Annotated in this window: 57 protein-coding genes (1 of these 57 running past the window's edge); 29 read left to right on the forward strand and 28 right to left on the reverse strand. The window is 54.0% G+C overall.

Annotated elements, in window-relative coordinates:
- On the reverse strand, positions 1-277 hold a 277-nt coding region (locus tag IV04_RS09160; protein WP_037440775.1), incomplete at its 3' end, for a transposase.
- 46 nt (positions 278-323) lie between these two features.
- Here IV04_RS09160 and IV04_RS09165 point away from each other — a divergent pair.
- The 8 genes from IV04_RS09165 (at position 324) to IV04_RS09200 (ending at position 6538) form a co-directional block, all read left to right on the forward strand.
- A complete protein-coding gene (locus IV04_RS09165) occupies positions 324-593 on the forward strand; it encodes a hypothetical protein (protein WP_037440778.1) in 270 nt (89 codons plus the stop codon).
- Positions 594-644: 51 nt separating this feature from the next.
- Positions 645-1337, forward strand: a complete 693-nt coding sequence (locus IV04_RS09170) for a pilus assembly protein (RefSeq protein ID WP_152562851.1) — start codon at positions 645-647, stop codon at positions 1335-1337.
- Positions 1306-1983 (forward strand): molecular chaperone, encoded by a 678-nt coding sequence (locus tag IV04_RS09175; protein WP_051916737.1) that lies wholly within the window; start codon positions 1306-1308, stop codon positions 1981-1983. The genes IV04_RS09170 and IV04_RS09175 overlap by 32 nt, the downstream gene beginning before the upstream one ends.
- Before the next feature lie 17 nt (positions 1984-2000).
- A complete protein-coding gene (locus IV04_RS09180; RefSeq protein WP_051916738.1) occupies positions 2001-2522 on the forward strand; it encodes a hypothetical protein in 522 nt (173 codons plus the stop codon).
- A 682-nt stretch (positions 2523-3204) separates the two neighbouring features.
- Complete coding sequence (locus IV04_RS09185) at positions 3205-3663, forward strand: hypothetical protein (protein ID WP_037401322.1); 459 nt, start codon at positions 3205-3207, stop codon at positions 3661-3663.
- A 160-nt stretch (positions 3664-3823) separates the two neighbouring features.
- On the forward strand, positions 3824-4471 hold the full coding sequence (locus tag IV04_RS24650; protein ID WP_051916739.1) for a LuxR family transcriptional regulator: 648 nt from the start codon (positions 3824-3826) through the stop codon (positions 4469-4471).
- Between the two features lie 67 nt (positions 4472-4538).
- Positions 4539-5486: a LysR substrate-binding domain-containing protein gene (locus IV04_RS09195; RefSeq protein ID WP_235212859.1), complete on the forward strand. Its 948-nt coding sequence runs from the start codon at positions 4539-4541 to the stop codon at positions 5484-5486.
- A 146-nt stretch (positions 5487-5632) separates the two neighbouring features.
- Positions 5633-6538 carry a LysR substrate-binding domain-containing protein gene (locus tag IV04_RS09200; protein ID WP_037401319.1) on the forward strand — a complete coding sequence of 302 codons (906 nt, stop codon included), beginning with the start codon at positions 5633-5635 and terminating at the stop codon, positions 6536-6538.
- Positions 6539-6635: 97 nt separating this feature from the next.
- Here IV04_RS09200 and IV04_RS09205 read toward each other — a convergent pair whose 3' ends face one another.
- The 6 genes from IV04_RS09205 to IV04_RS09230 form a co-directional block, all read right to left on the reverse strand.
- Complete coding sequence (locus IV04_RS09205) at positions 6636-7313, reverse strand: molecular chaperone (protein ID WP_037401318.1); 678 nt, start codon at positions 7311-7313, stop codon at positions 6636-6638.
- Entirely contained in the window at positions 7282-7974 is a 693-nt protein-coding gene (locus tag IV04_RS09210) for a pilus assembly protein (RefSeq protein ID WP_037401317.1), read from the reverse strand. Before IV04_RS09210 ends, IV04_RS09205 begins: the two co-directional genes overlap by 32 nt.
- A 464-nt stretch (positions 7975-8438) precedes the next feature.
- Positions 8439-9884, reverse strand: coding sequence for an NAD-dependent succinate-semialdehyde dehydrogenase (locus tag IV04_RS09215; protein ID WP_037401314.1), 1446 nt, complete (start codon positions 9882-9884; stop codon positions 8439-8441).
- Positions 9881-10927: an aldo/keto reductase gene (locus IV04_RS09220; RefSeq protein ID WP_037401313.1), complete on the reverse strand. Its 1047-nt coding sequence runs from the start codon at positions 10925-10927 to the stop codon at positions 9881-9883. The genes IV04_RS09215 and IV04_RS09220 overlap by 4 nt, the downstream gene beginning before the upstream one ends.
- Positions 10928-10937: 10 nt before the next feature.
- Complete coding sequence (gene fae, locus IV04_RS09225; protein WP_081893191.1) at positions 10938-11441, reverse strand: formaldehyde-activating enzyme; 504 nt, start codon at positions 11439-11441, stop codon at positions 10938-10940.
- A 29-nt stretch (positions 11442-11470) separates the two neighbouring features.
- Positions 11471-12835 (reverse strand): MFS transporter, encoded by a 1365-nt coding sequence (locus tag IV04_RS09230; RefSeq protein ID WP_037401311.1) that lies wholly within the window; start codon positions 12833-12835, stop codon positions 11471-11473.
- 248 nt (positions 12836-13083) lie between these two features.
- Here IV04_RS09230 and IV04_RS09235 point away from each other — a divergent pair, with 248 nt between their 5' ends.
- On the forward strand, positions 13084-13986 hold the full coding sequence (locus IV04_RS09235) for a LysR substrate-binding domain-containing protein (RefSeq protein ID WP_037401310.1): 903 nt from the start codon (positions 13084-13086) through the stop codon (positions 13984-13986).
- Here IV04_RS09235 and yieH read toward each other — a convergent pair.
- Positions 13976-14641, reverse strand: coding sequence for a 6-phosphogluconate phosphatase (gene yieH, locus IV04_RS09240; protein WP_037401309.1), 666 nt, complete (start codon positions 14639-14641; stop codon positions 13976-13978). The two genes, IV04_RS09235 and yieH, sit on opposite strands and share 11 nt — an antisense overlap.
- Before the next feature lie 225 nt (positions 14642-14866).
- Here yieH and IV04_RS09245 point away from each other — a divergent pair, with 225 nt between their 5' ends.
- Positions 14867-16204, forward strand: coding sequence for an NCS2 family permease (locus tag IV04_RS09245; protein ID WP_037401308.1), 1338 nt, complete (start codon positions 14867-14869; stop codon positions 16202-16204).
- 182 nt (positions 16205-16386) lie between these two features.
- On the opposite strand, the gene IV04_RS09250 is transcribed toward IV04_RS09245, so the two are convergent.
- The 8 genes from IV04_RS09250 to rpmH all read right to left on the reverse strand — a co-directional run bounded on the left by IV04_RS09250 (position 16387) and on the right by rpmH (position 23043).
- A complete protein-coding gene (locus IV04_RS09250) occupies positions 16387-17439 on the reverse strand; it encodes a hypothetical protein (protein ID WP_037401307.1) in 1053 nt (350 codons plus the stop codon).
- A gap of 54 nt (positions 17440-17493) precedes the next feature.
- Complete coding sequence (locus IV04_RS09255) at positions 17494-18060, reverse strand: NADPH-dependent FMN reductase (protein ID WP_037401306.1); 567 nt, start codon at positions 18058-18060, stop codon at positions 17494-17496.
- Positions 18061-18274: 214 nt separating this feature from the next.
- A complete protein-coding gene (locus IV04_RS09260) occupies positions 18275-18988 on the reverse strand; it encodes a 4'-phosphopantetheinyl transferase superfamily protein (protein ID WP_037401304.1) in 714 nt (237 codons plus the stop codon).
- A 215-nt stretch (positions 18989-19203) separates the two neighbouring features.
- The gene (gene mnmE, locus IV04_RS09265; RefSeq protein ID WP_037401301.1) at positions 19204-20568 is read right to left on the reverse strand and encodes a tRNA uridine-5-carboxymethylaminomethyl(34) synthesis GTPase MnmE; all 1365 of its coding nucleotides are present in this window, start codon (positions 20566-20568) and stop codon (positions 19204-19206) included.
- A gap of 95 nt (positions 20569-20663) precedes the next feature.
- Positions 20664-22301: a membrane protein insertase YidC gene (gene yidC, locus IV04_RS09270; RefSeq protein WP_037401298.1), complete on the reverse strand. Its 1638-nt coding sequence runs from the start codon at positions 22299-22301 to the stop codon at positions 20664-20666.
- A gap of 2 nt (positions 22302-22303) precedes the next feature.
- Entirely contained in the window at positions 22304-22561 is a 258-nt protein-coding gene (gene yidD, locus IV04_RS09275; RefSeq protein WP_037401295.1) for a membrane protein insertion efficiency factor YidD, read from the reverse strand.
- The gene (gene rnpA / locus IV04_RS09280) at positions 22525-22884 is read right to left on the reverse strand and encodes a ribonuclease P protein component (protein ID WP_004950547.1); all 360 of its coding nucleotides are present in this window, start codon (positions 22882-22884) and stop codon (positions 22525-22527) included. Before rnpA ends, yidD begins: the two co-directional genes overlap by 37 nt.
- An 18-nt stretch (positions 22885-22902) precedes the next feature.
- Positions 22903-23043: a 50S ribosomal protein L34 gene (gene rpmH / locus IV04_RS09285; protein ID WP_004093983.1), complete on the reverse strand. Its 141-nt coding sequence runs from the start codon at positions 23041-23043 to the stop codon at positions 22903-22905.
- A 737-nt stretch (positions 23044-23780) separates the two neighbouring features.
- Here rpmH and dnaA point away from each other — a divergent pair.
- The 5 genes from dnaA to yidA all read left to right on the forward strand — a co-directional run bounded on the left by dnaA (position 23781) and on the right by yidA (position 30909).
- The gene (gene dnaA / locus IV04_RS09290) at positions 23781-25175 is read left to right on the forward strand and encodes a chromosomal replication initiator protein DnaA (RefSeq protein ID WP_152562852.1); all 1395 of its coding nucleotides are present in this window, start codon (positions 23781-23783) and stop codon (positions 25173-25175) included.
- A 5-nt stretch (positions 25176-25180) separates the two neighbouring features.
- Positions 25181-26281 (forward strand): DNA polymerase III subunit beta, encoded by a 1101-nt coding sequence (gene dnaN, locus IV04_RS09295; RefSeq protein WP_037401286.1) that lies wholly within the window; start codon positions 25181-25183, stop codon positions 26279-26281.
- A gap of 164 nt (positions 26282-26445) precedes the next feature.
- Positions 26446-27531, forward strand: coding sequence for a DNA replication/repair protein RecF (gene recF / locus IV04_RS09300; protein WP_037401283.1), 1086 nt, complete (start codon positions 26446-26448; stop codon positions 27529-27531).
- Between the two features lie 18 nt (positions 27532-27549).
- Complete coding sequence (gene gyrB, locus IV04_RS09305; protein ID WP_037401280.1) at positions 27550-29964, forward strand: DNA topoisomerase (ATP-hydrolyzing) subunit B; 2415 nt, start codon at positions 27550-27552, stop codon at positions 29962-29964.
- Between the two features lie 129 nt (positions 29965-30093).
- Entirely contained in the window at positions 30094-30909 is an 816-nt protein-coding gene (gene yidA, locus IV04_RS09310; RefSeq protein WP_037401276.1) for a sugar-phosphatase, read from the forward strand.
- Positions 30910-30962: 53 nt separating this feature from the next.
- Here yidA and IV04_RS09315 read toward each other — a convergent pair whose 3' ends face one another.
- On the reverse strand, positions 30963-31934 hold the full coding sequence (locus IV04_RS09315; RefSeq protein WP_037401273.1) for a threonine/serine dehydratase: 972 nt from the start codon (positions 31932-31934) through the stop codon (positions 30963-30965).
- A 136-nt stretch (positions 31935-32070) separates the two neighbouring features.
- Between IV04_RS09315 and IV04_RS09320 the strand changes: the two genes are divergently transcribed.
- Complete coding sequence (locus IV04_RS09320; protein ID WP_037401269.1) at positions 32071-33351, forward strand: DUF3748 domain-containing protein; 1281 nt, start codon at positions 32071-32073, stop codon at positions 33349-33351.
- Positions 33352-33384: 33 nt separating this feature from the next.
- Here the strand turns inward: IV04_RS09320 and IV04_RS09325 are convergent, their stop codons facing one another.
- On the reverse strand, positions 33385-33726 hold the full coding sequence (locus IV04_RS09325) for a YceK/YidQ family lipoprotein (RefSeq protein ID WP_037401266.1): 342 nt from the start codon (positions 33724-33726) through the stop codon (positions 33385-33387).
- Positions 33727-34036: 310 nt separating this feature from the next.
- On the opposite strand from IV04_RS09325, the gene ibpA reads away from it, so the two are divergent.
- The 3 genes from ibpA (at position 34037) to IV04_RS09340 (ending at position 36816) form a co-directional block, all read left to right on the forward strand.
- The gene (ibpA, locus tag IV04_RS09330) at positions 34037-34450 is read left to right on the forward strand and encodes a small heat shock chaperone IbpA (RefSeq protein ID WP_037401263.1); all 414 of its coding nucleotides are present in this window, start codon (positions 34037-34039) and stop codon (positions 34448-34450) included.
- Between the two features lie 67 nt (positions 34451-34517).
- Positions 34518-34946, forward strand: a complete 429-nt coding sequence (gene ibpB, locus IV04_RS09335) for a small heat shock chaperone IbpB (protein ID WP_037401260.1) — start codon at positions 34518-34520, stop codon at positions 34944-34946.
- Between the two features lie 214 nt (positions 34947-35160).
- Positions 35161-36816, forward strand: coding sequence for a putative transporter (locus IV04_RS09340; RefSeq protein ID WP_037401257.1), 1656 nt, complete (start codon positions 35161-35163; stop codon positions 36814-36816).
- A 37-nt stretch (positions 36817-36853) separates the two neighbouring features.
- Here the strand turns inward: IV04_RS09340 and IV04_RS09345 are convergent, their stop codons facing one another.
- Together IV04_RS09345 and IV04_RS09350 are read right to left on the reverse strand one after the other, a co-directional pair.
- Positions 36854-38107 (reverse strand): valine--pyruvate transaminase, encoded by a 1254-nt coding sequence (locus IV04_RS09345; protein WP_037401255.1) that lies wholly within the window; start codon positions 38105-38107, stop codon positions 36854-36856.
- Positions 38108-38239: 132 nt separating this feature from the next.
- Positions 38240-40306: an alpha-amylase gene (locus IV04_RS09350; RefSeq protein WP_037401252.1), complete on the reverse strand. Its 2067-nt coding sequence runs from the start codon at positions 40304-40306 to the stop codon at positions 38240-38242.
- 189 nt (positions 40307-40495) lie between these two features.
- On the opposite strand from IV04_RS09350, the gene IV04_RS09355 reads away from it, so the two are divergent.
- Positions 40496-40744, forward strand: a complete 249-nt coding sequence (locus IV04_RS09355) for a CopG family ribbon-helix-helix protein (protein ID WP_037401249.1) — start codon at positions 40496-40498, stop codon at positions 40742-40744.
- Positions 40734-41018: a type II toxin-antitoxin system RelE/ParE family toxin gene (locus tag IV04_RS09360; protein WP_037401246.1), complete on the forward strand. Its 285-nt coding sequence runs from the start codon at positions 40734-40736 to the stop codon at positions 41016-41018. Before IV04_RS09355 ends, IV04_RS09360 begins: the two co-directional genes overlap by 11 nt.
- On the opposite strand, the gene IV04_RS09365 is transcribed toward IV04_RS09360, so the two are convergent.
- From IV04_RS09365 to IV04_RS09390, 6 genes are all read right to left on the reverse strand, one after another.
- Positions 41015-41476, reverse strand: a complete 462-nt coding sequence (locus IV04_RS09365; protein ID WP_037401243.1) for an RES family NAD+ phosphorylase — start codon at positions 41474-41476, stop codon at positions 41015-41017. The two genes, IV04_RS09360 and IV04_RS09365, sit on opposite strands and share 4 nt — an antisense overlap.
- On the reverse strand, positions 41473-41919 hold the full coding sequence (locus IV04_RS09370; protein WP_037401240.1) for an antitoxin Xre/MbcA/ParS toxin-binding domain-containing protein: 447 nt from the start codon (positions 41917-41919) through the stop codon (positions 41473-41475). Before IV04_RS09370 ends, IV04_RS09365 begins: the two co-directional genes overlap by 4 nt.
- An 84-nt stretch (positions 41920-42003) precedes the next feature.
- Positions 42004-42990 carry a glyoxylate/hydroxypyruvate reductase GhrB gene (gene ghrB / locus IV04_RS09375; protein WP_037401237.1) on the reverse strand — a complete coding sequence of 329 codons (987 nt, stop codon included), beginning with the start codon at positions 42988-42990 and terminating at the stop codon, positions 42004-42006.
- Positions 42991-43110: 120 nt separating this feature from the next.
- Entirely contained in the window at positions 43111-43773 is a 663-nt protein-coding gene (locus tag IV04_RS09380) for an OmpA family lipoprotein (protein ID WP_037401234.1), read from the reverse strand.
- 199 nt (positions 43774-43972) lie between these two features.
- A complete protein-coding gene (locus IV04_RS09385) occupies positions 43973-44380 on the reverse strand; it encodes an N-acetyltransferase (RefSeq protein WP_051916740.1) in 408 nt (135 codons plus the stop codon).
- A gap of 35 nt (positions 44381-44415) precedes the next feature.
- The gene (locus tag IV04_RS09390; protein WP_037401229.1) at positions 44416-44988 is read right to left on the reverse strand and encodes a DNA-3-methyladenine glycosylase I; all 573 of its coding nucleotides are present in this window, start codon (positions 44986-44988) and stop codon (positions 44416-44418) included.
- A gap of 197 nt (positions 44989-45185) precedes the next feature.
- Here IV04_RS09390 and IV04_RS09395 point away from each other — a divergent pair, with 197 nt between their 5' ends.
- The 4 genes from IV04_RS09395 to glyS all read left to right on the forward strand — a co-directional run bounded on the left by IV04_RS09395 (position 45186) and on the right by glyS (position 51443).
- Positions 45186-47174, forward strand: a complete 1989-nt coding sequence (locus IV04_RS09395) for an autotransporter domain-containing esterase (protein WP_037401226.1) — start codon at positions 45186-45188, stop codon at positions 47172-47174.
- 422 nt (positions 47175-47596) lie between these two features.
- Positions 47597-48340, forward strand: a complete 744-nt coding sequence (locus IV04_RS09400; protein WP_037401224.1) for a LuxR family transcriptional regulator — start codon at positions 47597-47599, stop codon at positions 48338-48340.
- A gap of 113 nt (positions 48341-48453) precedes the next feature.
- On the forward strand, positions 48454-49362 hold the full coding sequence (glyQ, locus tag IV04_RS09405) for a glycine--tRNA ligase subunit alpha (protein ID WP_037401221.1): 909 nt from the start codon (positions 48454-48456) through the stop codon (positions 49360-49362).
- Between the two features lie 11 nt (positions 49363-49373).
- Positions 49374-51443, forward strand: a complete 2070-nt coding sequence (gene glyS / locus IV04_RS09410) for a glycine--tRNA ligase subunit beta (RefSeq protein WP_037401218.1) — start codon at positions 49374-49376, stop codon at positions 51441-51443.
- 87 nt (positions 51444-51530) lie between these two features.
- Here the strand turns inward: glyS and IV04_RS09415 are convergent, their stop codons facing one another.
- Positions 51531-51947 carry a type II toxin-antitoxin system VapC family toxin gene (locus IV04_RS09415; protein ID WP_037401215.1) on the reverse strand — a complete coding sequence of 139 codons (417 nt, stop codon included), beginning with the start codon at positions 51945-51947 and terminating at the stop codon, positions 51531-51533.
- Positions 51944-52174, reverse strand: coding sequence for a type II toxin-antitoxin system VapB family antitoxin (gene vapB, locus IV04_RS09420; RefSeq protein ID WP_037401212.1), 231 nt, complete (start codon positions 52172-52174; stop codon positions 51944-51946). Before vapB ends, IV04_RS09415 begins: the two co-directional genes overlap by 4 nt.
- Before the next feature lie 440 nt (positions 52175-52614).
- Here vapB and IV04_RS09425 point away from each other — a divergent pair, with 440 nt between their 5' ends.
- The 4 genes in view from IV04_RS09425 to IV04_RS09440 are tightly spaced (each overlapping or abutting the next) and all read left to right on the forward strand, a layout consistent with a single transcriptional unit that may run on beyond the window.
- Positions 52615-53334, forward strand: a complete 720-nt coding sequence (locus IV04_RS09425; RefSeq protein WP_037401207.1) for a FadR/GntR family transcriptional regulator — start codon at positions 52615-52617, stop codon at positions 53332-53334.
- Entirely contained in the window at positions 53331-54338 is a 1008-nt protein-coding gene (locus IV04_RS09430) for an ABC transporter ATP-binding protein (RefSeq protein ID WP_037401205.1), read from the forward strand. The genes IV04_RS09425 and IV04_RS09430 overlap by 4 nt, the downstream gene beginning before the upstream one ends.
- Positions 54335-55426 (forward strand): ABC transporter ATP-binding protein, encoded by a 1092-nt coding sequence (locus tag IV04_RS09435; protein ID WP_037401202.1) that lies wholly within the window; start codon positions 54335-54337, stop codon positions 55424-55426. The genes IV04_RS09430 and IV04_RS09435 overlap by 4 nt, the downstream gene beginning before the upstream one ends.
- Positions 55423-56915: the 5' portion of an ABC transporter substrate-binding protein gene (locus IV04_RS09440; protein WP_051916741.1), read on the forward strand. 25 nt of this gene lie beyond the right edge of the window; 1493 of the gene's 1518 nt are visible here — the first part of the coding sequence; the start codon lies at positions 55423-55425; its stop codon lies off the right edge, out of view. Before IV04_RS09435 ends, IV04_RS09440 begins: the two co-directional genes overlap by 4 nt.

Here is a 56915-nt window from a genome sequence, read left to right on the forward strand (position 1 = left end):
CTGCCTGCTTTAGTATTTCTTTTTCCATTTCCAGCCGTTTAATCTGCGCTCTGAGCGACTGGATTTCACGTTGCTCTGGTGTCAGTGCAGGATTGTCCGGCGTCACCCCGCTGACTTCTTCTTTGTACTGGCGTATCCATTTACGCAATTGGCTGGGGTCCAACTCCAGAGCGCGTGCAACCTCGATGGTTGACCGCTGATACTTAACGACCTGCTCAATAGCTTCCAGTTTGAATTCAGGAGAAAAACGGCGTTTGGTCTGTTTAGGTTGAGTCATTATCAATTACCTCAATTGGCTGTCATTAAATTAACAGGCTATTGAGGTGTCCGGTATTACTGATCCACTACAGGTATACCCGGTGAAAGCAGAGGTGAGCATGAACCTGTTGTACAACGGTTTCCTGGTGGACTCGCAGGGTGCACCGGTCAGCGGGACGCTGCAGGAGAGTGGCGATACGGTTTATCCGAACGGGTTGTTCTCGCTGGCGTCCTCGACGCTGCTGCAGGAAATCACCGTGAGCGGCAAACAGGGGCGCTACCGCTGCGATCTGACCAAGCCGAAAGACAAACGCTTCTTGTGTGTGCCTGGTTGATACAGGCGAGAAACCCTAGGGTTGAACAGAGAATACAAGCGAGAAAGACAGATGAAATCAATGATAAATACCCTGCGCCTTACTCTGGCGCTGGGCCTGGTAACCCTCGGCGGTTATGCGCAGGCCGACGGCCAGTTGATGGTGATGCCTGCCCGCACTCTCGTTGAGGGCCAGCAACCCCGCACCGTGCAGGTCAGCAACCTGGGTGACAAGCCGCTGTACCTGAAGGTTGACCTGATGCGGGTGGAAAACCCCGGCGAGACCCCAGAGCGCAAGACCGCCATCGGCGATATTACCGTGCCGGAAATGTTGGCCAACCCCGCCAAACTGACCCTGGGCCCGGGCCAGAAGCGCGACATCAACCTGGTGGCGTTGAAATCCCCCACGCGCGAAACGCTGTACCGGTTGTATATCGTGCCGGTTTCCAGCATCAAGGTGGTCGGGGAAGAGAGCAAGGACAAAATCCGGGCACCGCTGACCTTTGGTGTGGCCTATGGCGTGCTGGTGCACCATCTGCCCCCCACCGCAGCGCAGACCCATGGCTGGCAGCATCAGTGCACCGCCGCAGGTCTGCAGTTGACCGCCACCGGCACGGTGAACAGCCAGTTCCGCGGCCTGCAGGTCACCCCCGCCGGCAGCATGCCCGCCGAGCAGAAAGTGTTCCCGGGCACACCACGGGTGTTTCCGGTTAAAACCCTGAAAGGTAACGTTGATGGCCAGCCGTTTGATATCAGTTGCCCGTAAGGCCCTCGGGTTGGTGTTGTGTGCCCTCCCGTGGGGAGCGGCACAGGCGCTGATTGATATCTCGCCCAAGATACTGGTGATGGAAGCGGAGCAGGCAACGGTCACGGTGATTAACACTGGCGATACCCCGGAGTTTGTCAACGTCATGCTCTACCAGCTCACCAATCCGGGCGTGGCGCCGGAAGAGGAACAGACGGTGCCGCAGGGGTTGCTGAAAGAGCCTTATCTGTTTGCCACGCCGTTCAAACTCTCGCTGGGGCCACATCAGGAGAAGCGCGTGCAGTTGAAGGCGCTGAAAACCCCGGAGAAGGAGCGGGTTTACCGCTTGGTGGTGACCCCTGAAAAGCAGGCCAGCATCAGCGGCACCCAGAGCAATGTGATGCTGCTGAACCTGGGGTTTAACGGGCTGGTACGGCAGTTGCCACTCAACCGGGTGGCAACCTGGCAACACCGCTGCGGGGCGGAGGGGATTGAACTGGAAGCCACGGGCACGGTGCGAGTGGAGTTCAGCGAGCTGCGTTTGGCAGGGAAGGCGGTGGATGATTTTAATCTCTACCCGGGCACACCGCGCCGGCTGGCGGCGAAGAGCCTGAGCGGCGAGGTGCAGGACAAACCTTTCAGCCTGCAATGTGGAGCAGGGAAGTAATCATAACAGGAGCGCAAATGAACAGGTGGAAACAGGCGCTAGGCGCAGCATTACTGCTGTGGACCGGGCTGGCGAGTGCAGTAGATACCCCATTAGGCGGCATACCGGTCAGCATTACCTTGACCAATCTGCCGAAAATTACCGTAGAAAAACCGGGCGGTGGCTGGTACGACACGCTTACGCTGAGCAACAGCGCAGGCAGTGACATCACCCGTTATCAGGCCCAGGTACCGGTGCAGGTGAGTATCCGCAACGAACGTAATTTTACGGTGTCGCTGGTCAATCCGCTGGTGCTGACGCATGAAACCAAACCCGAGCTGACGTTCACTACCGAGCAGGTGGCGTTTGGCAGCAACGCCACGAATTTGCAGGCATTGAGTGCCACGCCAGTCGCCTTCAGCAACCCGGCCCCGTTGGCGGATACCTCAAGCGGCAGTTACCTGCTGTCACTGGTGGCGCGCCAGCCAGTCGGCGTATTGGGCACCATCTCCGGGAGCTACCTGGGCAAACTGGTGCTGCTGTTTGAAGTTCAGGCATAAGGCTGCCGCGTCACCGGCAGGTCGGTCTGGCATGAAGCCAGTGTGGCCGATGGCGTATGGCGAACCCGGCAGCGGGTTCCCGCTGAGACATATAGGATGATGTGTAATGAAAACGAAGATTTTTTCTGTATTGGCGTGCGTTTTAGGCCTGCTGGGTATGAGGGGCGCTCAAGCAGTTGTCAACATCAGTAACTGCCTGGTTACCGAGATTGGTAATGGCATCTGGGAAGGTTCATTTAATTTTGTTTCAGAGAACTTTCCTACAACTCAGACTCTCAACATAATTTATGTCGGTATACCGATCCCAGTGAATGGATTCATCGGTGGACAAACGATGCCAACTGTCACGCCGTCACCGCTGCAAGTGGCAGACTTTACACTCGCGTTAACATTAGGTAACGCGCAAGTCATCAAACAGAGTGATGGCGGGATAGCGATCGTACCAGTGTCCGGAGGGGCCATACTGCGGGACGTGAGAGGTACTGTCAAGGTCAGGTTCGATATGAACAACCCCTTGATTTACCCGGCTCTCAGGATAGATACAAGATTTACATCCCCGGATCAAAGTATCTGGGGATGGTATTTTGCCGTCCCAGGCAGGACAACAGGCTGTCTGGCAGGTTCATCTACGGCGGTCGCGCCCCCGAAGGAGGATCTGATAGATTCGGACCCTAAATTCGCGATGAGTACGGCCCAGTGGATGCTGAATACGGCGGATGTAGGGGATTTACCGGATGCTTCGGCGCCGGGTAACGGTTATGCTGCAACGATCAATAACCTGCCCAGCAACAACCTGTGCATGAACTATCTCACCGACAAGGTTAAGGATAAAAGCTATGCCCTGAGCGTCAGTAACGGTTACAGCTCGCAGGGGGGGCGCAACCTGTTTGCCCTGAATGGCAGTAACGGCAGCCAATTGCTGTATAACCTGCAACTGGTGAGTAATGACGGGATGACGGGCAATAACTTTAACTTCCCGGCCACTGCCGCTAATTACATTACGCTCTCACAGTTGCCCAGCAGCGTCGATAAACGTAGCGAAATGTGCTGGACGCCGAAGATCAACCTGTTCAAAAATGCGACCACCCAAGCGGGTATGCATACCGACACATTGAATTTTATGGTCACGCCAAAGGCATAAATCAGTGTAGCCCTGTGGCCCTTCAAGATGCAGGAATGTTGATTGAGGTGATGTACTTGCATCAACGAGTTCTCTCCAACAGACTCACACCTGCTGTTGACCTGCATCTTGAAGGCACGTGGGCATAAATATTTTTCACCTTTAATAAATTGAAAATGGTATGCAAAAAGAAAAACTGATGGTCATTCAATGCCCATGTCATTTTACTTTATTGGGGCTGGTCAAATTGTTCGGGAACTCTCTGTTTTCCGAACAGCTAGAAAATTCAGAGAAATTTAAAAGCCTGGATGAGTGTGAAGAATATTTAAGAACGGAGTCGGATATTGATCTTCTGATGCTGACGTTCAGCAGTAAAGAACATAATCTGGTTCAATTGATCAACTTCATTGCTAATAAACTGCCGTTATTGCACCCTAGAACAAGGCTGCTATTGCTTGCTGATAACGTATATATTACCTTTCTTAAAAGCTATTACTCTGAGTTTGACAAGGTCAGCGCAATACTCGATGTTTCAGCTTCGTTAGACAACCTTCATGCGCTATTGAGTGATGTTTTAAAAGGGAATAGGCAAGAGAAAAAGAGTGCTGTATCACTTTCATCACGTGAATTGACGGTGTTAAACCGCTTACTCAGTGGTAGAACCCAGGCACAGGTGGCCAATGACTTGAAATTGAGTCATAAAACAGTAAGCCACTACAAACGCTCCGCACTGGTTAAATTAGGGCTTCCTTCATTGCACCCTTTTTTCATGCAAAGATATAAAAATGGATCGTTAAAAAAAGTGTATCAGGTGGTCAATAGACAATAGCCTTTCAGGGTTGTCTCTGTATTACTGGTGACAATAGGGTTTGAATTTTACTGTCAATAGTTAATTGATGTTTTATTTATCAAATGCACCATGTAGCCTATTTATGAGAAATTTACCCAAATTAAGTCAGCTGCAAATATTCGAGTCTATTATACAACACGGCAGCTTCCGATCTGCCGCGAAAACCTTGAATCAGGCACAACCCGCATTAACACGGGCAATCAACGAACTTGAAAAAACATTGGGTACCTCGCTGATGGTACGTGGCCCGAAGGGCGTCGTGCTGACAGAAGCCGGGCAGTTGCTGGAGCCCCGTATCCAACTGATCCTGAGGGAGCTGGAGCGGGCTGTCAATGAAGTGGAACAAGTGAGCTACTCATCGCGCGGGAGCGTGGCATTGGGCAGCTCCTCACTGCCTTTTTTCACCATGCTGCCTGCGGCTATCAAGCGCTTTCAGAAGCGCTTCCCCCAGGTGAATATCTATCTCACCGAGGGGCAAATCCCTGAACTATTGTCTGACATACGACATGGCAAACTGGATTTTGCTATTGGCACCACAGGAGCCGAGGCAGTAGCCGGTGATTTTATTACCGAGCCCTTTTTCACGGCCTCCTTTTGTGTGCTGGCCCGTAAGGAACACCCACTGGCTCAGAGCACCTCTTTGGAGCAACTGGAAGAGGCAAAGTGGTATTTACCCGGGGAGAATCAGGGCTATCACAGCCAGTTAACCCCGCTTTTATTCCCCAAGCCGCACCATCCTTATACGGTTGTTAGAGGTGATACGATCACAGCAGGGTTGCAAATGGTTTTCGACGCCGATTTTTTGATCGTGGCATCCAAAGAGATGTTAAAAGTGCCTTATTTAAAAGACCATCTTTGTACGCTCCCGCTAGAAAAACCCTTGCCGGATGCCACTTACCACTTTATTTACTCGCAACGTCTCTCATTGACGTTGGTCGCCAGAAAGCTAATGGATAAACTGCAATGGGAATGTAAAAACTATGTCTGGAACTAAATAGCTCTGCATAGTGGCGCTATACTGAATTAAGGACATTTGACTCGGCCCATCGCTGCGATAAGCCGCCTTCATGTAACTTGGATTAACCAATGTTTATTTTCTTACCTATAGATTGTGCAGTATGATGATTTCTGGAGTTTGTGATGAGGAAAAAGCCCAAAATACAACAACTTATGATTTTTTCAACAGTGGCGGAGATGGGCAGCATTAGTGCAGCAGCGAAAAAACTGTATCTTTCACAACCGGCTCTGACAAGGAGCCTAAAAGAACTGGAGGAAATCGTCGGTGTAGAGCTTGTAGTAAGAGGGATTAATGGTATTTCTTTAACAGAGATAGGTAAGGTTTTTAATGGTAGGGTGCAGCAGATATTGAGTGACATGGATAAAGCTATTATTGAAATTGAGAATATTATCAAATTTACAGAGAGTACTATTAAGTTCGGTTTTTTATCTTCATTGACATACTCTATATTGCCTGATGCAATGAAAAATTTTCAAAATATTTTTCCAAATGTGTGTGTTGAACTTTATGAGGGGCAGATCACTGATTTACTGCCCTATTTAAGACAGGGAACTTTAGATTTTGCTATTGGTATTATCAACTCTGAAATGTCAAAGGACGAGTTTCTTTTTGAATCTCTTTTTTCCATTCCTTACAAAATTATTGCTCGTAAAGGACACCCGCTGGAAAATTGCACTACAATAAAAGAATTGCAAGGTGCTTCCTGGTGTTTACCTTCTAACAGCTTTGGCTATCAAAAAGAGATTGAATCTATCGTATTCCCTGATGGAATAAATGGGCATATCTTAAGAGGGGACTCTGGCCAAATAAGAATCAATATGGTTTTAAATGCCAATTATTTGACCTTAGAACCTGATACTGTATTCAGTAACCCTTCTTTAAGTCGAGATCTCACCGTAATTCCAATAAAGGATAAAATACCTACGGCTTTATATTGCATCATTTATAAAAAAACGTTCCCACTCCCGCCTGTATCCAGATGGTTGATTGATGAGTTCAAACGGAGTATCGATAAGTTCCACTGTTAAATAACTTACATGAGTGATCCATCCGGGTAACTGCCTGGATGGTTAGGTTGTAAAGGGTGTTTCGGTTCCGAGACACCCTCTTAATAAAACAACCCGGCTATTTGCCTGCTCCACATTGCAGGCTGAATGGTTTGTCCTGCACCTTGCCGCTCAGGCTCTTCGCCGCCAGTCGGCGCGGTGTGCCCGGGTAGAGATTAAAATCATCCACTGGCTGCCCTGCCAAACGCAAATCGCTGAACTCCACCCGCACCGTGCCAGTGGCTTCCAGCTCGACTCCTTCTGCCCCACAGCGGTGTTGCCAGGTTGCCACCCGGTTGAGTGGTAACTGCCGCACCAGCCCGTTAAACCCCAGATTCAGCAGCATCACATTGCTCTGGGTACCGCTGATGCTGGCCTGCTTTTCAGGTGCTACCACCAGACGGTAAACCCGTTCCTTCTCGGGGGTTTTCAGGGCCTTCAACTGCACTTTCTTCTCCTGACGTGGCCCCAGCGAGAGTCTGAACGGCGTGGCAAACAGAGAAGGCTCTTTCAACACCCCCTGCGGCACCGTCCGTTCCTCTTCCGGCACCACGCCCGGGTTGGTGAGCTGATAGAGCATGACATTGACAAACTCCGGGGTATCGCCGGTGTTAATCACCGTGACTGTTGCCTGATCCGCTTCCATCACCAGTATCTTGGGCGAGATATCAATCAGCGCCTGTGCCGCCCCCCAGGGGAGGGCGCACAGCACCAGCCCGAGCACCTTACGGGCAGCTGATAGCGAACGGCTGGCCATCAACGTTACCTTTCAGGGTGTTAACCGGAAACACCCGCGGTGTGCCCGGGAACACTTTCTGTTCAGCAGGCATTTTGCCAGCCGGGGTAACCTGCAACGCAGTGAACAGCGAATGCACCGTCCCGGTGGCGGTCAATTGTAGCCCTGTGGCGGTGCATTGATGCTGCCAGCCATGGGTTTGGGCACTGGTTGGTGGCAAGTGATGCACCAGTACGCCATAGGCCACACCGAAGGTCAGTGGCGCAGTGATTTTGTCTTTGTTCTCTTCCCCGACCACTTTGATGCTGGAAACCGGCACGATATACAAGCGGTACAGCGTTTCCTGAGTTGGGCTTTTTAGCGCCACCAGATTGATATCACGCTTCTGACCGGGGCCCAGGGTCAGCTTGGCGGGGTTGGCCAGCATTTCCGGTACGGAAATATCGCCGATGGGGGTTTTGCGCTCTGGGTTCTCGCCGGGGTTTTCCACCCGCATCAGGTCGACCTTCAAGTATAACGGCTTGTCACCCAGGTTGCTGACCTGCACGGTACGGGTCTGTTGACCTTCCACGGTGGTACGTGCGGGCATCACCATCAACTGGCCATCGGCCTGCGCGTAACCACCGAGGGTCATCAGGCCCAGCACCAGAGTAAGGCGCAGGGTATTTATCATTGATTTCATCTGTCTTTCTCGCTTGTATTTACAGTCTTCTATATCGGTGGATAACGTTGTAGCAGCGGCAACAGAAAGTATTGCCTTTAATATTAGGCTTAACCTTATTATTTATTGGACTGTTAATGATTTAGGTATAGATACCAAATGAGTCGCAGTAACCTTTAGATGTAACAAAATCATTAATCAGTAGAGAGGGGATATATCATCAAAACTGCTAATCCACGCCAGTTAATATAAGATTATTCTCAGTATGTGTGAATACAACATTTTTGTATTGGCCATGCAAAAAAAACATACCCTGTAAAAGGGTAGGATTTTTCTGCATTAAAAAGATATTGTAATCAGAGGGATAACTAATTTAAGTAGCGTGAGGGTACAGGTAACATGCTGAGTGGATACGCTGCGCTCGCATAACTTGGCCGGAGATCACCGGCCAAGGTTGCAGAGTTAACGGTGATGTTGAGGCTCGCTTACAGCAATTGCCCCAGATTAACGTATTTGGTTTCCATGTATTCATCCAGGCCAACGTCCGATCCTTCGCGGCCTAAACCGGACTCTTTCACTCCACCAAACGGTGCCACCTCGGTGGATATAATTCCTTCGTTGATGCCGACCATACCGCTTTCCAGCGCCTGGCTGACGCGGAAGGCGCGCGCCAAATCGCGGGTATACAGATAAGCCGCCAGCCCGAACGGCGTCGCATTGGCGCGTTCAATGGCTTGTTGCTCGGTGCTAAAGCGGAAGCAGGCGGCCAGCGGGCCGAAGGTTTCTTCATGAGCCAACAGCATGTTTTCATTGGCATTGGCCAGCACGGTAGGTTGAAAGAACGAGCCGCCCAGCGCATGGCGCTCGCCGCCACACATCAGTTTGGCCCCCTGTTTCAGCGCGTCCTGCATGTGAGCCTCTACTTTTTCTACCGCTTTCAGATGGATCAACGGCCCCTGCTGTGCCCCTGACGTCATACCCGGTGCCACTTTTAACGCCTGAGCGGCCTCGGTCAACTGTTGCACAAAGCGGTCGTAAATCCCGTCCTGAATGTAGAAACGGTTAACGCACACGCAGGTTTGCCCACTGTTGCGGAACTTTGCCGCCATTGCACCGGCTACGGCGGCATCGAGATCCGCATCGTCGAACACAATAAACGGCGCATTGCCACCCAGTTCCAGTGACAGCTTTTTCACCGTGTCCGCCGCTTGGCGCATCAGCAATTTGCCGGTGGGCGTGGAGCCGGTGAAAGACACCTTACGCACCAACGGGCTGGCCATTAATGTTTCACCAATAGCCACGGTATCACCGGTAACGGCGTTGATCACGCCAGCGGGAACCCCGGCCTGCTCTGCCAATACGATCAGCGCAAAGGCAGAAAGCGGCGTTTCATTGGCCGGTTTAATCACCGCCGTGCAGCCTGCGGCCAACGCGGGGCCAAGCTTACGCGTCAGCATCGCCAGCGGGAAATTCCACGGAGTGATGGCGGCAATCACGCCAACCGGCTCCTTAAAGGTAAAGATCTGGTTACCCGCTTTGGTGGCTGGTATGGTTTTGCCGTTGGCGCGTTTGGCCTCTTCGGCAAACCATTCGATAAAGCTGGCGGCATAGGCCACTTCGCCGGTCGCTTCGCTCAGCACTTTACCTTGCTCGGTGACCATCAATTCCGCCAGCTCTTTTTGATGCTGCATAATCAACTGGAACCAGCGCTGTAAAATCTCTGCCCGCGCTTTGGCGGTGTGAGCGCGCCAGGCTGGGAGCGCTGCTGCTGCTGCGTTAATCGCGGCGGTGGTTTCTGCCCGGCCTGCCAGCGCCACATCGGCCACCTTTTCGCCGTTGGCCGGGTTATCGACCGGATAAGTTTGGGTTGTGGTTTGCCATGTGCCGTTGCAATACCAGCCGGTACGCAACAGTGAAGAATAAGCCGTCATGCAATGTTCCTTTTTTCTACGTTATCCAGGGCGAATAAACCGCGCGCCGGGCGGCTTTCGCGTGCAATGCGCTTACCGGCGGTGTAGTCGTTGATCACATCGCACGGGGTGTAATTGCGTTCCAATTCATAGCGTTCGTCTTCGCTGAGCGGGGTGTTCAGTGCCGCGATGGCGCTGTCGATCTGTTGTACTGAGTCGGCCCCGACCAACATGCAATCCACCCCTGGGTGGTTGATCACCCAGGCTTGGGCGATCTGTGCCGGGGGAACGCCGCGCAACTGCGCGACATGGCTGACCGATTGCGCCACGTTAAGCGAAGCCGCATCAGCATACATTTCCTGCGTGAAGAAGTCGGTTTTGTTGCGCACAGAGTTGAAATCACAGCTCAGCAACCCGCGAGCCAACGGGCTGAAGACCGAAACCCCCAGCCCCTGATCGCGGCAGAACGGGATCATTTCGCGCTCTTCTTCGCGGTAAGCGCAGTTGAGCTGCAGTTGCATATTGATTGGTTTGGCGTAGCCGTTACGCTCGCAGCACCACAGGATCTTGGCCAACTGCCAGGCAGTCATGGTGGAAACCCCGACATAGCGCGCTTTACCAGCGCGCACAATGTCGTTCATGGCGGCCCAGGTTTCTTCGATTGGCGTGTTGACGTCGAAGTAGTGCAGCATATAGATATCCACATAATCGGTGCCCATGCGGCGCAGGCTGGCGTCGATACTCTCCATAATGTGCTTGCGGGAATGCCCCTGATTATTCATACCTGCGCCGATCGGGTAGCCAACTTTGGTGGTCAGCACCAGTTCGTCACGGTTGGCGATGTGGTTAATTACCCGCCCAACCACTTCTTCCCCTGCGCCGCTGGAGTAAAAGTCGGCCAGATCGATAAAGTTAATCCCATTCTCCAGCGCGTGGCGGATCAATGGCTCGCTCTGCGCTTCATCGAAAATCCACGGTTTCCACTGTTTGCTGCCCATATTCATGGTGCCCAGGCACAGGCGTGAGACTTTCAGGCCACATTGCCCCAGATTGATGTATTCCATGGCGCTTTCCTCAGGCTTTTGGCGTATAGAACGGGTTGCCCAATTGCGGTAGCGCTTGGGTTAACTGATGGCGCGTTGGCAATTTTTCCATCGCTGCGCAGATTGCCTGAGTACAAGCACGATAGTTGTTGTGATAAACCTCATCGATATCGTTACAACTCGGGTTTACCCAATTCGCGGTGATGATGCACCATTCGTCCTCGGCCTGTGCTGGCAGTACGCCTGACAGCAATGCTTCGGTAACTGCTTTGGCGATCGCCGCCTGTGACGCGCCCCAGGTGGCGTTGCCGTGCAGTTCACCGCTGATTTCTGCCTTGTTGACGTACAGCGTCATCGGCTTGGCCGGGACGTTAGGCTTGATCACCACCATAAATGGGCAATGCCCTTGGCTGGGTGAGGCCAGGCTGGCCGAGAACGCCTGGCCGACCACGCCATTACGTGGTCCGATCATGATATTGATATGCGAGGCGTTCACGCCGTTACCTGCAAAGCCTTCACCGATATACATTTCCACTAAAAGATCTCCTGTTTTTTAAGATGAGGTTATTTCGCGATGGCAGCGAAGGTGTTTTCTGCCTGAGGCGCTGAATCCTGAGCGGCATCCACCAACGTCAGCCCTTTGGTTTCCGGGGCCCAGGCAATGGAAACCATCGCGCCAATAATCAGAATCAAGGCCAGCAGGCCAGTGGTGGCGGGCATGCCGTAATGGGCGATCGAGAGTGGCAGCAGGCTGGTGCCGATGGCAGAACCCAAGCGGCTGATAGACAAGGAAAAACCCACCCCCATGGAGCGCACTTCGGTCGGGAAGCTTTCGGCTGGGAATACGCCCACCAGATTGCTGACCGCTGACATCACCAGCGTAAAAGCGGCAAAGATGGCGATCAGCCAAGCGGTTTGGCTGGCCGGGATCAGGCTCAGCATCACCAGGCAGGCCGCAAGAAAGATAAAGGAGCCGATCAGGAACCCACGGCGTGAACACACCACCGTCAGCACGATCCCTAATACAGCGCCAACGATCAGCAGGCCATTGAGCAGCAGATCGGTGGCAAAGTTATTGTCTAACCCCATGATTTGCAGAATCGAGGGCAGGAAGGTGTAGATCGAGAAGTACGGGATCACCAGGCAGACAAAAAACAGGCTGTTAAACGCGGTGCGGCGGCGATATTTGGCACCAAACAGTGACAGAAAGCGTTGTTGAGACACGGCCTGCACTTCATCATTGAGCGCCACATTCGGCCCGAAGTGTTGATGCACGATCGCCATTGCCTGCTCACTGCGCCCTTTACCCATCAGCCAGCGTGGTGATTCTGGCGTGCCGATGCGCATCAGCAGAATGGCCAGCGCCGGTAGTGCGGAAGAGCACAGCAGCCAGCGCCAGGCATCGGGGCCGGTCGCCGTCAGGAAATGGCCGACGATCCCTGCCCCCACATAGCCAAATGTCCAGACCACGCTGAAAGCGCCGAGCAGCACGCCCCGGTGTTTACGCGGCGAGAATTCGGCCAGCATGGTGTGCCCGACCGCAAAATCCCCCCCTAAGCCGATACCTATCATCACGCGCAGCAAGAATAACTGTTCCGGTGTGCTGACAAAGAACTGCAATGCAGAGGCGAGCGTGATGATAATAAAGCTGAAAGAGAAGATTTTCTGGCGGCCAATATAATCAGAAATCCAGCCGAACATCAGGCTACCGATAAACAGGCCGATCAGGGCGGAGCTGCCGAGCATGCCCTCCCAGAACGCGGAAACGCCCATTTGCGGTTTGATCTGCGCCAGTGCGAAGCCAATAACGCCGAGCACATAGCCGTCGGTGAAGTGGGCACCGAAGGTCAGCCCAGCGATCTTGATATGGAAGCGGTTTAACGGCACGTCATCCATACGGATGGTGGGTTGTTGTGTCAGATGTTGCATTGACCTGTCCTCCTGTTGGAGTTGAGCGGTTTTTGTAGGTTTGTTGTTGGTTTTTTGTTTTTATCGCGTTAACAATGTGGCAGCGGTAGGGGCGGTAGGCGAGTGCGTTTTAGTCATACCGTTCAGCGGAAAATGCATGTGATCTGGCTCTGGTTTTACAGAGATAACTGCTGCGGGTATGGGCGAAATCCACCAGATTGGCAACATCTCTCTAACAATCCAGTGCATAAGGCAGAGGTCTGTGGATCGTGAGAAAACTCCCATCACTCACTATGTTGCGCGTATTCGAAGAAACCTGCCGGACGCTGAGTTTCAGTAAAGCGGCTGAAGCGCTGTTTATCACTCAAAGTGCTGCCAGCCGCCAGATTAAGCAGTTGGAGGCGTTTCTCGGTAAGTTGCTGTTTGTGCGTAGCCACAGCGGGCTGGCGTTGACTCAGGATGCCATGCTGTTATTGCCGGTGGTGCGGCAATCGCTGGATATTCTGGAAGAAGGCGTGCGCCATGTGCAGTTGCACAACCCTTTACAACACCTGCGGTTGCAGGTGGCCCCTACGTTCGCCACCCGTTGGCTGGCACCGCGCTTAGTCACGCTGCGTCAGCGCAATAGCCAATTGCAGATCGCTCTGATCAGCGAAGCACGGCAGAAGTACTGCGACTTTGACTGCGCGGTGCGCTTTGGCGAATGGGCCGAGAGCTTTGGCGGCGAATGGTTGTGCCATGAGCAGTTGGTGCTGGTGGGTAGCCCGTTGCTGATGATTAACGGCGTTTTCCCACCGCTGAACACGCAGCCACAATTGCATATTCTCAATGGCGATAGCCGCATGGATACCTGGCAACGCTGGCTGGCGGCGGCAGGGCGCACGGAAGTGCAGGAACAAGGGGGGTTGGAATTCAGCACCCAGGATCAGGTGATCAACGCCTGTATTACCGGCGCAGGTTACGCGGTGCTGGATAAAATGATGATCCGCAATGAATTGCACAGCGGTTTGCTGGTGCTGCTTTCACCGCTGGAACTGAAAAGCACCAACGGCTATTGGCTGGAGATCCCGCCCGGCAAGCGTGAACTGCCACGCGTGCGCTACTTTCATGATTGGCTGCGGGCAGAAATTGGCCGGGGAGAACTGGCCAAAGTGGCAATAGTTAACGGGTAAGCTGCCAGCCGCGTTGTTGCCACAGCGCAGGCAACTGGGCCAGATCGTCAAACATGGTGACCAGCGGGTGCTCGATCGGTTGATTGTGCGGATCGGCGCAGAAGTAAAACACCGGGATCCCGGCAGCGATACCCGCCTGGGCTCCAGCGGCGGAGTCATCCACCAGAATGCAGCGTTCTACCGGCACCTGCATCTGTTGTGCCGCGTGGAACACGATGGCCGGATCGGGCTTCCAGCGCTGAATATCGTAGCCGCTGAACAAGCGGTCATCAAAATAGGACAGCATGCCGGTCAACCCCAATGAATGCTGCATTTTGCTTACCGGGCCGTTGGAAACGGTGCACATCGGTGCTGCCATCTGTGCCAACAGTTCGCGGGCTCCGGCGATCGGTTGCAGTTCTGCCTCAAACAGGCGTGCCACTTCCTGGCGGTAAACCGGCTCCAGTTCGCTGACCGGTAAGTTCACACCCTGTTCAGCATTAATCTGTTCGACAACCTCGTACAGCTTGATTCCTTTGAATCGCTTGAACACTTCCTCCAACGAAAGCGTAATACCAAAGCGCTCAAACATGTGCACGTAGGCTTTGCTGCACAGCACTTCGCTGTCTACCAGCGTGCCATCACAATCAAATAAAACACATTCAACCTGATTCATCGGGGTAAAGATCCTCAGTTAAGCCATGATGGTTGCCACTTTAACCGGATTGTGCAGAATTGCGACCTCTTAAGCATTTATTGACGGTCAATATGAGTAAATACAAGCCGTTGAAAATTTCAGCCATAAACTAGGGTGAAAAAAGCCTGTGAGTAAGGTCAAAAACCCAACATTTTGTTATAGGATAGCGGCCAAAAGTCCATTCCCTTCTTCGGAATTCTGATAATGAGCAAACAAGACATCAGCCTTGATGCAAAGCAAGGCTTGCTTGAGCGTGTGTTTAAACTCAAGCAGCATGGTACTACGGCACGCACGGAAACGATTGCCGGTCTTACCTCCTTTTTAACCATGGTGTATATCGTGTTCGTTAACCCCCAGATCCTGGGTGCAGCGGGCATGGATACTCAGGCGGTATTTGTGACCACCTGCCTGATCGCCGCATTCGGCAGTATTTTCATGGGGCTGCTGGCTAATCTGCCAGTGGCGTTGGCACCGGCAATGGGTCTGAATGCGTTCTTCGCGTTTGTGGTGGTCGGTGCGATGGGGATTTCATGGCAGGTCGGGATGGGGGCGATTTTCTGGGGCGCTGTGGGTTTCCTGCTGCTGACCCTGTTCCGCATTCGTTACTGGATGATTGCCAATATCCCGTTGAGCCTGCGTGTGGGGATCACCAGCGGTATTGGCCTGTTTATCGCCATGATGGGGCTGAAAAATGCCGGTATCGTGGTGGCTAACCCAGATACGCTGGTGGCGGTAGGTAACCTGACTTCCCACAGCGTGCTGCTGGGGGCGCTGGGGTTCTTTATTATTGCCGTGCTGGCTTCACGCAATATTCATGCGGCGGTGCTGGTTTCCATCGTGGTGACTACGTTTATCGGTTGGCTGTTGGGTGATGTGAAATATGGCGGCGTGTTCTCTATGCCGCCGGATATCACGACCGTCGTGGGGCAAGTGGATTTGGCCGGTGCGCTGAATCTCAGCCTGGCCGGGGTGATCTTTGCCTTTATGCTGGTGAACCTGTTCGACTCTTCAGGCACCTTGATCGGCGTGACCGACAAAGCTGGCCTGACGGATGAGAACGGCAAATTTCCGCGTATGAAGCAGGCGCTGTACGTTGACAGCATCAGTTCGGTGGCCGGGGCGTTTATCGGCACCTCTTCTGTGACTGCCTATATTGAAAGCTCGGCGGGCGTTTCCGTCGGTGGCCGCACTGGCCTCACCGCCGTGGTGGTGGGGATTCTGTTCCTGCTGGTGATTTTCCTGTCGCCGTTAGCCGGGATGGTGCCCGCCTATGCCGCTGCGGGTGCGTTGATCTACGTGGGGGTGCTGATGACCTCCAGCCTGGCACGTGTGAAGTGGGAAGACATGACCGAAGCGGTTCCGGCCTTTGTCACCGCCGCCATGATGCCTTTCAGCTTCTCGATCACCGAAGGTATTGCCCTGGGCTTTATCTCTTACTGTGTGATGAAGCTCGGCACTGGCCGTTGGCGCGAAATCAGCCCATGTGTGATCGTGGTGGCGCTGCTGTTTGTGCTTAAAATCGCGTTTGTTGACGGGCATTAAGAGTAGAAAAGAGGCCCAGTGAGCTGGGTCTCTCAGACTGCAGACGAAGCCAGTTATTAGGGGGAGCGTGCCGAAGGGGTCGTAACGGCGTAAGCCGTCGGAGTGCCCCTCGGTGCGCTAGACCCGGGTATCTCGGGCTAGAAGACGACTTTGTCATCAAACTCAGCACGTTGGGCCTCTTATCAGAATCCCGGCGATGCATCCGTAGTTTTACCCATCACCCAGCGTAATGGTTGGTTAAAACGCGCCTGCCAGCCACCGAGCGCATCCTCTCCCTGAGCAAAATGTTCAATCTCGACCTGGTTCTTTTCGTTGAACAGATCGGCGAAATACAGGGCCAGCGCCTGATCGTCGAAATTCTGCCGATCGTAATAAGCGATCATTATCCGCTTTTTTTCTGCCAGTGAATGTTTGGCCGGAGTGATTTCACCGTTGGGGGCAATCAATAAAGCACCTGCATAAAACTGCGGGTATTTGGCCATCAGATTGGCACCGTGCAGGGCACCTTGCCCACGCGCGGTCAGGAATACCTGCTTGGGATTCAGCTTCAAAACCGGGGTTAAAGAGCGCAGAGCACGTTCAATCGCGCTTTGGGTGCTCTCATCACTGTAATTTGACCAGCGGAAATTGTGCTCCGCCAGCATTTGGGTGCCATTAAGCTCAATATAGGCGACACCAGCTTCTGCAAACAGTAAGCGGTCTTCTGGCTTGATGGCTGCTGCCTGACCATAGGCGTGCAGGTAGACGATGGTGGGCCAGCCTCCTGGCGGTGGTTCGCCACTCGGGACGGCATAATAGGCTTTACCTTCAAACTGTGAAGCGTATTGCTGATAGCGGGTCTTGGTCTCGGCGAGAATGGAACGGTAGGTTTCACCTTGCTGGATACTGTTGAAGGCACTGTCTTCCAGCAGGTTGTAGTAATACCACAATCCGCGCTTGGCGCTCAGTTGCAGATAACGTTCAGCAAGCTCGGTCTGGCCCTTTTCGGCTGAAGAGGCTGCCAGTTGATAGGGGGCCCAGACATTGCGTGTATCTTCGCGCATCAGGGTCAGATACAACGACATGGCTTCTGTCTTTTTATCCTCCTGGCTATAGGCAGGCCGTGGCAATGGCGTAGTGGGTGAATGGCGCGCAGGGAGCTCTACCGGTTCTTCTCCGGCAGGGTAACGCATTTCTGCAGCAAACAATGAACTGCCAGTGCAAACCATCAGCATAGCTAGGATAATCAAACGCATATTTTCTACTACATCAATAATGCAGCGGCACCGATCACGATGCCGCAAGGAAGTTTACTTCACGCGACGAATATAATCGCTGAATGCAGATAGTTGGCCCGCCAGAAAATCCAGCGTGCCTTGATCAACCAATTCACCTGTTTGTTCATCAACCTTGTTCTGGATCACGCCGCCCATAAATTCGGGTTTGTTCATCACCATGGCATCAAGAAACACCAGGATCTGGCGCAGATGATACTGGCAACGTGCACCACCGATCGGCCCCATGGAGCTGGTTTGAATGGCAACCGGTTTACCGGCCAGAGGTTGATTGGGCAAGCGTGAAAGCCAGTCGATGGCATTTTTCAGGCCGCCAGGAACCGAGTAATTATATTCTGGTGTAACAATAATGACGCCATCAGCCTGACGGATTTGTTCTGCAATGGCCTCAACCGTGGCGGGGAAACCGTCTTCCTGCTGCCGATCGGTATCATAGAGAGGGATATCGCGAATCGAAGGCAGGGCTTCTATGGTTACGCCGTGGGGAGCCAGCTTGGGTAAGCTGCGGGCAATCATGGCGTTATAAGAACCTTTGCGTAGGCTGCCCAGCAAAGTGACGATTTTTAGTGTTTGCTCTGACATAGGGTCATTCTCGCTTTCTAAAAAATGGATCCAGCTAATATCTACAGATTTTAGCTGCTGCTTGAAAAATGAAGGAATAAACAGCAGGTAAATAGTAGAGCAAATTTTCAACAGATAATAGGCGAGCTATATAATTTATCTGCTTTTACCATTCTATGTAGGAATTAATTTCTTTAAAAAAGTTTTATTTCACATATTCCGCCATTAGGGTGACTCATCGAGCCGGTAAGCTGGTCAGCTTGAGAAAATGGGTTGATAGTGGTGGATTGCGCGATGATATTTCACTTTTTTTGCGCAATCCAAGCCGGTCGTCATACCGCCAGCAAATCAGGCGTTCCAAACCTGGCGTGCGAGCGCAGGCCCAACTCAGATACTCCCCGGCCTCGCTCATGACATGCACAATTGGCGCTGCGCTGGAGCGCAAATGCCCGGAAAACGGATAAAGATGTAAGGTTTCCTGCCCATCATTATTCAGGCCACAAAGTTTCAACACGCACTGGCGAATGCTCCAGAGCTGAGTTTCTGCCTCCAGCCGATCGTCCTGCTCTTCAATCCAGGCCTGCTCGGTAACGGATTGGTACTGCTGCTGCAGGTTACGGCCACGTGCGCGTATCACTTCAATATCCAGCCCGACCTTACCTTCCAGGCTCAGCAAGGCACCGACCGTATTGCCCGCATAAGCCAGGCTGAAGTCAGGCAAATAAGGATCGACAAAATACGGTCGCCCGGTGGGGGTGGCGGTAATCGGGGGCAGAACGGGCAGGCGATACAGATAGAACATCATTTCAGCCAGCAGGATCCGCCCTTGCAGGAAACGCTTGCGGCGTTTATGTGAGAAATTCAGCGTTTTTTCAACAAGATCGCTTGATAGCCGATGAGTGTTAAAAACCTCGGAGGTGGTATCCCAGCGGATAAAGTGACAAGTCATTATTCACTCCATGATCGAGGCTGAAAAAGCTGTAATGCGAGATTAAGCATAACGTTAAGCTTTTCCATCAATAAAACACATTTGAATTATCTTAAATATTCACATTATGAATATTTAAATCATAAGATATACTTATATTGTGGAATAAAAATCCCACAAAACAACCTGTCGAGTGGGATTTTAGAAATGGGAAGAGGTATAGCGATGTGTGGGGCTTACTTACCGATACAAAAGCTGGAGAAAATACGCCCCAATAGATCGTCGGAAGTGAATTCACCCGTGATCTCACTCAAGGCCTGCTGTGCCAAGCGTAACTCTTCGGCGAGCAACTCCCCCGCGTAAGCGCTCACTAACTGTTCTTTGCCTTGCAGCAGATGTTGGGCTGCCAGCTCCAAAGCTTGCAGGTGGCGGCGGCGAGCCAGGAAGCCCCCCTCCATATTGCTGGTGAACCCCATGCTTTGCTTCAGGTGGTCGCGCAGCAGATCGATGCCTTCGCCGGTACGTGCTGACAGGCGAATAAGTGAGTGGCCATTTACTTCGCTAATCCCCAGCGCTTCGCCAGTAATGTCGGCTTTGTTACGCACCACGGTGATGGGCAACTTGCTGGGCAGGCGGGCCATAAACTCTGGCCAGATTTCGCTGGGTTCGGTTGCCGCCGTGGTGGTTCCATCAACCATAAACAGCACGCGATCGGCCTGTTCTATCTCATTCCACGCACGTTCGATGCCAATGCGCTCGACTTCATCGCTGGCTTCGCGCAGGCCTGCGGTATCGATAATATGCAGCGGCATGCCATCGATATGAATATGTTCACGCAGCACGTCCCGCGTGGTGCCAGCAATGTCGGTAACGATCGCCGCTTCACGACCGGCCAACTCATTGAGTAAGCTGGATTTACCCGCGTTTGGCCGCCCGGCAATCACCACTTTCATCCCTTCGCGTAGCAGGCTGCCCTGGCGCGCTTCGGTACGCACGTTGTCCAGATCGGCCATCACGCCATTGAGCTGTGCTTCGATTTTGCCGTCGGAAAGGAAGTCGATCTCTTCATCAGGGAAGTCGATCGCCGCTTCCACATAGATACGCAGGTGAGTGAGTGCTTCCACCAACTGGTGGATGCGGGTAGAAAACGCGCCTTGCAAAGAGTTGATGGCTGAACGTGCCGCTTGCTCCGAGCTGGCATCGATCAGGTCGGCAATCGCTTCCGCCTGTGCCAGATCCAGCTTATCGTTGAGAAATGCACGTTCAGAGAATTCACCGGGCCGCGCAATACGCACACCGGGCAGTGCCAGCACGCGCTTGAGCAGCAGATCGAGGATCACCGGCCCACCGTGGCCCTGCAGTTCCAGCACGTCTTCACCGGTAAAAGAGTTCGGGCCGGGGAACCATAATGCAATGCCCTGATCGAGAACCGCGCCTGCAGCGTCGCGGAACGGCAGGTAATCGGCGTAGCGCGGCTTCGGCAGTTTACCGAGCAATGCCTGGGCGACATCTTTCGCGTTGCGGCCTGAAATACGCAGAATGCCGACGCCGCCGCGTCCCGGCGGGGTGGCAAGGGCAGCGATAGTATCGGTGGTACTCATAACGGGTTATCTCTCTGGCAATATGCAAAAAGGCGGTCGAATGACCGCCTTTGAGTTTCGCAGAAGGGGCATAAACTGCAACCCCTTGCCTACGCTTAAGACTTCTTCTTGTCGCGGCTGTGCAGGCCACGTTTTTCCAGCCCGCGATAAATAATCTGCTGCTGGAGGATGGTTACCAGGTTACTGACGATGTAGTACAGCACCAGACCAGACGGGAACCACAGGAAGAACACGGTGAAAATCACCGGCATGAAGGTCATGATCTTCTGCTGCATCGGGTCGGTCACGGTGGTCGGTGACATCTTCTGGATGAAGTACATGGTCACACCCATCAGGATCGGCAGGATGTAGTACGGGTCCTGCGCTGACAGATCGTGGATCCACAGAATGAACGGCGCATGGCGCAGCTCAACCGAACTCATCAGCATGTAGTACAACGCCAGGAAGATTGGCATCTGGATGATCAACGGTAAGCAGCCACCCAGCGGGTTCACTTTCTCTGCCTTGTACAGCGCCATCATTTCTTGGCTCATGCGCTGTTTGTCGTCACCGATCCGCTCACGCATCGCCTGCAGTTTTGGCTGCAGCAAGCGCATTTTGGCCATCGAGGTGTACTGCGCTTTGGTCAGCGGGTACATGATGCCACGCACGATGAAGGTGATGATGATGATCGAGAAGCCCCAGTTACCGATAAAGCCGTGGATGAACTTCAGCAGTTTGAACAGCGGCTGGGAAATAAACCACAGCCAGCCGTAATCCACGGTCAGATCGAGATGCGGAGCCAGTTCGGCCATCTTATCCTGCAATTCAGGGCCAACCCACAAGGTGGCACTCAACTGCTGCTGCGCACCCGGTTGCACCACCACAGGAGTCGACTTAAAGCCGATCGCGGACAGGTTATCGCCAGGTTTTGCGGTGTAGAAGGTGTTTTTGCCCTGAGTCTGTGGCACCCACGCGGTCGCGAAATACTGCTGCAGCATGGCAACCCAGCCGCCCTGCGTGGTGATATCCAGGTTCTCTTCCTTATCGAACGCATACTTCTGGTATTTGTTGTCACTGGAGGAGTAGGCCGCGCCACGGAAAGTGTGCAGCGCAAAATTGTTGCTGCCGGTGTCACGGTGTTTTGGCAATTCGGTGCTTTGCTTGAGCTGGCCAAACAGCGTCAGTTCCAGCGGTGCTGCACTTTTGTTGACGATGGTGTAATCCACGCCCACGCCGTAGTGGTTACGCTTGAGAACGAACGTCTTGGTGAACACCGAGCCGTCTTTGCCGGTAAAGGTCAGCGGGATACGCAGTTCATCCTGGCCATCTGCCAGTGTGAAAGTATCTTGCGTGGCTTCAAACAGAGGGCGCTCGCCGTTGGCCGGGTTATCCGGGCCGTTTCTGCCGGTCAGGCCGCTTTGTGCTTGGTAGACAAATGCCGGTGTGGTTTCCAGCAACTGGAATGGCGTTGATGAACCCAAAGATTCCGGGTAGGCCAACAATTTAGCCTGTTCGATATCACCACCACGGGTGTTGATGGTCAGCGACAGTACGTCAGTATTAACAGTAATCAGTTTACCCTGACCACTGGCTGGCAAAGCCTGGCTGGCAGCATCACCGGTAGCAGTGTTCGCAGTCTGTTGCGTGGTCTGGGCGGTTGGCTGCGGAGCGTTGTCCGTTTGCCAAGCCTGCCAGATCATGAAAGACACGAACAGCAGAGCGATGAGGAAAAGATTGCGTTGCGAATCCATCGTTAATGTTCTCTGTTATCGTCGGTTTTCGGCGGCACGGGATCATCGCCACCTGGGTTCAAAGGATGGCATTTTAATACGCGTTTCAATGCCAACCAACTGCCTTTTAACATGCCAAACCTGCTTAATGCCTCAATTGCGTAATGAGAGCATGTTGGCTGGAAGCGGCAACGAGGCCCAAGCAGCGGACTGATGACGAGCTGATATGCCCGTACCAGCCCGATCAGGATGCGGGAGCCTGGCGACAGTGGCGACGCCATAATTTTTCCAAAGCTTCCGTCAGCGCGCGGTTATCCAAATCCGCGATCCCTTTTTTAGCCACCACGACAAAATCCATCGCCGGTAATTCGTGCTGACGTAAACGGAAGCTTTCGCGGGTTAGGCGTTTGATCCGGTTGCGTTCATGTGCGCGTTTGACGTGTTTTTTGGCGACAGTAAGACCGATACGGGGATGCCCCAGCTGGTTCAGGCGGCCGAGAATGGTGATTTGCGGCGTGCCAGCCCGTTGTGGCTGCTGGAAGACGAAAGTGAAATGAGTGGGAGTTAACAAACGTAACTCCCTGGGAAAAGCGAGCTTAACCACTCAGCGGGTTAGCTTTTATTACTTAGAAACAGTCAGACGAGTACGGCCTTTCGCACGACGGCGGGCCAGAACTTGACGACCATTTTTGGTGGCCATACGGGCACGGAAACCGTGGCTACGGTTACGCTTCAGTACGGACGGTTGGAAAGTGCGTTTCATAGCGATTTCTACCTAAACTTAAATGAATTACTGAGAAGTCAAATGCGTTTGGCTACTCGGCGTGAAGACGACCGACACCTCAATCGCATATAAAGAGGCGGGATTGTAATAATTGTACAGTCCTGAGTCAATTCGCATCATGCGCCAAACCTGCATATTTCGAGTCGCAGTCAACCTGCACCTTGAGATCTGCTGGGCATAGCCTTACCTGGTTGCTTGCCAAATACGGAAAAGATCCCGCTTTGGCCCGTGGTCACCGCAGAATCCTGTCTGGTAAATGACTCACCGTTGAGGAACCAGGTATCACACGTAGGGCGAAGATTATACGGACTCGGGGTGAAATCGCAAGGATCCAGGTACGATCCTGTGTGTCTAAGACGAAGATCCTGCGTGGATAACCGGGTATAACTCATTTGTGTCGTAAAAATCGAGCACGACAAAATCAGATTTTATCGGTATCGGGACGTAAGTGGTTAAAATACAATCACTCACTAATGGCTGTGGATAAAATGGATCTAATCTGTGAGGAAGGGGAGGATCTCTTGCGCGTATTGCGTTATGATCCTCTATTCCGATCGCGATCCCAAATGAGGGATCGTCAGGGACATAAACCGTGAAAGGCGGTTCGCATGCCCTACAGGTTTTCAGCCGATGCCGGGCGTGTGTCAAAAATCATGAGTTATAAAAAAGTAGCCTGATTCTTTTCTTTTATTGATCTTGTTCGAGTGGAGTCCGCCGTGTCACTTTCGCTTTGGCAGCAGTGTCTTGCCCGATTGCAGGATGAGTTACCTGCCACAGAATTTAGTATGTGGATACGCCCATTGCAGGCGGAACTGAGTGACAATACCCTGGCGCTGTATGCGCCCAATCGTTTTGTGCTGGATTGGGTTCGCGATAAGTACTTAAACAATATCAATGGCCTGTTGAACGATTTCTGCGGGGCAGATGCACCGTTACTGCGTTTTGAAGTGGGCAGTAAACCGCTGACACAAACCATCAATCAGGCCGTCACGGCCAACGTCAGCAGTGCGCCTGTAGCTCCTGCGGTGCGTGTGGCTGCGCCATCGCGCCCAAGTTGGGACAACGCAGCACCGCCTCCCGAGCTTTCATACCGTTCCAACGTTAACCCCAAGCACACTTTCGACAACTTTGTCGAGGGTAAGTCCAACCAGCTGGCGCGTGCTGCTGCCCGTCAGGTGGCGGATAACCCTGGTGGGGCATATAACCCACTGTTCCTGTATGGCGGCACTGGTCTGGGTAAAACCCACCTGTTGCATGCGGTCGGTAACGGCATCATGGCACGTAAAGCCAATGCCAAAGTGGTTTACATGCACTCGGAACGCTTTGTGCAGGACATGGTCAAGGCCCTGCAGAACAACGCGATTGAAGAGTTCAAACGTTACTACCGTTCGGTTGATGCATTGCTGATCGATGACATTCAATTTTTTGCCAACAAAGAGCGTTCGCAGGAAGAGTTTTTTCATACCTTTAATGCGTTGCTCGAAGGTAATCAACAGATCATCCTGACCTCGGATCGTTATCCGAAAGAGATCAATGGCGTTGAGGATCGTCTGAAATCCCGCTTCGGCTGGGGCCTGACGGTGGCGATCGAACCGCCAGAGCTGGAAACCCGTGTGGCGATCCTGATGAAAAAGGCCGACGAGAACGATATCCGTCTGCCGGGCGAAGTGGCGTTCTTTATTGCCAAGCGTCTGCGTTCCAACGTGCGTGAGCTCGAAGGCGCACTGAACCGGGTGATCGCCAACGCAAACTTTACTGGCCGTGCCATTACCATTGATTTCGTGCGCGAAGCGCTGCGCGATTTGCTGGCATTGCAGGAAAAACTGGTCACCATCGACAACATTCAGAAGACGGTGGCGGAGTACTATAAAATCAAAATCGCGGATTTGCTGTCCAAACGGCGTTCGCGCTCGGTTGCCCGCCCGCGCCAGATGGCGATGGCATTGGCGAAAGAACTCACCAACCACAGCCTGCCAGAAATCGGCGATGCGTTTGGTGGTCGCGACCATACCACGGTGTTGCACGCCTGCCGGAAGATTGAGCAGCTGCGTGAGGAAAGTCACGACATCAAAGAAGATTTCTCCAACTTAATCAGAACATTGTCGTCATAGCGCATATGAAATTTATCGTTGAACGTGAGCATCTGCTAAAACCGCTGCAACAGGTGAGCAGCCCACTGGGGGGCCGCCCGACGCTGCCGATTCTGGGTAACCTGCTGCTGCAGGTGACGGAAGGTTCCCTGCTACTGACAGGTACCGATCTGGAGATGGAGATGGTGGCGCGCGTTGCCCTGTCTCAGCCCCATGAAGTGGGTGCGACCACCGTCCCCGCGCGTAAATTTTTTGATATCTGCCGTGGCTTGCCGGAAGGTGCCGAGATTAGCGTGCAGCTTGAAGGCGAGCGTATGCTGGTGCGTTCTGGTCGCAGCCGTTTCTCACTGTCTACGCTGCCTGCGGCGGACTTCCCGAACCTGGATGACTGGCAGAGCGAAGTCGAATTCACCTTGCCGCAAGCGACGCTGAAGCGCCTGATCGAAGCCACCCAGTTCTCGATGGCGCATCAGGACGTGCGTTATTACCTGAACGGTATGCTGTTTGAAACCGAAGGGGAAGAGTTGCGCACCGTGGCGACCGACGGCCACCGCTTGGCGGTGTGTGCAATGCCGATCGGCCAGCCGTTGCCAACCCATTCGGTGATCGTGCCGCGTAAAGGGGTGATGGAGCTGGTACGCCTGCTGGATGGCGGTGATACGCTGCTGCGCTTGCAGATCGGCAGCAACAATATTCGCGCCCATGTGGGGGATTTTATTTTCACCTCCAAGCTGGTTGATGGCCGTTTCCCGGATTATCGCCGCGTATTGCCGAAGAACCCCGACAAAACTTTGGAAGCAGGCTGCGACTTGCTCAAGCAGGCGTTTGCGCGCGCGGCCATTCTGTCGAATGAGAAGTTCCGTGGTGTGCGTTTGTACGTCAGCCAGAACCAGCTCAAGATCACCGCCAATAATCCGGAACAGGAAGAGGCGGAAGAGATCCTCGACGTCAGTTACGACGGTACCGAGATGGAGATTGGTTTCAACGTCAGCTACGTGCTGGACGTGCTGAATGCGCTCAAGTGTGAAGATGTGCGCCTGTTGCTGACCGATTCGGTCTCCAGCGTGCAGATCGAAGACGGTGCCAGTCAGGCGGCGGCCTATGTTGTCATGCCCATGCGGCTGTGATCTATGTCCGGGCTATCTTGGCTTGCCATTTTACGTTTGGGCAGTGCTCGCCATCCTCACGTACTTTGTGTACGCTCCGGTGGCTGTGCGGCTTGCCGCACGTAAACTGTCTGTGCCGATAACGCCCTGACATCGCGCTTAGATTTCCTGGTAATGGGATTGGCATGGCATTAACGCGCTTACTGATTAAAGATTTCCGTAATATCGAAGCCGCCGATCTGGCACCCGCGCCGGGATTTAACTTCCTGGTGGGGCCCAACGGCAGTGGCAAGACCAGCGTGTTGGAGGCGGTGTATACGCTTGGCCACGGGCGCGCGTTTCGCAGCTTGCAGGCTGGGCGGGTGATCCGCCACGATCGGGCGGAGTTCGTGCTGCATGGCCGGATCGAAGGTGCTGAACGCGAGTTGTCGGTAGGATTAAGCAAGAGCCGCCAGGGTGACAGCAAAGTGCGTATCGATGGCAGTGATGGCCACAAAGTGGCTGAGCTGGCCCAGTTATTGCCGATGCAGTTGATCACCCCGGAAGGTTTCACTCTGCTAAATGGCGGGCCGAAGTACCGGCGCGCTTTTCTGGACTGGGGTTGTTTTCATAATGAACCCGGTTTTTTCACCGCCTGGAGCAACCTGAAAAGGTTACTGAAGCAGCGCAATGCCGCGCTGCGCCAGGTCAGCCGCTATGCGCAGATTCGCGCCTGGGATCAGGAACTGATCCCGTTGGCCGAGCGCATCAGCGAATGGCGGGCATCCTACAGTGACGCAATTGCCGCGGATATCACCGCGACCTGCGCGCAGTTTTTGCCCGAATTTGCCCTGAGTTTCTCTTTCCAGCGCGGCTGGGACAAAGAGAGCGACTACGGAGAGCTGCTGGAGCGCCAGTTTGAGCGCGACAGGGCGTTAACCTATACCGCACTGGGGCCGCATAAAGCGGACTTCCGTATTCGTGCCGAAGGCACGCCGGTAGAGGATATGTTATCGCGCGGTCAGCTTAAGTTGCTGATGTGCGCATTGCGCTTGGCGCAGGGTGAGTTTCTCACCCGCCAGAGCGGGCGGCGTTGCCTGTATCTGATTGATGATTTTGCCTCCGAGCTGGACACTGGCCGTCGCCGGTTGCTGGCCGATCGCCTGAAAGCCACCCAGGCTCAGGTTTTTGTCAGCGCGGTCAGCGCTGAACAAGTAACCGACATGGTGGGTGAAAAGGGCAAGATGTTCCGCGTGGAACAGGGTAAAATAGAGGTTCAACCACAGGACTAAAATGAGCGAGAAACGTTGATGTCGAATTCTTATGACTCCTCAAGTATCAAGGTATTAAAAGGGCTGGACGCGGTGCGTAAGCGCCCAGGCATGTATATCGGCGATACTGATGACGGCACCGGTCTGCACCACATGGTGTTCGAGGTTGTGGACAACGCTATCGACGAAGCACTCGCTGGCCACTGTAGTGACATTCAGGTGACCATCCACGCCGATAACTCTGTTTCAGTACAGGATGATGGCCGTGGGATCCCAACCGGTATTCACGAAGAGGAAGGGGTGTCTGCGGCGCAGGTCATCATGACCGTGTTGCACGCTGGCGGTAAATTTGACGACAACTCCTATAAAGTTTCCGGCGGCCTGCACGGCGTGGGTGTCTCGGTGGTTAACGCCTTGTCCGAGAAGCTGGAGCTGGTGATCCGCCGTGAAGGCAAAGTGCACCAGCAGACTTACAGCCACGGTGAGCCGCAGGGCCCGCTGACAGTGACCGGTGAAACCGAACAAACCGGCACCAGCGTGCGCTTCTGGCCGAGCTATCAGACCTTTACCAACAACATCGAATTTGAGTACGACATCCTGGCCCGGCGCCTGCGTGAGTTGTCGTTCCTGAACTCCGGTGTTTCTATCCGCCTGAAAGACAAGCGCGATGGCAAAGAAGACCACTTCCATTACGAAGGGGGTATCAAGGCGTTTGTTGAATACCTGAACAGAAACAAAACCCCTATCCACCCAACGGTGTTCTACTTCTCGACCGTGAAAGACGATATCGGTGTGGAAGTGGCGTTGCAGTGGAACGATGGTTTCCAGGAAAACATCTACTGCTTTACCAACAACATCCCACAGCGTGACGGTGGCACTCACTTAGCCGGTTTCCGCGCGGCGATGACCCGTACCCTGAACACCTACATGGATAAAGAAGGCTACAGCAAAAAGTCCAAGATCAGCGCGACCGGTGACGATGCGCGTGAAGGGCTGATTGCGGTGGTTTCGGTGAAAGTGCCCGATCCCAAGTTCTCTTCACAGACCAAAGACAAACTGGTGTCTTCTGAGGTGAAAACCGCAGTTGAATCATTGATGAACGAGAAGCTGGTGGATTACCTGATGGAAAATCCATCAGATGCCAAAATCGTAGTCGGTAAAATTATTGATGCGGCCCGTGCCCGTGAAGCGGCGCGTAAAGCACGTGAAATGACCCGCCGTAAAGGCGCACTGGATCTGGCTGGCCTGCCGGGCAAACTGGCGGACTGCCAGGAGCGCGATCCGGCGCTGTCTGAACTGTACCTGGTGGAAGGGGACTCGGCGGGCGGCTCGGCAAAGCAGGGGCGTAACCGCAAGAACCAGGCGATTCTGCCGTTGAAGGGTAAAATCCTCAACGTCGAGAAAGCCCGCTTCGACAAAATGCTGTCTTCACAGGAAGTGGCGACGCTGATCACCGCGTTGGGCTGTGGCATTGGCCGTGACGAATACAACCCGGACAAGCTGCGCTATCACAGCATCATTATCATGACCGATGCCGACGTCGACGGTTCGCATATCCGTACGCTGCTGTTGACCTTCTTCTATCGCCAGATGCCAGAAATCATCGAACGTGGCCACGTGTTTATCGCTCAGCCGCCGTTGTACAAGGTGAAAAAAGGCAAGCAAGAGCAGTACATCAAAGACGACGAAGCGATGGATCAGTACCAGATCGCCATTGCGCTCGACGGCGCGACGCTGCACACCAACGAAGTTGCCCCGGCCTTGGCCGGTGAAGCCTTGGAAAAGCTGGTGGCAGAACACTACAGCGTACAGAAGCTGATTGGCCGCATGGAGCGCCGTTACCCGCGTGCGTTGCTGAATAACCTGATCTACCAGCCAACGCTGCAGGGTGCCGATCTGGCCGATCGCGCTAAAGTCGAAGCCTGGATTGAATCACTGGTTAAATTGCTGAACGATAACGAACAGCATGGCAGCAGCTACAGTTTTGTGATCCATGAAAACCTTGAGCGTCAGATCTTTGAACCGGTGTTGCGCATCCGTACCCACGGTGTAGATACCGATTATGAGCTGGACTTCGATTTCATCCACGGTGGTGAATATCGCAAGATCTGCCAGTTGGGTGAAAAACTGCGCGGGCTGCTTGAAGAAGACGCCTATATCGAACGCGGTGAGCGTCGTCAGCCGGTGGACAGCTTCGAGCAGGCGCTGGAATGGCTGGTGAAAGAGTCACGCCGTGGCCTGTCGGTGCAGCGTTATAAAGGTTTGGGTGAAATGAACCCAGAGCAATTGTGGGAAACCACCATGGATCCAGAGCAGCGCCGTATGCTGCGTGTGACCGTGAAAGATGCGATTGCGGCTGATCAACTGTTCACCACCCTGATGGGTGATGCGGTTGAACCACGCCGTGCCTTTATCGAAGAAAATGCCCTGAAAGCGGCAAATATCGATATCTAACGCGTTAATGAGTGATTAAAAATCCGCGCCGGTTCGCCCGCGCGGATTTTTTTATGCCGTTTTGAGCGCTGATATGGCAAGCTGAAACGCGTTAGCATCGAGAAAACCACTGGGAGAGGAGAGGCTTGAATGACCATTGAACTGATTGCAATTGATATGGATGGCACGCTGCTTAATCCGCAGCACCAGATTACGCCAGCGGTAAAGCAGGCGATTAGCGCAGCGCGCAGCAAAGGGGTGCATGTGGTGCTGGCCACCGGGCGGCCTTACGTGGGCGTGCAGGACTATCTGCGTCAGTTGGATATTCAGGGCAGTGGTGATTTCTGTATCACTTATAACGGTGCGTTGGTGCTGCAAGCGGCAGATGGTGCCTGCATTCTGCAGGAAACGCTCGGTTTTGAGGATTATCTCTATTTTGAGCAGATGGCGCGCGAATTTGGCGTTCATTTCCAGGCGTTTGACTTCGATACTCTGTATACGCCGAACAGAAATATCGGCAAATACACCGTTCACGAAGCGGCCATGACCGGTATCCCACTGAGATACCGCAGCGTGGAAGAGATGGATCGGGCGATCCGCTTCCCGAAAGTGATGATGATTGACGAACCCGAGTTGCTGGACCAGGCCATTGCCCGCTTGCCAGCTGAAGCGCTGGATCGTTACACCATCATGAAAAGCGCGCCTTTCTACCTGGAGATTTTGCACAAGCGGGTAGATAAAGGCGCTGGGGTGAAAATGCTGGCGGATCACCTCGGCATCAAACAGCAAAACGTGATGGCGCTAGGCGATCAGGGCAACGATATTGCGATGATCGAATACGCCGGGGTTGGCGTGGCGATGGGCAACGCTATTCCCGAACTGAAAGCGATCGCCCAGTTTGTGACCACCACCAATACCGAAGACGGCGTGGCGCGTGCGATAGAGCAGTTTGTGCTGAATGTTTGATGACTGGCTGCATTAGCTCCCTCTCCTTTGGGGAGAGGGCTTAAACATAGCAATTATTGATGATTCTTATCGTTAATAGCCTTCAGGTATTTCTCCAGTACGATGTTTTTACCGCACAGCACCACGGCCACTTTTTTACCCTGAAACTCGGGGGCCAGCTTGCAGGCTGCCGCCAGCGCCACACCGGCAGCCCCTTCAATAATCCAGCGATCGCTGGCGGCAATCATGCGCATCGCCTGCTTGATTTCCTGTTCGCTAACCAGCACTTTGCGGTCGATCACCTGTTGGCACAGCGGGAACGTGATAGCGCCTGGCTCAACGCTGCCAGCGGTACCGTCAGACAGCGTCTCCTGCTCTTCCACCGGGTGGATATGCCCGGCCTCCAGCGCGCTATACATGCTGGTGGCGTTTTCTGGCCAGCAGGCAATAATTTGTGTTTTCGGCGACAATCGCTTCATTACGCTGCCGATACCGGCAATATAGCCGCCACCACCCACTGCAATGAACACCGCATCCAGATCGGGCTGTTGCTCCACCATCTCCAGACCGCAGGTGCCTTGACCGGCTATGACCTGCAGGTCGTTGTAAGGGGAAATATAGCTTTTATGCTGTTCACGGGCGGCTCGCTCCCCGGCCAGTTCGGCATTCAAGGCGTCACCCGCGACCAACTCTACTTGGCCGCCAAGGGCGCGAATGGTTTCCAGCTTGATGGCAACGGCGGTTGCAGGTGCATACACGGTGGCATTAACGCCCATCAGTTTACTGGCTAACGCAACCGCCTGGCCATGATTGCCGGTGGAAGCCGCGATAACGCCTTGTTGACGTTGTTGCTCGCTCAACAGGCGCAGTTTGTTACTGGCTCCACGAAATTTAAATGAGCCAGTATGCTGCAGATGATCGCACTTCAGGTACAGTTCACAACCCAGTTGTTGTGAAAGCAGGACGCTGCGTTCCAAAGGCGTAACGCGAACCTGTGGGCGTAACAGTTGGTGCGCTGAGACAATTTCATCAAACAAGCTGTTCATACCAATTCCTTTAATTTTTCAGGTGGTTGTAAACTCTGGAGAGGGCAATATTTATGATCATGTACTTTTACTCTATCTGTCCTGAATAAAAAACCATACGTTAAATGACATTTACCGCATACAAACAGGAGCCGCCATGAGCCACCGGGAACAACAACTGACGTTTGCTCTGCGCAACCATCAACTGACCAACATTAACGTCTGGACGCCATGCAGCCAGTGGTTGGCTTACGATGTGCGCCCAAACGGCGCTTCTTTTACCGGGTTAACTATTGAACGTGTGAATGTGGTGAGTGGTGAAGTTGAAGTGGTGTATCGGGCACAGCATGGAGCACACGTGGGAGTGGTGACGGTCAGCCCGGATGCACCGGCACGCTATGCGTTTATTCATGGGCCTGAACACCCGGACAGCTATTGGCATTATGATTTTCACCATCGTCGCGGCGTGATTGTTTGCGAGCCGGATCGTGAACTGGCGGTTACGCTGGATGCGATGGATATTACCGCCCCTTATACCCCGGGAGCCTTGCGCGGCGGCACGCATGTACACGTGTTCAGCCCGGACGGCAGCCGCCTGAGCTTTACCTATAACGATCACGTGATGCACGAACGCGATCCAGCGTTAGATCTGCGCAATGTCGGCGTTGCGGTGCCATTGCATGGTGTGAATCCACCCAAGCAACACCCGCGCGAGTATGACGGCAGCCACTATTGTGTGCTGGTCAGTTCAACCACGCCAACCCCGCAGCTGGGTAGCGATCAGATCAATCGTGCTTATGAAGAAGGTTGGATTGGGCAGCAAGGGTATCTGAAAGCCGATGGCAGCCGCCAGCGCTGGGCGTTGGCATTTATTGGCGACACGCTTTCTACGCAGGGTGAAAAGCTGCCGGAAGTGTTTGTGGTCGATCTGCCTGAAAACGATGCCGATTATGCCAAAGCCGGTGGTGCGCCGCTGCAGGGCACCGACAGTACCCTGCCCGCGCCACCGCTTGGGGTGCAGCAGCGGCGGCTGACCTTTACCGGCCAGCGGCGTTATCCAGGGGTGGTGACCGCGCCGCGCCACTGGTTGCGCAGTTCCCCGGACGGTAGCTCCATCGCCTTTCTGATGCAGGATGAGCGCGGTGTGGTGCAACTGTGGACCATCTCACCGAATGGCGGCCAGCCACATCAGGTGACAAAAGGCGTACACCCTATTCAGTCGGCGTTCAGTTGGCATCCGCAGGGGGTGAAAATTGCTTTAGTGTGCGACAACAGCGTGATGTTGTGCGACCTGAACGACGGCAACATGCAGCGCCTGACGCCACGAACTCCGCAACCCCCGCTGGGAGAGGCGGTGGTGCTTTCACCAGACGGCAAGCAGGTGGCGTTTATGCGCGAGGTTGAAGGGTTCAGCCAGATTTTTACGGTGACAATCTAGATTGCGGGCCAGACGGCCCGCAGTGGAATGTAATCAGTGAGAAGGCGTGGGCATACCCTGGCCAGGATTCTTGTTGGTGGCCTGATTCTGCTCTTCATCATGTTGGATGCGTGCCTTGGGTGATTCTGCGGTTTTATCTTTGCCTGAGCGCAGGTAATCATAAGGCAATAACAGAGTATCCATCGCCGCCGATAACGGCAGGTCAATCGCCAGCAGTGGCATCATGGCCCAACTGGTGTCATGGCTTTTCATCATATCCACATTGGCGCGCGTGCCAGCATAGTATCCCTGATCGGCCCCAGTGTGGCTCATCACGCTGGAACAGCCGCTGGTGGTCAACAACATGCAACTCGCTATCACTTTTAGAGGTTTCATCAGTCCATCCAGAAGGGTACGGTTTCCCTTAAATTTGCTTAATCCATCGAAGCTACAGCGTTGTTGGCCGCACAAGCGTTCTGATTTATCACTTGGCGGCAACCTATATTGTATGTGATAAACCCATCCCCGTCGTTTCCAATGGGCAAATTTTTATTCATCAATGGTTGAAATGAAAAAATCAAACCCCACTTACTGGTTGAGGCCAAATTAAGAACTTGCCGTCAGGGAGTTTGGGCCAGAAAAATTGAGTCTGTCCATGGTGGAGGGCTTATTAATAACCTCGCTGAAGTGCCTTAGGAGGCTGTTTATGCGCAATTTCGATCTTTCCCCATTATACCGCTCTGCGATTGGTTTTGATCGCCTGTTCAATGCGCTTGAAGCAAACCAAAGCCAGAGCAATGGTGGTTACCCCCCCTATAATGTTGAACTGGTGGATGAAAATCATTATCGCATCGCGATTGCGGTTGCCGGGTTTGCCGAGCAGGAACTGGAGATCACCACGCATGACAATCTGCTGATTGTCCGTGGGGCCCACAAGAATGAGCCTGCAGAGAGAACCTATTTATATCAAGGCATCGCCGAGCGCAATTTTGAGCGCAAATTCCAACTGGCCGAACATATTCAAATTAAAGGGGCCAAATTGGAAAACGGGTTGCTGTATATCGATATGCAGCGCATCGTGCCGGAAACATTAAAACCGCGCCGGATCGAAATTAAATAATTTTTATATCTGCCTGCCGTTAGGGGGCAAAACAATATCATCTCGCTTCTTGGAAGGAGTTAATACCATGCGTAATTACGATTTATCCCCGCTTCTGCGTCAATGGATCGGCTTTGACAAGCTCGCCAGCTCAATGGGGGGCCAGGAACCACAAGGATTCCCACCCTACAATATTGAGAAAAGTGACGATAACCACTATCGCATTTCTCTGGCACTGGCCGGGTTCAAACAAAGTGAACTGGATATTGAAGTAGAAGGCCCGCGCCTCACCGTGCGCGGCAACCCGGCACCACAGGAAAAACAGGTGGAATATCTGCATCAGGGGTTAGTGTTTAAAGAGTTCACCCTGACCTTTACCCTGGCAGAACACCTGCAGGTTGCCGAAGCCAAATTTGAAAACGGCCTGCTGCATATCGATCTGGTGCGCCACGTACCGGAAGCCTTGCAGCCACAACACATCAGCATCGGCAGTACGCCGGGGTTAGAAGCTAAATAACCGGCTGAAAAAAAAGAAAAACTCACGGGGGAAGTCCATTCGGGCTTCCCCCGTTGCATTCTGTGGTACAACCCACATTACCCCCCTCCTCCTTATGTCAGAATCCCTTATGATATTTAAGTATTTATACTCTGTGGATTTCAAGTGGCAGCTTGAACGGCGATGGGGATATAGCCACAGACCGATTGTTAAACTTGAGGTAAGGATGTGACGTATGAGTGATATTGCCCTGACCGTCAGCATGTTGGCGTTGGTGGCTATTCTCGGATTATGGATCGGTAATTGGAAAGTGTATGGCGTTGGGCTGGGGATTGGTGGGGTGTTGTTCGGCGGGATTATCGTCGGGCATTTTGCCCAGACTTATCAAATCAGCCTTAACGGCGACATGCTGCACTTTATTCAGGAATTCGGTCTGATCCTGTTTGTTTACACCATCGGTATTCAGGTTGGCCCAGGTTTCTTCTCGTCCCTGCGTGTATCCGGCTTGCGGTTGAATGGCTTTGCCATTTTGCTGGTACTGGTAGGCGGGGTGGTCGCTGCGATCGTGCACAAGCTGTTTGCCGTGCCGCTGCCGATCATTCTTGGTGTGTTCTCCGGTGCGGTCACCAATACTCCGGCGCTGGGGGCCGGGCAGCAAATCCTCACCGATCTGGGTTCCGATCCGGCTCTGGTTAATCGCATGGGCATGGGATATGCGATGGCCTATCCGTTCGGCATCTGCGGCATTCTGTTGGTGATGTGGCTGATCCGCCTGTTTTTCCGCATCAATATTGAGAAGGAGGCGCGGGAGTTCGAAAGCAGCCTGGGCAATAGCGAGCTGCTGCAGACCATGAACGTGGCGGTGCGCAACCCTAACCTGCATGGCATGGCGATCAAAAATGTACCGCTGCTCAACAGTGACGACATTATCTGTTCGCGCCTTAAGCGCGGTGATTTGCTGATGGTACCCGCTCCGCAGGAGAAGCTGGAACTGGGGGATTTCCTGCACCTGGTCGGCAAGCGTGAACAGTTGGAAAACGCCCGCTTGGTCATTGGTGAGGAGGTGGACGTTTCGCTCTCCACGCAGGGTACGGCGCTGCAGGTGGTGCGCGCGGTGGTCACCAACGAAAAGGTGTTGGGTAAAAAAATCCGCGATCTGAATCTGAAGCAGAAATACGATGTGGTGATTTCGCGCCTCAATCGCTCCGGGGTAGAGCTGGTGGCCGGCAGCAATGTTACGCTGCAGTTCGGCGATATTCTCAACCTGGTCGGGCGGCCAGAGGCGATCGAAGCCGTGGCGGCGATCGTCGGTAACGCCAAGCAGAAGCTGCAACAGGTGCAGATGCTGCCGGTGTTTATCGGGATCGGCCTGGGGGTGCTGCTGGGATCCATCCCGTTGTTTATTCCCGGTTTCCCGGCGGCATTGCGCCTAGGGCTGGCCGGTGGCCCGCTGGTGGTGGCGCTGATCCTCGGGCGTATCGGTAGCATCGGCAAGTTGTACTGGTTTATGCCGCCGAGTGCCAACCTGGCGCTACGTGAGCTGGGGATCGTGCTGTTTTTAGCCGTTGTCGGCCTGAAGTCGGGCGGTAACTTTATCGATACTCTGCTGCATGGCGAAGGGATGGCGTGGGTGGGCTATGGTGTATTGATCACGTCTATCCCACTGATCACTGTAGGGGTTTTGGCGCGGATGGTGGGCAAGATGAACTACCTGACGCTCTCCGGTATGCTGGCTGGCTCGATGACCGATCCGCCAGCGCTGGCTTTTGCCAATAACCTGCATCCTACCTGTGGTGCGGCGGCGCTGTCTTATGCCACGGTGTATCCATTGGCGATGTTCCTGCGCATTATGTCTCCGCAACTGTTGGCGGTGCTGTTCTGGACGATGTAGCTCGATTGGGGGCTCTGCTGGCAGAGCCCCCGCTGATTTAACCCGCTTCCTGATGTGCTTGTTCGATTTCTTCAGCCAAAATTTTCACACCACGCTCAATCTGCTCAGGATCTGGCACGTAGTTCATGCGCATGCACTGGTGGGTATGCGGCCAATCATGCTCCAACCCAGGGAAAAAGTAGTGGCCCGGCACCATCAGAACGCCGCGCTTTTTCAGGCGCTGATACAGTAATTCGGTGCTGATCGGCAGATCTTTGAACCAGAGCCAGAGGAAAATCGCTCCTTCCGGTTTGTGGATCAGGCAACGCTCCGGCGATAGATAACGGCGCAGGATGCCGATGGTCTGTTCGACCCGCTGTTTGTAGAACGGGCGGATCACTTCATTGGATAACCGCAGCAGATCGCCGCGCTCAATCATCTCTGTGGCCACCGCCGGGCCGATGCTGCCCGGTGACAGGCTGATAATACCGTTCATATTGGTGAGCGCCGTGATGATTTTCTCATCGGCAATCACAATGCCACAGCGTGAACCCGGCAGGCCGAGTTTGGACAGGCTCATGCACAGAATGATGTTCGGGTTCCACAGCGGTGTGGCTTCGCTGAAAATGATGCCGGGGAACGGTACGCCGTAGGCATTGTCGATCACCAGTGGGATATCCCGCTGCTGCGCCAGCAGATCGAGCTTCATCAGCTCTTCGTCGGTGATCACGTTACCGGTCGGGTTGGTTGGGCGCGAGACGCAGATCATGCCGATGTCGTCGCCGATAGTCAGATGTTCAAAATCAACGTGATACTTGAATTGGCCGTCTGGCAACAGCTCAATATTCGGCTTGGCAGAGACAAATAGCCCATCGTCCAGCCCGGAATCGGCATAGCCAATATATTCCGGCGCCAGTGGGAACAGCACACGGCGGCGGCTACCGTCGGCATAGCGACCAGCAAACAGGTTGAACAAGTAGAAAAACGCGCTTTGGCTGCCGTTAGTCAGTGCAATATTCTGTGGTTCGATCTGCCAGCCTTGCTCGTCTTGCAACATCTTGGCCAGCGCTTTCAACAGGGTATCTTTGCCCTGCGGGCCATCGTAGTTGCACAATGCTTCGGTGAGTTTGCCCTGATCGAGCATCTCTTGGCACAGTTGCTTGAAGTAGCTTTCCATCTCTGGGATATGCGCCGGATTACCGCCACCGAGCATGATCGCGCCGGGGGTGCGCAGGCCGTCGTTCATATCGTCCATTAAACGGGTGATGCCCGCGTAACGAGTAAACTTGTCGCCGAAAAGTGAAAAAGTCATAGATGCAACAGTATTGTTATTAGCAAGTAAACCACCACCATAACGCCAGACAAATGCTGGCGCAATGCGGCGATATTTTCCCCGTCGGGAGAGATATCGCCCGGCGGTTTTTTGCTAGCATAAATCGCTGAATTACTGTGACCGATCGCCGACCCACACCACCATCACCTTGTCGCCAGCATGCTGGCGGCTGAACGCATAGTAGCTTGGTGTTTGTTGCGATTGCTGCGTACCTGCGCCGATCGCCGGGTGGCGCGCGCGGAACTGGCCGAGTACCTGCCAATGCGCCAGTAGCGGCGCTTTGGCCCCTTTCAGCTCATCCCAGTTCATATCAGAACGTGTGCCTTGCAGCGGATCGGAACCCGTAGGGCCGAATGGCCGACCGCTTTCATCCCCGTAATAAATCTGCACCGCGCCGGGAGCCAGCAACAGCAGGTCTGCCGCCCGCTGCTGCAGCGGCAGTGAACCTTTGGCATCGTTGGTGAAGAACAGGCGCGTATCGTGCGAAGAGATATAGCTCAGCACGTTGAAGTTCTGCAGTTTATCGGCCATTTGTTGGTAGATGGTGTCGATATTGGAGAAACAGCCTAGCGCCTGCGCGGCCTGATCCTGGAAATCAAAGTTGATCATCGCGTCAAAGCCATTCTGGTAATAATCACTCTGCATCACACCGTGGCCCCAGGCCTCGCCGGTCATCCAGAACGGTGCATCGTCCAGCACCTGTTTAGGATTGGCGGCTTTCCACTCTGCCAGCGCCTTGGCGGCGCGCTGTTTCAGCAACGCCAGCGTCGGTTTGTCGACGTGCTTGGCGGTGTCGACGCGGAAACCATCAATGCCGTAATCATGTACCCACTGGCTGAGCCAAATGGTCAGATAGTCGCGGGGGGTAGCTCCGGGGATTTCACGTGCGGCGGTGTCTGGCTTATGGCGGTAAAACAGCGGCAGACCGCTGGCCCCGGGGGCTTCGGTTTTGATGTCTGGCAGAAACGCCAACGACATGGTCAGATCGTCAAAGCCCGGTGAGTCGTAGTCGCCGATATCGGTGCGGATCCAGTTTTTGCCCCACCAATTTTTCCAACCCTCTTTATCACTGAAATTAATGTAATCGTTGAAACTGTGCCAGTTCTGGCCTGGGCTCGGTTGCCAATTGCCCCAGTTTTTACCCAGGGTTTTTTCGAGTTCACTGCCTTTCAGGTATAGCGAACCGAACTGAAACTGCTGCATATCGGCCAGCGTGGCATAACCGACGTGATTGACCACCACGTCAAACAGGATACGGATACCGCGCTGGTGCGCCTGCTCCACCAGGTTGCGTAGATCCTGCTCACTGCCCATATTGGCATCAAGCTTGGTCCAATCCTGATGGTAGTAGCCGTGGTAAGCATAATGCGGGAAATCGCCTTTGGTGCCACCGCCAACCCAGCCGTGGATTTGCTCCAGCGGTGAACTGATCCACAACGCATTGACGCCAAGCTGTTGCAGATAGTCCAGTTTTTGCGTCAGCCCAGCGAGATCGCCACCGTGAAAGGTGCCGATCTCCTGCATGCCGTCGCTGCGGCGACCATAGCTGTGATCGTTGGCGGGGTTGCCGTTTTCAAAGCGATCGGTCAATACAAAATAAACCGTGGCGTTGTGCCAGTTAAAGGCAGCCTGCCGCTGCGTGGCGACAGATTCCAACAGCAGCATCCCACCGCTGTTGGTCGCCGGTTGCAGGGTGACTTTACCCAGACTGATCTGCGCGGTTTGGCCGGAGTAGAAATCGCGCACCATTTCACCTTCTGCAAAGGTGCCGTTAACGGCGATGGTGACCGGTTTGCCGTCCCAGCGTTGGCAAGTATGAGCCACGGCGACGACGCTGTTTTCCGCTGCGGTTTTCAGGCTAAGCTGCAGCGTTGGGGTGCCGCTGCGGGTATCAAGGCGCACCTGATATTCCCCGCTGCGAAACAGCCGCCAGTTGGCCGGTGCGTTATCCGCGCAGGGTTGCAGCGACAGGGGCTGATTGAGTTTGATCGCCTCAAATGGCTGCCAGCACTGCTTATTCTGGTAAAGCTGCAACGGCAGTTGCCCTTTGGGTAACGTTGCCTGGCTGATAAACAGCCCACAGGAAGGTTCGTTGAAGGCCGGGAAGCTTTGCAGCGTCCAGGTGGCTAAGGCTGCGGGTGAAATCAGCATTAACAGCGGAATTGTCAGGCGTTTCATGGCTCTCCTTACTCAGGGTAGGAAGCGTTTTTATCCTAGGGTTGTGCTCAGTTTGCGGTATGAAGGAAAAATCGCCTCCTCCCCTGGTGGGAATTTGGGGGCGGAGGGGGCAGGGTGAGAGGTTTGACTATGTTCTGTTGTTTTTTTAATCTACACTACAATGTATACATTGTAGTGTGAGGTAAACCTATGAGTGTGATGTCTGTTCGACTCTCTGACGATCTCTCCGCGCAGCTTGAAGCCTTGGCGAAAACGACCGGCAGAACCAAATCCTTCCTGGCGGCACAAGCGATTCGGGATTTCTTAAACCGTGAAGCTTGGCAAGTGGCTGAAATTCAACAGGCCATCACTGAGGCGGATAACGGCGACTTTGCATCAGACGCTGAGATGACGGCCCGTTTTAAGCGAATGGGAGTGATTGATCACGATGGAAATTAAATGGCTAAGGAAAGCCGCAATCAATTTTGATGATGAGTATGACTGGTTTTGCCAAGAGAGCCCGCAAGTGGCGACTGAATTTGCCAGAGAGGTTTTCCGCCTGGTTAACTTGCTGATTGCCAATCCGGCGTTAGGCCGTGCAGGTAGAGTGATGGGAACGCGGGAAATTGTGATGCAAACCTTCCCTTATCTGATCCCCTACAGAATAAAAAACCATGAAATACATATTCTCAGGGTATTGCATACGCGCAGGCGTCCGCGGGAAAAGTATTAGTATTTCAGTCTGGTATCAAACAGATGAGGGACTGCCCGAACGCTGGCAATACAGGCGGCGAAATCAGCGTGTTGGGGGTTAATCAACAGGTTGTTTTCCATCGGTACCACCACCGAGGGGACCAGTAAACCGACAGATGTCCCTGAGTACAACCATTCAGAACCGATATCCATGGTTTCTTGCGGCGCGGTTAATTGCTGCCAGTTTGCGGGCAATGCGCTGGGTTCCAGTGTAATGATATCCGTGTCGGCCACCTCAATACTCAACAGGGTGTAATGCTGCAACAGGGCGGCTTCGTCGAAGTGCACCAGGCATTCGAGCATCGCCAATGAAACCGAGGTTGCCAGGTAGATCATGGCGTTGCCTTTGTGGTTCCAGCGGCCACCATATTGTTGGGCACCGTAACCTGACCAGGCGCTATCCAGGTACTTGGTTTTCACGATGCGATAACCGATCATGAGAAGACGCCGTGCTCAAGTCTGCCGATGAGATCGAGCACCTCAACCGCGCCGCTTTCGGTATTCAGCAGGCTTTCCGGGGTTTCATTTGCCAGGCCACGCACGGGCTTACGCATCCAGTTGACGGCTTTTTCGCGATCGCCTTCAAACAGCGCGACGGCGGCATCGGCCACACGGATCAGGCGCGCAATCTTTTCGCTCTCGTCCGGGCTCAATACCCCGCTGCCCGCTTTTCTGCGGCTTAGCGTTTTGGCATTGATGCCGGTAATACGCAGGATATCCGCTTTCGGAAAACCCGCCCAACTGTGGATGGTTTCAATCACCGACACCGGCAGACCTTGGCGCAGGCGCAAGATTAACTCCGGCCCCCTGCTGGCAGGGAAACCGGCAGTGCGCCACAGTTCATTACTGGTTGGCCGCTTAGATGGGCTGAATGTGCGCATAACATCTCCGGATTTCTCATTTGTCTTACTACAGTATAGACATTTGTCCAGGTTGCACAATCAGCCAATTGCACTGAGCCTGAGTTACTTCTGCAATATTGCTTGCAGTACCTGCGGATTGACGCAGTTTTCTTGCACCGGGCCGGTCAGCGCGGCGATCAGATTATCCACTGCGCAGGCGGCCATGCCGTAGCGGGTTTCATGGGTGGCAGAACCGATGTGCGGCAGCGCCACCACGTTCGGCATCTTCAGCAGCGGTGAGCTTACCGGTAGCGGTTCCTGCTCAAACACATCCAGCCCGGCGGCATGAATCGTACCGTTTTGCAGGGCTTCGATCAGCGCAGCTTCATCGATCACCGGGCCGCGACCTGCGTTAATCAGGATGCCGCTCTTTTTCATCTTCGCCAACTGTTCACGGCCAATCATATGGAAGGTTTCGTCGGTCAGCGGCAGGATAATGCAGAGAAAGTCAGACTCGGCCAGCAGTGTGTCGAGATCGCAGCGGCGGGCGTTGAAGCGTTGCTCTGCTTGCTGATGAACGCGGCGGGCGTTATACAGCACCGGCATGCCGAAACCAAAGTGTGCACGTTGCGCCAGCGCCATGCCGATGCGGCCCATGCCGAGGATGCCGATGGTTTTATGATGCACATCCACGCCATACCACTCAGGGCCGATACTCTCCTGCCATTCCCCGGCTTTCACCCGTTCTGCCACTTCTGCCATGCGGCGCGCGGTGGCGAGCATCAAACCTATCAAGGTGTCGGCGACGGTTTCGGTCAGCACGGTTGGCGTATGCATCAGCGCGATGTTGCGCGCGTTGAGTGCATCAACATCAAAGTTATCGTAACCCACGGCAATGGTTGACGCCGCGCGCAGCTTGGGGGCCTGTTGCAGGAATGCGTCGTCAATTTTGCCGCCAGAGCCGATAATCCCTTCGGCCTGTTGCAGAGCCTGTTTTAGGGCGGGGTTCTCTGGGTTCAGCTCGTCGAAGGCATGGACGGTAAAATGTTGTTCCAGCCGTTTATGCAGATCCGAGGGAATGCTTTTGTACAACACAATGGAAGGTTTCATCACAAACTCCTGCAAGCTAACGATTTGTTTAAAATAACATAAAGTGCTGAGCGGAGAAGGGCGGGGTTTTCTGTTTGTGGGGAGTCGGGCGGGCTGGCGGGGCTGACGCCCCGCACGGCATTACTGCAGTGGGCTGAGGGTGATCTCAACGCGGCGGTTTTGCGCCTTGCCTTCTGCGGTGTTGTTGGCGGCAATTGGCTGGTCCGGGCCGACACCGCTGGAGCGGATGCGGTTAGCGGCGACACCTTGGGTGATTAATGCGCTGGCAACGCCATCGGCACGTTGCTGCGAGAGCGTCATGTTGAGCGCGCGGGCACCGGTGCTGTCGGTATGGCCTACCACGTTGACGGCGGTTTTTTCATACTCTTTCAGCACCATCGCCACGCCCACCAGCGTATTAGCTCCTGCCGGTTTCAAGGTGCTGCTGTTGGTGTCAAAGGTGACGTTATTTGGCATATTCAGCACGATATTGTCGCCCTGACGGGTAACGCTGACGCCGGTACCCTGCATTTTTTCACGCAGTTTGGCTTCCTGTACGTCCATGTAATAACCGGCTCCGCCGCCCAGTGCTGCTCCGGCTGCGGCGCCGATCAGGGCCCCTTTGCCGCGATCCTTTTTCGATGAAGAGAGCACGCCGATACCGGCTCCCAGAACTGCGCCAACGCCAGCGCCAATCCCGGCTTTGCCCGCTTGTGATTCCCCGGTGTAAGGGTTGGTGGTACAAGCGGAGAGCGTCATGATAATGGCGACGGCTCCAGCAATAATCGCAATGCGTTTTTTCATGGTTTTCCCTTAAATGGCATCAATATCTGTAGTGAGCTGTTCCAACACGGAACAGCTAAGTTGCACCGAGTGCCTACAAAGATAACGGGGCAAATTACCCGCCAGCCAGTGGGAGATGAACCAGAAAAAACCGAATTATTACCGGTAGTTCCATCTTTAAGATAAGGCTCCCCTCTTAATGGGTCGGGAGGGGAGTGATTCAGGCGTCATGCAGGTCGACAACTGCCCAGTTCATGATCAGCGTATAAGCCTGGGTTTCCTGGTTGAACAGGCGCTGCATCTGACGAAACCCCAGCTTGCGGTAAAATGCACAGGCGCGCAAATTCTGCTCATAAACTTCCAGGCTCAACCAGCGGTGGCGCTGCTGCACGTAGGCCATCAATGCCTGGCCGATCCCTTTGCCATGAAATTCCTGCTTAACAAATAGCGCCCCCACGAAGCACTCATTCAACACGCTGATAAAACCAACGACTTGCCCGCCATGCAGATAAACCCAGCTTTGGGCTTGCGGCAGGTAACTGTGGCGCACCAGTTCAGCACTTTGCAGCCAATACTCCTGCGCAATAAACGGGTGCGCCTGGGTCGTGCTGGCCAACCACAGCGTCATCAACGTTTCGATGTCGGTGGAATGGGCGGTGCGGATTACGCCCCGCGCCGCTTTGGGTGGCTGATGCAGCCGGTAAGATGATCGTTCACCAAGCCGCTGGCCTGCATAAAGGCATAGCAGATGGTGGAGCCGATAAACTTGAAGCCGCGTTTTTTCAGGGCTTTGGACATGGCGTCTGAACGTTCGGTTTTTGCCGGAACTTCGCTCAATGCTTGCCAGTGATTCAGTACCGGTTCTCCGTCGACAAAACTCCAGATAAAGGTGACGAAGTCTTCACCTGCAGCTTCCATGGCTAAATAGGATTTGGCATTGGTAATAATGGCTTCGATTTTGCCGCGGTGGCGGATAATACCGCTGTCTTGCAGCAGGGTTTCCACATCCTGTTCGGTCATGGCAGCAACACGTTGTGGATCGAAATTGTGGAAAGCCCGACGATAGTTTTCGCGCTTTTTCAGTACAGTGATCCAGGAAAGCCCGGCCTGCTGCCCCTCCAGGCAGAGCATTTCAAACAGTTCCTGCGTATCGGTGGTGGGTGTACCCCATTCATTGTCGTGATACTCAAGATACAACGGATCGGCTGTCACCCAACCGCAACGCTCGCTGGTCATACTGATGTTCCTTATGCTGTATTTATTTACAGGTAATCATCGCCTGAAGTGGTCTGGCTGGCAAGCTTTTGATGGTTTTAGCAGCACTTGGCTTGACGTAATGTGAAAGCCAGCAATATTTACAGCATGGCTGCGAGATAACGGCCAACGATAAAAAGCGTGATTTTTCATTTTCTCTGGCTCAGAGGAGTCTATTAATGCCTCTAAAAACGATTTGCATGCCGCGCCCGGCGGCGCTTGCAGTGGCTTTGGCGTTTTTTCTCAGTGCTCCGGTACAGGCTTATGATCAACTCTACGTGTTTGGTGACAGCCTGAGTGATACCGGCAACAACGGGCGATTTACCTACGACAACCGTCAACATCTGCTGTATGACGAAGCGCTTGCCCAGCAGATTGGCGCTGCGCTGCTCGCTTCTGACGATGGTGGTTACAACTATGCTGCGGGTGGCGGAGTAGCGGTGCCTGCACTCAACCCGCTGGACAATACTCAGGATCAGGTGCAGCACTATCTTGCTCGGGTTAACGGCAAAGCGGATGGCGATGGGCTCTATATCCACTGGATTGGTGGCAACGATTTAGCGGCAGCGGCCATGAACCCGGCCACGGCGCAAAAGGTTGCTTACATCAGCGCCACAGCGGCGGCGGCGCAGGTACATTCGCTGCTTAATGCAGGGGCTGGAACGGTGATTGTGCCAACGGTGCCGAATATCGGTTCTACTCCCCAATTGATGGAACTGATTATCCAGCAGGCGCTTGCCCCGGTGCAGGGGGCTGCCATACAGGCAGCCTATGCCACGCTCAATGCGCTGGCCACGCCGGATCCGGCGGCGCGACAACAGGCGATTCATCAGGCGTTGAGCGCTGCAGCGGCGCAGGGCAGTGCGAACCCGCAGGTGCAACAACTGATAGCCGCGCAATTGATCGCTGCTTTTGACAGCCTGAGTGCTCAGACCGCACAACTCACTGATTTTTATAATCAGAGTGAAGAGCGTTTGCTGGCACAGAGCGGTGGCAATATCGTGCGGGTGGATGTTAACCAGCTCTTCAACGAGGCGATTGCCAACCCAGGGCTGTTTGGTTTTGCTAACACCGCCGGGATGGCTTGCCCGGCAGGGGTGTCATCGGCGGTATGTAACTCGTCGACGCCGGGTTTTGACGGCAGCCAGTCTTATCTGTTTGCCGATCATCTCCACCCTAGCCCACAGGCACATCAACTGATTGCTGACTATATCCAGGCGGTGCTCGATGGCCCGGCACAGGCGGTGGCGCTCAATCAGGCGACAGCGGCCATGGCGCGCGACAGCCATGCCACTCTGGATGGCCGTTTCCAGCAGCTGCGCTCCAGCAATAATCCGCAAGGCTCATTAGGGGTATTCGGGGGGTATGCTGGTCAACGTTATGATTATTCGGCGAATCTGGTGGCAGGTGATGGCGATGCCACCACGCATAACCTGACGGTGGGGGTGGACTATCAGTTGACGGATGACTGGTTGATCGGTGCGTTACTGGCCGGTTCCAATGACGATCAGCAGCCTTCCAGCCGTTATGAATATAAAGCCCGTGGTGTGCTGTTCTCTGCGTTCAGTGCCCTGACGCTGTTTGAACAGGGCTGGGTGAATGCGGATCTGCATTATATGACGATGAATTACGACGACATTCGCCGCAGCATGTCATTGGGCCCGTTGAGCCGTACCGAAACCGGTTCGACGTCGGGCAAACAGTGGGGCGCGCGCATAACCACAGGTTATGATTTCCCGCTGACTTCCTCTCTGACTACCGGGCCGCTGGCGCAGTTTGCCTGGGATTACAGCAACGTTTCTGGTTATAGCGAGGACGGCAACGACAGCACCGCGATGCGGTTCAACGATCAGACCTATCGTTCACAGATTGCGGCTTTGGGGTGGCGGTTGGATGCACAGTTGGGCGTGGTTAACCCTTTTGCCGAGGTGAGCTATCAGCACCAGTTTGGTGATGATGTCTACCGTGCAGGTGGCGGGTTGAAATCAACCCAGACTTCCTTTACCCAGGACAGCGCCAGCCAGGATAAAAACTGGGTCAATATGACGCTGGGGGCCAATGTGCCGTTGACCGAGCAGGTTGCGGCCTTCACCTCGGTTTCGCAAACGGGCGGCTTGAGCAGCGGGGAACAATTTATGTATAACGTCGGGATCAGCGCACGGTTCTGAAGGCAATAAAAACAAGGTGTTGCAGGGCAAGGCCTTGTTTATCGTTACGATGAAAAAATCGCCAATGTATCTAGCAGGAAAAAGTACAGGTAATGACTATACTTTTGTATAGTCATTATGTACTCTTGATTGCATAAGATGCCTGATTGTTATCGGCTAGCGATAAAATACTGATAAAAGCATTCCAGAATCAATTATTTGGTCAGCACCAGGGGAATTTTTGTTTGTTTTATGAACTGTATATCGATATATACGGTTTTTCTGTTTTTTTTGTACCTCTCAATCACCCTTCTTGCAACGCTCCGATTTTTCAGCCATGGTCCGATTGTTTGTCTCGAATTTTAGTGCGTAGATCTGCTGATAGCGAAATTCGTCGCCTATGTTAGAATTTTATTTTTTTCGGGTTTATAAGGAGGGGGCTGGTGTCTGATTTATTCTTTAATAATGATTTTATTAATGCCACTATAGAGAACTATTTAGAAAGAAAGTTGGCTGAGTATAAAAACATAAATTTCGTCTATGGCATAATAAATAAAAGAAACCCGGCGAATATTGCAATTATTTCTAATAAAAAAGAATGGTTTGAGGTTTATAAAGAAAATAACTATCAGTTTATCGATCCGGTTGTTATCACTGCAACGCAGCGGGTAACGCCGTTCCCTTGGGATGAGAATATCATGATAAACTCCGGGCTGAAGCTTTCCAGAATTTTTGATATGGCCAAGGATTACGGGGTTATTAATGGATATACCTTTGTCCTGCATGATTATAACCATAATCTTGCGGTGCTTTCTATTCTGATAGACAAACAGTGCGGCGGTATCATAGAGGAAATCGATAATAATAAACATAAACTCCAGATGTTATTGCTGACCGTACATGAAAAGCTCACCACACTTTACCAAGAGCTGAATGGTAAGGTCTATTTTGAAGCAATGAATAACCAAGAGATTTTCTCAAAACGTGAGAATGAGATTATTTATTGGGCCAGTGTAGGCAAGTCCTATCAGGAAATTGCCTCCCTGTTGGGGATAAAGCTGACCACGGTCAAATATCATATTGGCAACGCGGTAAAAAAGCTGGGCGTGACCAACGCCAAACATGCCATCAGGCTGGGGATCGAGTTGCAACTGATCCGGCCAGTGCTCCCAGATGCAGAATCCTAAAGTGGCCTGATCAATGATTCACACTTGTTGCGGGATTCTGGCTGTATATCTTACGGTCAACGGGTATACTGGCACATTCTTTTAAATCCACTTGTATCGCGTGCGAATCTAACATGCAAAAGTTTGATACCAAGACCTTTCAGGGCCTGATCCTGACACTGCAGGACTATTGGGCGCGCCAAGGCTGCACCATCGTTCAACCATTGGACATGGAAGTCGGCGCGGGAACCTCTCACCCAATGACGTGCCTGCGCGCACTGGGGCCGGAGCCAATGGCCGCCGCCTATGTGCAGCCGTCACGCCGTCCGACCGATGGCCGCTACGGGGAAAACCCGAACCGCCTGCAACATTATTACCAATTCCAGGTGGTGATTAAGCCATCGCCGGAAAACATTCAGGAACTGTACCTGGGCTCACTGAAAGAGCTGGGTCTGGATCCGACCATTCACGATATCCGCTTTGTAGAAGACAACTGGGAAAACCCGACGCTCGGTGCCTGGGGTCTGGGCTGGGAAGTGTGGCTGAACGGCATGGAAGTGACGCAGTTCACCTACTTCCAGCAGGTCGGTGGCCTGGAGTGCAAACCGGTGACTGGTGAGATCACCTACGGCCTGGAACGCCTGGCGATGTATATCCAGGGCGTGGACAGCGTTTACGATCTGGTGTGGAGCAACGGTCCGTTAGGTGTGACCACTTACGGCGATGTGTTCCACCAGAACGAAGTGGAGCAGTCCACCTACAACTTCGAATACGCCGATGTCGATTTCCTGTTCAGCTGCTTCGAGCAGTATGAGAAGGAAGCGCAAACCCTGCTGGCGCTGGAAAAACCGCTGCCACTACCGGCTTACGAACGTATCTTGAAGGCTGCCCACACCTTCAACCTGCTGGATGCACGCAAGGCGATCTCGGTCACCGAACGCCAGCGCTATATTCTGCGTATCCGCACGCTGACCAAAGCCGTTGCCGAGGCCTACTACGCTTCCCGCGAAGCGCTGGGCTTCCCAATGTGTCATAAGAAATGATAGAGGCAGCCATGACTCAACAGACTTTCCTGGTGGAAATCGGCACGGAAGAGCTGCCGCCGAAGGCTCTTCGTTCACTGGCAGAATTGTTTGCCGCGAATTTTACCGCTGAACTGGATAACGCCGGCCTCGAGCACGGTGCCGTGAGCTGGTTTGCTGCACCGCGTCGTTTAGCACTGAAAGTGGCCAACCTGAGCGCTGCGCAGGCCGATCGTGAAGTTGAAAAACGCGGCCCGGCGATTGCCCAGGCTTTCGACGCCAGCGGCCAACCGAGCAAAGCGGCTGAAGGTTGGGCACGCGGCTGTGGCATCACCGTCGAGCAGGCCGAGCGTCTGGTGACCGACAAAGGCGAATGGCTGCTGTATCGCGCCCATGTGCCGGGCCAATCTGCGCAGCAACTGCTGGCAGGTATGGTGAGCACTGCGCTGGCCAAATTGCCGATCCCGAAACTGATGCGCTGGGGCGATAAAGACACCCAGTTTGTGCGCCCGGTACATACCGTAACCCTGTTGCTGGGGGCTGAACTGATCCCAGGTACCGTGCTGGGTATCGATTCTGCGCGCACGCTGCGCGGCCACCGCTTTATGGGTGAGCTGGAGTTCACCATCGACCACGCCGACCAATACCCGCAGATCCTGCAAGAGCGCGGTAAAGTGATCGCTGATTACGAAGCCCGTAAAGCGCTGATCAAGCGTGACGCCGAGCTGGCAGCACAGAAGATTGGCGGCAAAGCCGATCTGAGTGAAAGCCTGCTGGAAGAAGTGGCCTCGCTGGTGGAATGGCCGGTAGTGCTGACCGCCAAGTTCGAAGAAAAATTCCTGGCGGTACCGGCAGAAGCGCTGGTGTACACCATGAAGGGTGACCAGAAGTATTTCCCGGTGTACGACGCTGCAGGCAAGCTGCTGCCGAACTTTATCTTCGTGGCTAACATTGAATCGAAAGATCCGCAGCAAATCATCTCCGGTAACGAGAAGGTGGTGCGCCCGCGCCTGGCTGATGCCGAGTTCTTCTTCAATACCGATCGCAAAAAACGGCTGGAAGATCACCTGCCGCGCCTGGAAACCGTGCTGTTCCAACAGCAATTGGGCACTTTGCGTGATAAAACCGACCGCATTCAGGCACTGGCTGGCTGGATTGCCGGGCAGATTGGTGCAGACGTCAACCACGCCACGCGCGCCGGGCTGCTGTCGAAGTGCGATCTGATGACCAACATGGTGTTTGAATTCACCGACACCCAAGGTGTGATGGGCATGCACTATGCGCGCCACGACGGTGAAGCAGAAGACGTTGCAGTGGCGCTGAACGAGCAGTATCAACCGCGCTTTGCCGGTGACGAACTGCCGCAGTCGCTGGTGGCTTGCTCTCTGGCGATCGCCGACAAGATGGACACCCTGGCCGGGATCTTCGGTATCGGGCAGCATCCGAAAGGCGATAAAGACCCGTTCGCTCTGCGCCGTGCCGCGCTGGGTGTGCTGCGCATTATCGTTGAGAAAAACTTGCCGCTGGATCTGCAAACCCTGACCGAAGAGGCCGTGCGCCTATACGGCAGCAAGCTGACCAACGCCAAGGTGGTGGACGAGGTTGTCGACTTTATGCTGGGCCGTTTCCGTGCCTGGTATCAGGAAGAAGGCCACGCGGTAGACACCATTCAGGCGGTATTGGCGCGTCGCCCAACCAAACCGGCGGATTTTGATGCGCGCGTGAAGGCGGTCACCCACTTCCGCACGTTGGAAGAGGCGGCGGCATTGGCGGCAGCCAACAAGCGTGTTTCCAATATTCTGGCTAAGTCCACGGATACCTTGTTGGATCAGGTACGTGCTTCCGTGCTGAAAGAACCGGCTGAACTCAAGCTGGCGACTCACCTGGTAGTGCTGCGCGACAAGCTGCAACCGGACTTCGCCGCAGGCCGCTATCAGGAAGCCCTGGTAGAACTGGCCGCGCTGCGTGAAACCGTCGATGCTTTCTTTGATGGCGTGATGGTGATGGCAGAAGATGAAGCGGTGCGTGTGAACCGCCTGACGCTGCTGAGCAAGCTGCGCGAGCTGTTCCTGCAAGTGGCGGATATTTCGGTACTGCAGTAATGCTCGGTTTAAGTATTGCTTGAACCCTCTTATCAGCGTGTGAAAACCCGTAATCTCGCAGGAGATTACGGGTTTTTTATTGAGGGGTTAATTTACCCAGTCTTCCAGCATCAGCCCCGGTACGCGCTCAAATTCCCGTGTATTATTTGTTACCAGAATGGCTTCCACAGCGATCGCATGTCCGGCAATGGCGGTGTCGTTTGGCCCGATTGGTGTGCCAGTGACCGCCAGAGCAGCCTTAATTTTTGTGGTTGCATCTACGGCGGCTCGATCCCAAGGCAGCACGGCGTCGAGTCGTGTGCAGAACGCATCAACCAGTGCTGTGTGGCGTGGTGAGGCTTTCTTGCCGATAGCGCCGAAGCGCATTTCGGCATAAGTGATGGCTGATACCACGATACGGTGTTTGCTCAACACGGTTTGCTGCAGACGGTTAATGACGGCTTCTGGCTGTTCCCGCATGATGAATGAACAGATGTTAGTGTCCAACATATAGACCTTACTCATAACGCAAAACGCCCGTCATCGCTGATCACATCCTCGCGATCTGCCATAAAGTCCCCATCTGCTTTTTCTTCCTTAAGGAAGGAGCTCCAGTTGGGTTTGGCCGGACGTAGGATGATCGTGTCGCCTTCACGGATAATCTCCAGCTCATTAACACCGTCAAAATCCAGGTCGCGTGGCAGACGTATCGCCCGGTTATTACCGTTTTTAAATACCGATACAATTCGCATGATGGCATTCCTCCGTTTTGCATTTAAGGATGTGCAGGTATGTCAGTTGTTGAGGTTAATTATATACCTATTCCTAGCATATGCATATGTGTTGCATAGGCATGGGTTGCGATTGATCTGAACTGGCTGAACTGTTTCGTAGGACTATGCACTCTAATGCAGCATCCATGCCCTCATTTGGCGCGCCGCATGTCATCTTGTCTCGAGAGTTTTCTCTCCCCCTAGCTTGGCGCGTAAATATAATTATCTTTTAATTCAATTCATTAAGTGAATTACTGCCTTGCATAATCTCGAACCAATAAAAATTGGTTCTTTTCTTGCTTATCCATTAACAACCCGTATTGTGCGTTTAATATCCTTGTGATAACTTAATTTTAACTTAAATGTAACAAAAACCTCTTTTCAATCTTTTTTGCGATTAAAATATAGGCGAACCAATAATGGATGAAATGGCTGGCCGCAGCGCAAACTCCAGTTCCGCATTGGAAAAGCTCCGTCAATTGATTCAGCAAGACGACATACAGCCCGAGCTGGCCTTGCCCACCGAGCGTGAGCTGGCAGAGCGTTTTGCTGTTGGTCGGCGGGAGATCCGCCGGGCGTTGAACGTGCTGGAAGAAGAGGGGCGGGTTTGGCGTAAACAGGGGAAAGGTACCTTTGTCGGCCCGGCTGCGCCAGTGCAGCCGCTGCAATTGCAGGATTTGCCCCAACAGTCGAACCTGTTGGAAGTGATGGAAGCGCGCATCCAACTGGAGCCGGGCTTGGCGCGTTTAGCGGCGCTGCGCGCCAGCAAAGAACAAATCGCCCTGATGCAGCGCTTGTTAGAGCGTATGCACAACATCACGCTGAACGATAGCGATCAACATGAGCTGTGGGACAGCGCCTTTCACCGCGCCATAGCCGAAGCGGCAGGCAACCGCCTGATGCTCAGCCTGTTTGATGCCATTGACGCCGTGCGCCGTGAGCCCGCCTGGCAGCATCTGCGCGTGCAGGCGCGCACGCCAGCGCGGCTGGAGCATTATGATCACCACCACGTCCGCTTGGTGCAACACATTGCGGCGCGCCAGCCGGTGGAGGCCGCGCAGGCGATGCGTGAACACCTGCTGGCGCTGCAACAGGCGCTGCTTGAGGCGATCAACCAGAGTGACGAGGAGCTGCCATGAGCCTTTCTTCTGCCTGTACCCCGGTGCTGCGCCTGCAGGATCTTAACGTCCAGTTCAGCGGTTCGCCGGTCACGGTGCTGGATAACATTTCACTCACCGTTTACGCCGGGGAAACGCTGGCGCTGGTGGGTGAGTCCGGCTGCGGCAAGAGCATTACCTCGCTGGCACTGATGGGGTTATTGCCCAGCAGCGCGCAGGTCAACGGCGGTGAGATGTACTTCAACCATCACGATCTGCGCCAGTTAAGCGCTCGCGACTACGCCGATCTGCGCGGCAACCAGATGGCGATGATCTTTCAGGAACCGATGACCTCGCTCAACCCGGCGTTTACGCTTGGCGATCAACTCAGCGAAGCTGTGATGCGCCACCGTGATTGCAGCCGTCGCGAGGCGATGAGCGTGGCGCTGGAGATTTTGGAAAAGGTGCAGATCCCGGCGGCGGAAATGCGCCTGAAAGCCTATCCGCACCAGCTTTCCGGCGGTATGCGCCAGCGCGTGATGATCGCTATGGCGTTGATCAACCACCCGCAATTGCTGATTGCCGATGAACCCACTACCGCGCTCGACGTCACTATTCAGGCGCAGATCCTGGTACTGCTCAACACCCTGAAACAGGAAACCGGTACTGCGGTATTGATGATCACCCATGACTTGGGCGTGGTGGCCGAAGTGGCGCAGCGGGTGGCGGTGATGTATGCCGGGCAAGTGGTGGAAAGCGGTGAGGTGGCCGAGGTGTTTAACGATCCTCAGCATCCTTACACCATCGGTCTGATGGGGTCGATTCCCAGCCTCGGTGCGCGCAGCGCCAAATTGGCAACCATTCCTGGCAACGTGCCGCTACCGGAGCAGATGCCCGCTGGCTGCCGTTTTGCTACCCGCTGCCCGTTTGCCGAGGCGCGTTGCCATCAGCAAAAACCCCCGCTGCAAGTGTTGAATCCGCAGCATCAGGTGGCCTGTTTCCGCGCACCGCTGGAACATTCCGTGGCTCAGGGAGCATCAATATGAAGACGCCCATTCTTGCCTGCACCGATTTAAGCAAAACCTTTAGCGGCCCGACCTCATTGTTTAAACGTAACAAGCAAGTGACCGCCGTTGACCGTGTTTCGCTGCAAGTGATGCCCGGAGAAACTTTGGCGATCGTCGGTGAATCCGGTTCCGGTAAATCGACGCTGGGTCGCCTGCTGCTGCGCCTGCTCGCGGCCAGCCACGGCCAGGTGTTTTATCAGGGGGAAGAGATTACCCATGCCAGCGGCAACCGGCTGAATCAACTGCGCCGCGAGTTACAGATTATTTTTCAGGATCCGTTTGCCTCGCTGAACCCGCGTATGACGGTGGAAAATATCGTAGGCGAGCCGATCTGGCTGCATGAGTCGTTATCAAGCGGCGATCGTCAGGAAAAGGTGCATCAACTGTTGCGTACTGTCGGTTTGCCTGCCGCCTGGGCACAGCGCTATCCGCACGAGTTTTCCGGCGGCCAGCGTCAGCGCATCGGCATTGCCCGCGCGCTGGCCAGCGGCCCCAAGCTGCTGCTGGGGGATGAGCCGGTTTCTGCGCTGGATGTGTCGGTACAGGCGCAGGTGGTCAATCTGCTGGAGAACCTGAAATCACAATTTGGCCTGACCATGGTGATCGTGGCCCACGGTTTGGCGGTGATCCGCCATATGAGCGATCGCGTCGCGGTGATGTATTTGGGGCAGATTGTCGAACTGGCCAGCGTCGATGAGATTTTTGACGCGCCGTTGCACCCTTATACCCAGGCGCTGATCGCCTGCGCGCCGCAGCTCAAACCGGGTATTGAGCGGGAAATACCGATGCTGCAGGGCGATCTGCCGAACCCGGCTGCACCACCCAGCGGTTGCCGATTTCATACCCGTTGTCCGCACGTTCGCGACGAATGCCGTCAACATGAGCCCATTAATCAGGTATTGGCCGGTGGCCGTCAGGTAGCTTGCCACCGTTGGCAAGAGATTAACCGCGATCGCAGCGTGATTGAAATAGCTCCACCGTCATCTGCATTTTTACGCCGCCGCGCGCTGTTTGAGCAGGCTGTGAGTCAACAATCACCAATCCCCTCAGGAGAAGTAACGCGATGAAAGGACGTCATATGTTATTGAGTGTGCTCGGTGGCCTGCTACTGACCGGAGCCAGCGTACAGGCACAGGCAGAAAGCACCCTGCGCATTGGTTTGGGGGCCGATCCAGACATGTTGGATCCGCATTTGGCGCGCACTTATTATGGCCGCTTCGTGTTTGCGGCGATGTGCGATCGGCTGGTGGATATTGATGAAAATCTGAAGATTGTGCCGGGGTTGGCTACCGACTGGGCATGGAGCGATGAGGGTAAAACCCTCACCATGAATCTGCGTCAGGGCGTCACGTTCCACGACGGCGAGAAATTCGACGCGCAAGCGGTGAAGTTCAATATCGAACGGGCATTAACCCTGCCGGGATCGCTGCGTAAAAGTGAAATTTCTTCCATTGCGTCGGTTGATGTCACCGAGCCTTATCAGGTGGTGTTTCACCTGAAAACCGCCGACGCGGCACTGCTCAGCCAACTGACCGATCGTGCTGGAGCAATGCTGGCACCGAAAGCTGCTGCCAAAGCGGATTTCGCCACTCAGCCAGTGTGTTCCGGCCCTTACCAGTTTGACAGCCGGGTGCAGCAGGATCGCATCGTGCTAAAGCGCTTTGAAAACTACTGGAACAAGTCTGCCTACCACTTCGATAAGGTGGTGTTCCTGCCAATCCCTGATGCTTCGGTACGCTTGGCGAACCTGCGCTCTGGCGATCTCGATCTGACAGAGCGCATTGCCGCCAGCGATGTGAAAACCGTGGAGGCCGATCCGAAACTGAGCTTGGCCAAGGTGACCGGCCTGGGTTATCAGGGGATTACCTTTAACATCGCCAACGGTAAGGTCGATCCTAATAACCTGTTCGCCAAAGATGCGCGAGTGCGCGAGGCTTTCTCATTGGCGATCGATCGCGAGGCGTTGAATCAGGTGGCATTTGAAGGGTTGGCGACTTCAGCCAACCAGGGGATTTCCACCGTTAGCCCTTATCACGTCAACATGCCGGTTGCTCCACGCGATGTAGAAAAGGCTAAAGCGCTGCTGGCTGCCGCCGGGGTGAAGACGCCGCTCAACGTCACGCTGCTGGTCACCAATGACTCGATCTCACAACAGGTGGGCCAAGTGCTCCAGGCGATGGTGGGCGAGGCCGGTTTTAACCTCAACCTGCAAATGAACGAGTTCGCGACTCTGCTTGATCGCCAGCAGCGCGGTGAATACCAGCTCAGCCTGTCAGGCTGGTCAGGGCGGCCCGATCCCGATGGCAGCATTTTCTCGTTTGTTCACAGCAAAGGCACGCTTAACGACGGCGGCTACAGCAATCCGCAGGTCGATGAATGGCTGACGCAAGCGCGCCAGACCAACGATCCGGCGGCGCGTCAGGCGCTGTACAACCAAGTGGTGAAGCAGTTGGACATCGATATGCCGATTGCCTACCTCTATTTTGAGCCACGCATTTTTGGCCTGAGTAAGAAGCTGGAAGGCTTTAAGGCTTGGCCGGACGGCGTCGTGCGTCT

The organism is Serratia sp. Ag1 (assembly GCF_000743355.1).
Taxonomy (GTDB): Bacteria; Pseudomonadota; Gammaproteobacteria; order Enterobacterales; family Enterobacteriaceae; genus Chania.

Excerpts from the sequence above, each read along its gene's own strand:
- IV04_RS09170 (WP_152562851.1), top strand. The coding sequence starts at position 645 with ATGAAATCAATGATAAATACCCTGCGCCTTACTCTGGCGCTGGGCCTG.
- IV04_RS09175 (WP_051916737.1), top strand. The coding sequence starts at position 1,306 with ATGGCCAGCCGTTTGATATCAGTTGCCCGTAAGGCCCTCGGGTTGGTG.
- IV04_RS09180 (WP_051916738.1), top strand. The coding sequence starts at position 2,001 with ATGAACAGGTGGAAACAGGCGCTAGGCGCAGCATTACTGCTGTGGACC.
- IV04_RS09185 (WP_037401322.1), top strand. The coding sequence starts at position 3,205 with ATGAGTACGGCCCAGTGGATGCTGAATACGGCGGATGTAGGGGATTTA.
- IV04_RS24650 (WP_051916739.1), top strand. The coding sequence starts at position 3,824 with ATGCAAAAAGAAAAACTGATGGTCATTCAATGCCCATGTCATTTTACT.
- IV04_RS09195 (WP_235212859.1), top strand. The coding sequence starts at position 4,539 with ATGTTTTATTTATCAAATGCACCATGTAGCCTATTTATGAGAAATTTA.
- IV04_RS09200 (WP_037401319.1), top strand. The coding sequence starts at position 5,633 with ATGAGGAAAAAGCCCAAAATACAACAACTTATGATTTTTTCAACAGTG.
- IV04_RS09205 (WP_037401318.1), bottom strand. The coding sequence starts at position 7,313 with ATGGCCAGCCGTTCGCTATCAGCTGCCCGTAAGGTGCTCGGGCTGGTG.
- IV04_RS09210 (WP_037401317.1), bottom strand. The coding sequence starts at position 7,974 with ATGAAATCAATGATAAATACCCTGCGCCTTACTCTGGTGCTGGGCCTG.
- IV04_RS09215 (WP_037401314.1), bottom strand. The coding sequence starts at position 9,884 with ATGACGGCTTATTCTTCACTGTTGCGTACCGGCTGGTATTGCAACGGC.
- IV04_RS09220 (WP_037401313.1), bottom strand. The coding sequence starts at position 10,927 with ATGGAATACATCAATCTGGGGCAATGTGGCCTGAAAGTCTCACGCCTG.
- IV04_RS09230 (WP_037401311.1), bottom strand. The coding sequence starts at position 12,835 with ATGCAACATCTGACACAACAACCCACCATCCGTATGGATGACGTGCCG.
- yieH (WP_037401309.1), bottom strand. The coding sequence starts at position 14,641 with ATGAATCAGGTTGAATGTGTTTTATTTGATTGTGATGGCACGCTGGTA.
- IV04_RS09245 (WP_037401308.1), top strand. The coding sequence starts at position 14,867 with ATGAGCAAACAAGACATCAGCCTTGATGCAAAGCAAGGCTTGCTTGAG.
- IV04_RS09250 (WP_037401307.1), bottom strand. The coding sequence starts at position 17,439 with ATGCGTTTGATTATCCTAGCTATGCTGATGGTTTGCACTGGCAGTTCA.
- IV04_RS09255 (WP_037401306.1), bottom strand. The coding sequence starts at position 18,060 with ATGTCAGAGCAAACACTAAAAATCGTCACTTTGCTGGGCAGCCTACGC.
- IV04_RS09260 (WP_037401304.1), bottom strand. The coding sequence starts at position 18,988 with ATGACTTGTCACTTTATCCGCTGGGATACCACCTCCGAGGTTTTTAAC.
- mnmE (WP_037401301.1), bottom strand. The coding sequence starts at position 20,568 with ATGAGTACCACCGATACTATCGCTGCCCTTGCCACCCCGCCGGGACGC.
- yidC (WP_037401298.1), bottom strand. The coding sequence starts at position 22,301 with ATGGATTCGCAACGCAATCTTTTCCTCATCGCTCTGCTGTTCGTGTCT.
- yidD (WP_037401295.1), bottom strand. The coding sequence starts at position 22,561 with ATGGCGTCGCCACTGTCGCCAGGCTCCCGCATCCTGATCGGGCTGGTA.
- rpmH (WP_004093983.1), bottom strand. The coding sequence starts at position 23,043 with ATGAAACGCACTTTCCAACCGTCCGTACTGAAGCGTAACCGTAGCCAC.
- dnaN (WP_037401286.1), top strand. The coding sequence starts at position 25,181 with ATGAAATTTATCGTTGAACGTGAGCATCTGCTAAAACCGCTGCAACAG.
- recF (WP_037401283.1), top strand. The coding sequence starts at position 26,446 with ATGGCATTAACGCGCTTACTGATTAAAGATTTCCGTAATATCGAAGCC.
- gyrB (WP_037401280.1), top strand. The coding sequence starts at position 27,550 with ATGTCGAATTCTTATGACTCCTCAAGTATCAAGGTATTAAAAGGGCTG.
- yidA (WP_037401276.1), top strand. The coding sequence starts at position 30,094 with ATGACCATTGAACTGATTGCAATTGATATGGATGGCACGCTGCTTAAT.
- IV04_RS09315 (WP_037401273.1), bottom strand. The coding sequence starts at position 31,934 with ATGAACAGCTTGTTTGATGAAATTGTCTCAGCGCACCAACTGTTACGC.
- IV04_RS09320 (WP_037401269.1), top strand. The coding sequence starts at position 32,071 with ATGAGCCACCGGGAACAACAACTGACGTTTGCTCTGCGCAACCATCAA.
- IV04_RS09325 (WP_037401266.1), bottom strand. The coding sequence starts at position 33,726 with ATGAAACCTCTAAAAGTGATAGCGAGTTGCATGTTGTTGACCACCAGC.
- ibpA (WP_037401263.1), top strand. The coding sequence starts at position 34,037 with ATGCGCAATTTCGATCTTTCCCCATTATACCGCTCTGCGATTGGTTTT.
- ibpB (WP_037401260.1), top strand. The coding sequence starts at position 34,518 with ATGCGTAATTACGATTTATCCCCGCTTCTGCGTCAATGGATCGGCTTT.
- IV04_RS09340 (WP_037401257.1), top strand. The coding sequence starts at position 35,161 with ATGAGTGATATTGCCCTGACCGTCAGCATGTTGGCGTTGGTGGCTATT.
- IV04_RS09345 (WP_037401255.1), bottom strand. The coding sequence starts at position 38,107 with ATGACTTTTTCACTTTTCGGCGACAAGTTTACTCGTTACGCGGGCATC.
- IV04_RS09350 (WP_037401252.1), bottom strand. The coding sequence starts at position 40,306 with ATGAAACGCCTGACAATTCCGCTGTTAATGCTGATTTCACCCGCAGCC.
- IV04_RS09355 (WP_037401249.1), top strand. The coding sequence starts at position 40,496 with ATGAGTGTGATGTCTGTTCGACTCTCTGACGATCTCTCCGCGCAGCTT.
- IV04_RS09360 (WP_037401246.1), top strand. The coding sequence starts at position 40,734 with ATGGAAATTAAATGGCTAAGGAAAGCCGCAATCAATTTTGATGATGAG.
- IV04_RS09365 (WP_037401243.1), bottom strand. The coding sequence starts at position 41,476 with ATGATCGGTTATCGCATCGTGAAAACCAAGTACCTGGATAGCGCCTGG.
- IV04_RS09370 (WP_037401240.1), bottom strand. The coding sequence starts at position 41,919 with ATGCGCACATTCAGCCCATCTAAGCGGCCAACCAGTAATGAACTGTGG.
- ghrB (WP_037401237.1), bottom strand. The coding sequence starts at position 42,990 with ATGAAACCTTCCATTGTGTTGTACAAAAGCATTCCCTCGGATCTGCAT.
- IV04_RS09380 (WP_037401234.1), bottom strand. The coding sequence starts at position 43,773 with ATGAAAAAACGCATTGCGATTATTGCTGGAGCCGTCGCCATTATCATG.
- IV04_RS09385 (WP_051916740.1), bottom strand. The coding sequence starts at position 44,380 with ATGACGCTGTGGTTGGCCAGCACGACCCAGGCGCACCCGTTTATTGCG.
- IV04_RS09390 (WP_037401229.1), bottom strand. The coding sequence starts at position 44,988 with ATGACCAGCGAGCGTTGCGGTTGGGTGACAGCCGATCCGTTGTATCTT.
- IV04_RS09395 (WP_037401226.1), top strand. The coding sequence starts at position 45,186 with ATGCCTCTAAAAACGATTTGCATGCCGCGCCCGGCGGCGCTTGCAGTG.
- glyQ (WP_037401221.1), top strand. The coding sequence starts at position 48,454 with ATGCAAAAGTTTGATACCAAGACCTTTCAGGGCCTGATCCTGACACTG.
- glyS (WP_037401218.1), top strand. The coding sequence starts at position 49,374 with ATGACTCAACAGACTTTCCTGGTGGAAATCGGCACGGAAGAGCTGCCG.
- IV04_RS09415 (WP_037401215.1), bottom strand. The coding sequence starts at position 51,947 with ATGAGTAAGGTCTATATGTTGGACACTAACATCTGTTCATTCATCATG.
- vapB (WP_037401212.1), bottom strand. The coding sequence starts at position 52,174 with ATGCGAATTGTATCGGTATTTAAAAACGGTAATAACCGGGCGATACGT.
- IV04_RS09425 (WP_037401207.1), top strand. The coding sequence starts at position 52,615 with ATGGATGAAATGGCTGGCCGCAGCGCAAACTCCAGTTCCGCATTGGAA.
- IV04_RS09430 (WP_037401205.1), top strand. The coding sequence starts at position 53,331 with ATGAGCCTTTCTTCTGCCTGTACCCCGGTGCTGCGCCTGCAGGATCTT.
- IV04_RS09435 (WP_037401202.1), top strand. The coding sequence starts at position 54,335 with ATGAAGACGCCCATTCTTGCCTGCACCGATTTAAGCAAAACCTTTAGC.